Raw genomic sequence first — 52,926 nt, forward strand, 5'->3', positions numbered from 1 at the left:
CAGGCAGTGACCGAGGCCACTTGGATGAGCGGCATGGCCGGCGAGCTCGATGTGCCTGTGTGGGTTACCGAACAATATCCTGAAGGACTCGGTGGCAGTGAACCGCGCCTGCTCGAGGCGTTGCCGGCGCATCGCCTCTGGCACAAGGTTCACTTCGATGCCCATGCCGAGCCGGCTTTCGCCGAGGCCATGGCCGTCGGTGATCGCCACCAGGTGGTGCTGTGTGGCACCGAGGCCCATATCTGCGTGATGCAGACCGGCCTCGGCCTGCTCGAGGCGGGCTATGAGGTCTACTGGCTGGTGGAGGCCTGCGCCAGCCGACGGGCTGACGAGGCGCGGTTGGCCAAGGAGCGGATGGTGCAGGCCGGGGCGGTGCCGGTGAGTGCCGACATGGTCGCCTACGAGTGGTTGCATCGCTGCGACGACGCGCGCTTCAAACAGGCCCATCGTCACTTTCTCAAGGGACGCTCGGCGCGCCCGCTGATTTTTTCCGGCTAGGAGGCTCTCACACGGCCCCCTCGGCGCGGGTGAAGACCAGGGTATCGCCCTCCGAGAGGGCGGCGTTGAAGGCGTAGCCCGCCACGTCGAAGTCCTTGAGGTCCTCGGGGTCGTCCAGGCGCTCACGGATGATCCAGGCGGCCATCAGGCCGCGGGCCTTCTTGGCGTAGAAGCTGATGATCTTCAGCTTGCCGTTCTTCTCGTCCTTGAACACCGGCGTGATCACCCGCGAGGTGAGCGCCGTGGTGTCGATCGCCTTGAAGTACTCGTTGGAAGCCAGGTTGACCAGCACCGAGCTGCCGCTGTTCGCCACGGCGCGCTCGAGCTCTGCGGTGAGGGTTTGCTTCCAGAAGGCGTAGAGATCCTTGCCTGCGGGATTCTCCAGCTTGGTCCCCATCTCCAGGCGGTAGGGCTGGATCAGGTCCAGCGGGCGCAGCAGGCCGTATAGGCCGGAGAGAATGCGCAGATGCTCCTGGGCGAAGGCGTTGTCCTCGTCGCTGAAGGTATCGGCCTCGAGCCCCGTGTAGACATCCCCCTGGAAGGCCTGGGCGGCGGGTTTGGCGTTGTCGGGCGTGAAGGGGGTGTGCCACTCGGCGAAGCGTGCGGCATTGAGCCCGGCCAGCTTGTCGCTGATGCCCATCAGCTCGCTTAGCCGCTGGGGAGAGTAGTCGCGCAGGATCTCGATCAGCTCACGGCTGCGATCGAGATGATCCGGCTGGGTATGCAGGCTCGTGGTGGCCGGGGTCTCGAAATCCAGCGTCTTGGCGGGCGAGATCACGCTCAGCATGGGGCTCTCCTGTACCTGAAGGGGATGGCCTGTTGGCAGTTCTGCCAGTATATCAAGCGCCCTGGGGGCGATGGGCTATCGGGGTAATAGCCCATCGCTGCGGCACTCTTCGTCTAGAGATCAGGGTGCGGGGTTGGGGATGCGCTGATGAACGGCCTCGATGGCTTCCAGCACCTCGGCGTCGAGGCGCAGTGACTCGCTGGCCAGATTGCTCTCCAGCTGCTCCAGGGAAGTGGCGCCGATGATGTTGCTGGTCAGAAAGGGGCGTGAGTTGACGTAGGCCAGGGCCATCTGGGCCGGGTCCAGGCCATGATCGCGTGCGATCTGCACATAGTCGGCTGTCGCCGCCTGGGCCAGCGGGTTGGTATAGCGCTGGAAGCGCTCGAACAGGGTCAACCGGGCACCGGGCGGTCGGGCGCCATCCAGGTACTTGCCGGAAAGCATACCGAAGGCCAGCGGCGAGTACGCCAGCAGCCCCACCCGCTCGCGGTGGGCGATCTCGGCCAGCCCCACCTCGAAGGTGCGGTTGAGCAGACTGTAAGGGTTCTGGATGCTGGCGACCCTCGGCAGGCCCAGGCTGTCGGCCAGGTGAAGAGCGCGCATCACACCCCAGGGCGTGTCGTTGGAGAGCCCGACGGCGCGAATCTTGCCGGCATCCACCAGCTCCTTGAGCGCCGATAGCGTCTCCTCCAGTGGCGTGGCATCTTCTTCAGGGTCGTGCACATAGCCTAGCTTGCCGAAGAAATTGCCCTTCCGGTCTGGCCAGTGCAGCTGGTAGAGGTCTACATAGTCGGTCTGCAGCCGGGTGAGGCTGTCATCGACCGCCTGGTGGAGGTGCTCGCGGGTCAGCCGCGGGCCGCCGCGGATATACTCAAGACCGGGGCCAGCGGCCTTGGTGGCGATGATCACGTCATCGCGGCTGCCGCGGCGCTTCAGCCAGCTGCCGATATAGGCCTCGGTGCGACCCTGGGTATCGGCCTCGGGAGGGACCGGATACATTTCGGCGGTGTCGATGAAGTCGATGCCGAAGGCCACGGCACGGTCGAGCTGCTCGTGGGCATCAACCTCGCTGTTCTGCTCGCCGAAGGTCATGGTGCCGAGGCACAGGCGGCTGACCTCGATGCCGGTATCGCCTAGTGGTCGCGTCTGCATTCGTCACTCCTGGCGGGGCTGCTGAGTAGGCTTGAGCCGGCATGGTAGACGGGCCCGAGCAGCGCAGCAAATCCCGGGGTTGAGTCACTGTCGGGGCGCGCGTATGCTTGCCACCCCGTTGCCCCGGCGGAGTCCGCAGGGCCACCGTTTCCGCAGGAAGTGATACCGGCCACAGGATGTCGCCGATACCAGTTCCGCACCAATGGACGCAGGATTGTCGATATGTCTGAGGCATCCTCATTGTTCACCCGGCTCGAGTACCGGCTTGCACAGCAACTCTTCCATACTCGTTGGCTGCCTCGCTCGCCGCGAACTCAGCGCTTGACCATGCATCTTTTCCAGCGCTGTGCCGATGCCGGACATCGGGCGGCACTGTCGCAGTATGGTCATATGCTCTTTCACCGCGGCGCCACTCCCCAGGACAAGGCCCGGGGCGCGCGCTACGTGCTGGAGGCGGCCCATGCCGGGGATGCCAAGGCCCAGTACCAGGCCGGCCAGATTCGTGAGCACGGCTGTGCCCAGTATCCGCGCCGCGAGGATCACGCCGTGACCTGGTATGCGCGTGCCGGTGAGGCGGGCCATGCCCTGGCGGCGACCCGCCTGTCCCGCGCCTACCGCAATGGCGATCTCGGGCTGCCGGTGGATACCGAGAAGGCCGGGTACTGGCAGGCCCTGGCCGATCATCTGGTGGGATTGGCCGGCTCGCTTGACTCGGATTTGACGGGCTCCGGTTCTCCGGGCTCTGATTCACTGGGCTCTGATTCACTGGACAGGGCCGAAGGCGAAACGCAACACTAGGGACCTGTCGACCTTGACGCTGATCGAGCTGCCTCTATCGAAACGATCGGTCAAATTCGACTAGTCCCTAGCCTTCCATTGCCATCGGCCATCTCGACCAAGGACTCTCCCGCCCGTGACGCTACCCACACTGCTGGATATCGAGGCGTCCGGCTTCGGGCGCGGTAGCTACCCTATCGAGGTCGGCCTGGCCCGCGCCGATGGGAGTACCTGTGCCTTTCTCATCCAGCCGCTGGAGGAGTGGACGCATTGGGATCCCAAGGCCGAACTGCTGCACGGCATCAGTCGCGGGCGGCTGCAGCGCGAAGGCTATCCGGTGCGCCAAGTGGCCTGCTGGCTCAATGATGAACTGGGAGAGGTCGGCATCGCCTACAGTGACAGCTGGGGCTACGATAACACCTGGCTGTCGCTGCTTTTTCACCATGCCGGCATGCTGCCGGCCTTTCGCCTCGAGGCGCTGCGCATCCTGCTCAGCGAGGCGCAGCAAGCCCTGTGGAGCCAGACCAAGGAAGCCATCATCCGCCAGCAGGGCATCCATCGGCATCGGGCCGGCGACGATGCCCGCCTGCTACAGCTGACCTACCAGCACACCCTTGGCGTCTGACAACCGGCCCATCTCTCGCCGCTGAGCGGCGAGAGGGCTTCCCTGGCAACAGCGATAACCCGCTATCAACGAGCGTGATCAAGCCGTTCGGCACGGCGCCGCGGTGGGCTAGCTTTGCGCGGCCAGACGGCTCTCCAGCGCATCCAGCAGCTCGGCGGGCTCCGTGGCATCGATCAGCTCGGCCCGGGTGCGGCCATTGAGGAAGCCGTGCTGCACGGTGTTGTCGAGAAAGGCCAGCAGCGGGGCGTAGAAGCCGGCGGTATCGAGTACGCCGATGGGCTTGTCGTGCAGGCCCAGGTAGTGCCAGGTCCAGGCCTCGAAGAACTCTTCCAGGGTGCCGATGCCGCCGGGTAGCACGATGAAGGCATCGGCGTGGGCGGCCATGCTTGCCTTGCGCTCGTGCATGTTGCAAACCCGCACCAATTCGCTCAGACCGTGGTGGGCCTGCTCGCGCTCGACCAGATGGTCGGGCATCACCCCGATGGCCTCGCCGCCGGCCGCCATCACGGCATCCGCGAGGGTACCCATCAGGCCGACGCGGGCGCCGCCGTATACCAGGCCGTGGCCGCGTTGGGCCAGCATGGTGCCGAGCTGGCGCGCGGCCTCGAGGAATTGCGGGTCATGGCCCTCCCGGGACCCCAGATAGACGCAGAATCTCGACATGCTCTCCTCCTTGGCAAGAACTTATGCTAACGGCCACGCCGGGGCTCGAAAGCCCGAGTCAGCGCAGGCAGTCGGCTATCCCGTAGGTCGCGTCGAGCCATTGCCCGATGACGTTCTCGCCGCAGAGGTGGTGGGCATACTGGGTATGCAGGCAGCGCACCTGGTCGCGGTTGGTGATGCCGCCGATACCACGCTCGGTGAGCACGCCTTCATAACCCAGCCGATTGACCTCGGCCTTCTGTGCCTCGCTCATGAAGGCCCAGCGGGCGGCCACGTAGGCGTCGTGGCAACGGTGGTAGGCGGCCAGGAAGTCAGGGTCCTGCTGCAGGCGGCTCTCCAGCTGCTTGATCACCCCGGCGGCCTCTAGGTGCGAGATCTCGACCTTTAGGCGTTCGGAGCAGAGCCAGTAGAGCGTCGGGAAGGGCCTGCCATCGACGATGGGCGCCATGCGCAGCACCAGCGGGGTGCCATCACCGTCGGTGGCGGCCAGGGCCTCGATACCGCGGGGGGCGCGGCCGAGTTGCTCGGTGATGATGGCCAGCTGCCGCGCATCAGGTTCCAGGTCAGTGCGGATCACCATCGTCGTTGTCCCGTATGAACTTGTTCGAGTTCCCCACGGCGAGGAAGAAGGCGCGGTTGAGCTGCTCGGGGGTGGGCACATAGCGCCACTCCCGCTCGCAATACTCGCCGGCCCGCGCCATCAGCACATCGTAGAGGCGATTGAACGGCGCATCATAATCGTAGGGGTCGGCGCCGAACAAGCGGATGTGTGGATAGTCGGCGAAGCGCTCGATGAAGTAGCGCTTCAGGTCGGCTTCGACGGCGCGATGCCGGGGGGTGTCGTCCGGGTCCAGCCAGAGGGTGTAGCGGATGGCCATGGGGACTCCCGTCGGTGGATGGCGGTCTAGTTGTGACACCCTTGGCCAAGGATCGGCTCGTGGGTGGCTTTGAGATGGCTTTGGAGTGGCTTTGGAATGGTTCAGCGCCGTGCCAGGGGGGCGCAGCGAGCTCCGGTCAGCCTTGCCAGGTCGTCCGGTGCCAGGCTGATCTCCAACCCGCGGCGACCGCCGCTGACGTGAAGGGTCGCGAGCTGCTCGGCGCTGGCGTCGAGGAAGACGGGCAGACGCTTGCGCTGGCCTAGCGGGCTGATGCCCCCGACCACATAGCCGGTGGCCCGCTCGGCATCGGCGGGATCGGCCAGGGTGGCCTTGCGGCCCCCGGCCGCTCGAGCCAGGGCCTTGAGGTCGAGCTGGGTCGAAACCGGCACGATGGCCATCACCAGGCGCCCGTCGTCGAACCTGGCGAGCAGGGTCTTGAACACCTCATCAGGCGAGAGCCCCAGCGCTCGTGCGGCCTCTTCGCCATAGGCCGGGCTGCGCGGGTCATGCTCATACTCGACCAGGGTGAACGCGACACCTGCCTTCTCAAGGACCTTCACCGCCGGGGTCATGCGTCTGCCGGCTCCGCCTGAAGGTGGGCCTTGAGAGCCTCGCGCAGCTCACCCTCGATGGGGACGGCCTTCTTGGCCTGGTGGTCGAAGTGGACCATTACGACATGGCCAAGGTTGGTCAGCTGTCCGTCCTGGCGCGCTTCCTGGCTCACCGTGAAGGAGCTGTTGCCGAGCCGCGAGAGATAGGTGCGGATCTCGATATCGCGGCCGTACTGCAGCTCGGCCCGATAGTCGACCTCCATGCGCGCCATGATCAGGCGCCACTTGCGAGGGTCCAGATCTGGCGTGAACAGCCTGAAGAGGTCGTTGCGAGCCAGTTCGAACCAGGCCGGCAGACGGGTGTTGTTGACGTGGCCCAGGGCATCGGTGTCGTAGAAGGCGGGTTCGATGGTGCGGGTGAACATCGGGGGAGGTCCTCTGATTTATTGTGAGCCTGATAGCTTTGCCCCGAGCAAGCGCTCGGTCAAGTCCTGGCATGTGCCTGGTAAGGCCATTGCAGTTAGTACTATCGCTCGAAGCTTATCCCCGGCGCCTCTGGCTATGCCTATTGGCGATAGCCCCGCCGTGCTCGTGCGGCCAGACGAGCGGCCCGCCAGGCCAGCAGGCGGGTCCAGGCCAGCAGCCAGGCGGTGGCGACGGCGAAGCCAATCAGGGTGCCAAGCACCAGCCCCAGGCTGTCATAGGTCAGCGAAACGCACAGGGCATACCAGAGCAGCGCACCGAGCCCGGCCGGGTAGTGTTTGATCACCGTGGCTACCGGGGCGGCGCCGTGGGTCAGATGCAGGATCACCAGGAAGGGATACATGGTCACCGGGAAGGCGGCCATCACACCGGCCCAGGCGGCCGGCATCACGTGGGCGAGACCGGTGATCAGGAAGATGATGCCGGCGGCCAGCGCGGCGCGCAGGCCCAGCGCCCCCCAGCTGAAGCCGCCGCGGGCGCCGGTCGCGGTTTCCGGCACACGACGATAGAGCCGGATGAATACGATGATCGCCACCAGGGTGGTCAGGGTGCCGGTCAGGCGTGTGAACTCCACCTGGGTCAGCAGCAGGCTCACCGCCAGCCAGGCGGCAAACCCGCCCGCAGTGCCGGCGAGCACGCCGGGCAGGCCGTCGCGGCGGGCGCAGAGCAGGTAGCCGCCCCCCAGCGCCAGGGTGGCGGTGAAGCCGGCCAGGGTGTGCACGGCACTCTGGGTGGCGAACGCCGGTGAGATCTCCAGGCCGATGAAGAACAGCGCGATGGCGGTGCCCAGCGGGTAGCCGGCGAGCAGGCCGGCCACGCGGGTGCTGACACGCTCGGCGATCACCGAGAGACCGAGTACCACGCCGATCGATACCAGCAGCTTGGCCAGCTGCCAACTCAGGGGAACTTCCATGCTGCTTTCCTTATCCTTGAACGGGCTTGTCGAGCCTTCTGTGGGAGCGCGGCTCGCCTCCCCGAATGGCGCCGACAGGCGCCCCGAAGCCTGGCAACTACACCAGCCGCAGCCCCTTGAGGTCGGTCCAGGCGGCCCTCAGGGCGGCGTCCAGCGGCTCGCGCAGGTGCTCGGGCAGCGCCTGCTCGGCGGCCTCCAGGTCCTCGAAGTCGCGGTTGCGCAGCCAACAGTAGGCCCAGGCACAGGCTTCGTCGTCATCGGCCGGCGTTGGTCGGGCAGGCATCTGCGACAGCAGGAAAGTGGCGGTGCGGGCTGCCCAGAGGGGCGGTTCCTCGCCGTCGGGACGGCTCCAGTCAACGAGGGTGGCCCCCGACGGCGTGGTCTCGGGGCGGCCGACTCGCGTCACCCTGGCGGTCTCGGCGAGCAGCAGTGCCAGGCGGTCTTCATCCCCCTGACCGAGCGTCAGCCACTGACCCACCAGCGCGGGCAGACCGCGGCGTACCTTGGCATAGAAGCTGTCTTGGGGCATGGTCTCGTTCATCTTGCTGGCCTTCTGGGATCGGGAACTGCACATGGAATTCGATTTTGCCACGCCCGTCGAGCGTCGCCACCCCTCGGGCGGCGACTGGCCCTCGCAGAAATGGCATCGCTACGACGATGACGTGCTGCCGCTGTGGGTCGCCGACATGGACTTCGCTTCGCCCCCTGCGGTCATCGAGGCCCTGCAGGCACGGGTCATGCATGGTGTCTTCGGCTACGGCAGGATACCTGATTCGCTGCGCGAGACCCTCTGCGCCTGGAGCGCCGAGCACTACGGCTGGGCCATCGAGCCTGGCTGGCAGCTATGGTTGCCGGGGGTGGTGCCGGCGCTGCACATGGCGAGCCTGGCGCTGACCGAGCCCGGCGACGGCGTGCTGACGGTGACGCCCATCTACCCCCCTTTCCTCAAGGTGGCCGAGCGCACCGGGCGGCGGCCCCAGCAGGCGGCCATGCAAGCCCCGGCGGCGCCCGGCGAACCGTGGCGACTCGATCTTGATGCCCTGGAGGCGGCGATCACATCCGAGACCCGCCTGCTGCTCTGGTGCCAGCCGCACAACCCCACCGGGCGGGTGTGGACGCGCGAGGAGCTGGCAGGGCTTGCCGAGCTGGTCGAGCGCCACGATCTCTACGTGGTCTCCGACGAGCTGCACTGCGACCTGCTGCTCGACCAAGGCGCCCGCCATGTGCCGCTGGCGGTTGAATTTCCCGAGCTGGTCTCGCGCACCCTGACCCTCTGGGCGCCCTCCAAGACCTTCAACCTGGCGGGGCTGACCACCGCCTGCGCGGTGATTCCCGACCCCGACCTGCGGCGCCGCTTTGCCCGGGGCATCAAGGGGCTGACCCCCGACGGCAACGTGCTGGGACTGGTCGCCGCCGAGGCCGCTCATGCTCATGGCGAGCCGTGGCGGCAGGCACTGCTGGCCGTGTTGCGCGGTCATCGCCAGACGCTGGTCGAGCGGGTAGCCAACTGGCCCGGCGTTGCCATGAGCCCGCCCGAATCCACCTACCTGGCCTGGTTGGATCTGCGCCACGCGCGAGCGCTCGAAGGCCTGGTGGGGTCGCCGCAGCAGCTGCTGCTCGAACGCTCTGGCGTCGCGCTCTCCGACGGGGCCGATTTCGGCTGGCCGGGCTTCGCCCGCCTCAATTTCGGCACCACCGCCACCCAGCTGGACGCCGCGCTGGCCAGGTTGGACGGTGTGCTCAGGGGTTGAAACAGACACGGCCGCCTCATCAGGCGGCCGTGCAAGGTCATCTAGACAATCGGCAGTTCAGTAAAGCAACGCGAAGAGCTTGCGGCGGTAGGCGACCGTCAGCGGGTGGTCGGCGCCAAGTGCATCGAACACCTGCAACAGTGTGCGGCGGGCGGCATCCTCGCCGTACGCGCGGTCGTGCTTCATCAGTGCCAGCAGGGCATCCAGGCCGGCCTCGTAATGGCCGTCGGCTACTTGTCGCAGGGCGCGCTTGTACTGGGCCTCGCTGTCGTCGCGGCCTTCCAGGGCGGCCAGCTCCTCCGCGGAGGGGGCCTGCTCGCCAAACTCAATGCTGGCGCGCACGCCGCGGGCCGGGGCGGCGTCGCGCTCCTCCGGCGGGAGGTTGTCCAGCAGGTCGCGGGCCTGTTCGGCCTGACCCTCGGCCACCAGGGCGCGGGCCAGCTCCACCTGATAGGGGGTATGCTGGGGATACTGCTGCACCAGCTCTTGGTAGATTTGCCGTGCAGTGGCGGCGTCGCCTGCGGCCAGCGCCTCGGCGGCCTGGTCTTCGGGGGTCGCCGGGGCCTCTTCCGGCGCCGGGAAGTAACGCCCCAGCCACTCGCGCACCTGCTTCTCCGGCAGGGCATCCTGGAAGTGGTCGACCAGGCCGCCCTGGCTGATCAGCTTGACGTCCGGCACCGAACGCACACCGAGCTGACCGGCGATATCCTGGTTCTCGTCAATATTGAGCTTGGCGAGGATGAAGGTGCCCTGATACTCCCGGGCCAGCTTCTCGAGGATCGGCGTCAGGGTCTTGCTGGGCTCGCTGGAGGGAGACCAGCAGGCGAGCAGGACCGGCACCTGCATCGAGGTCTCGAGCAGCTGCTGGATGTTGCTGGTATCGGCGTCGATGATCATCTCGGCGTTCTGGCCACCGGGAGATGAGGCGTCGGCATTCTCGCCGGCGGTTAGGTCGCCGGTGAGCGGCTCACCGGTGCGGGGATCGACGATGGGCATGATCGCTAGCCTTGCATAAATATGGATTTGCTCAGTAGATGTGGGTGATCGCCCGCAACTTCAAGGGGATCCGGCCTCTGCTGCGAGGAATACTGCGTGTGACCTCATCGATGGCGGTGGCCCTGCTGCTAGCCGGGGTGACAGGCGGGTTCTGCGTCACCGTCTTGCTGGGCGGCCTGCTGGGCATGGCCCTCGCCATCAAGGGGAGAGGGGAAGGTAGCGGGGACCGCTGACGCGCACACGACAGGGAACCGATGACCCTCCTGGGGTTGTGGAGAGCCGAGCCCGACGAGCTACCAGAAGGGGTTACCGCAGGCATGAGAAAGGCCAGAACCGGTTTGCTCTGGCCTCTCTCGAATTTGGTAGCGGGGACCGGATTTGAACCGATGACCTTCGGGTTATGAGCCCGACGAGCTACCAGACTGCTCCACCCCGCATCAACGTGGGGCGTATTCTACAAGGTATACGCCTTTGGTCAAGGATTGATTTCAAACGCTCGTCCCGATGGCTCTCTCTGGTCCATAATCCCCCTACTGTCACCGAGGTGACAGGCAAATGAACAAGACTGGTGATGGCCGGCCTGACGCCACGCCACACGTCATGCATATCAGGGAGGTAATCAATGACAACACAAGCACCCGTCGCTTGGGTCACCGGTGGTACTGGTGGCATCGGCTCCGCGATCTGCCGCACGCTCGCCAAAGAAGGTTATATGGTGGTTGCCGGCTACAATAACCCGGACAAGGCCAAGAAGTGGCTGGAAACCCAGAAGTCCGAGGGTTTCGATAACATCGACATCGCCGGGATCGACCTGGTCGACTTTGATGCCTGCTTGAAAGGGGTCAAGGAGATCGAGGAGAAGCATGGTCCCGTGAGCGTTCTGGTCAATTGTGCCGGGATCACACGAGACGGCACCCTGAAGAAGATGACGTCGGATCAGTGGCACGAGGTCATCGATACCAACCTCAACAGCGTTTTCAACACCTGCCGTAGTGTGATCGAGGGCATGCTCGAGAAGGGCTATGGCCGGATCATCAACATCTCATCTATCAATGGCCGCAAGGGTCAGTTCGGCCAGGTCAACTATGCTGCCGCCAAGGCGGGCATGCATGGCCTGACCATGTCGCTGGCTCAGGAGACCGCCACCAAGGGCATTACCGTGAACACGGTGTCTCCCGGCTACATCGCCACTGACATGATCATGAACATTCCCGAGAAGGTGCGTGAGGCCATTCGCGAGACCATCCCGGTCAAGCGTTACGGGACGCCCGAAGAGATCGGTCGTCTGGTGACATTCCTCGCCGACCAGGAGTCGGGTTTCATCACCGGCGCCAACATCGACATCAATGGTGGGCAGTTCATGGGCTGATCGTCCCACCCCCGCACGCCTTCTGCCGCCTGTGATCCCGGTGGCAGACACGACAACGCGAGGCGAGAGCCTCGCGTTGTCGTGTCTGGGGACAGTGTTCGGGCTCAGGGCGGAGGCAGCTCGGCAAGACTCTCGAGCATGCGGTCGAGTTCACCCACTTCACGCTCCCAGAGTTTCTCGGGCATCGGACCGTTGGCCAGTAGATCGGCCAGTATCTGATGGAGCTCTTCGGCACGGGAGGTCTGCTGGCCCAGATTTTCGTTGAGGCGTTCGACCTGGATCGCCAGGCGAAGCGGCTCGTCACGCCGGTTGGCGCGACCACCGGCCAGCAGTGACAGATGGGCCCGCAGGCGTACCAGTCGCTCCTCTACGCCATCATCTGCGCCGGACTGGCGAGCGGTATTTCGACGATCATGGGCCCGGCGCAGTGCACTCGGCAGGGCCAGGTCGTCTGGTACGGCGACCTTCTCCACGGGGCCGCCGGCCAGGCACCGGGCGTCTGCCTGCAAGTGGGCATTGAGCAGGGGGCGGATGGCCTGCCAGCGCTCAGCTTCCTCGGCCAGCGACAGGCGGGCCAGGCGCTCGCGACGGGCCCGCACGATACCCGTCCAGCGACGGCGCATGCCTTCGCTGCGCCGTCCCGAGGGCAGGGGCTCCAGTGCACTGGCCTCGCGGACGGCTTCATCCAGCACGTCAGCCTCGCGGCTGTCTGTCGGGTGCCAGCTGTCCAACCGGTCGATCAGCGCCTGCATGGCATCCAGTCGGGCCCGGTTGCGCTGGGCCTGGTCATCCCGGGCGGCCTCCCGGCTAGCGAAGATATCGTCGCACAGCGTACGGAACTCCCGCCAAAGGGCCTGTTCCTCGCCCTTGGGGGCGCGGCCCAGCTCGCGCCAGCGGCGTTGTAGCGTCTTGGCCTGGTCGGCCCGCTTGGTCGCGGGCATGTCCCGAGCCAGCAGCTCGCGGGTCTGCTCGATCAGGTCTCGCTTGGCCTCGGCGATCTCCCGGGCACGCCGGTCGATGAGGGCCTGGAGGTCATGACGGATGCGCCCGAAGCGTCGTCCGACGGACTCGGCCTGCTCGCGGGGCACGGGGGCGAAGCGGCGCCATTGCTCTCGCGAGCGGTCACGAATCTCGCGCAGCGCATCGGGGTCGGCCTCATGGTCGGGCTGCTCGAGCAGTGTCTCGAGTTGCTCGCATAGCGACTCGCGTGCCTCCAGGTTTCGCTGGCGCTCGGCCTGCTGTCGTTCCCGCCAGGGGGCGAGGCGTTCGTGAATTCGGTCGGAGGCGGCGCGGAAGCGGGTGGACTGTTCCCGGTTGGCGGCCGCATCGCCCAGGGCCTTCCACTCCTTGACCAGTTGACGATGGCGGCGGTCGAGCTCGACCTCGGTCGGGGCTGAGTCGTCAGCCAGCTCCTCGATGGCAATGCACAGCTGGTCGCGCTTGGGGCCGGCGACGAAGCCGCGCCAGTCACGGAGTTCAGCGAGCCTTGCGGCGAGGTGCTTGAGGCGCGCCTGGTGGGGTTGCCGCGGTGCCTGGGGCAACTGTTCGGCCTGCTGGCGCAGGTGTTGATAAAGCTTGCTGGCACCCTTGAAGGCGCCGCTATCCAGCAGGCGTTCGAGTTCGTCGAGCTCTTCGACGAACCGCGAAAGCCGGGCGTCCAAGCCGCTGTCTTCCCGAGTGTTGTCGGCGGTGAGGCGCTCACGGGCACGTTGCAGAAGCGGCGCCGGTGCCAGGCCCTGTGGCCAGCCACAGGCCGCCACCAGCGCCTCGAGGCGTTCGTCATCGCCGTCGGCCAGGGCCTGCTCGATCGCGTCGGCGCGCTCGTCCAGCCGTACCCGAGCCTGGGCGATGCTCTCGTAGGCGGCGAGCGCATGGTCATAGCGCTCGCGCAGTACCTCGTCGGCCAGGTGATGGTCGGAGAGTGCCTGCCAGCGAGTGGCCAGCAGGCGCTTCTGGGCGCGCAGGCTGGCGATGTCCTGGTCGGTGAGCCGGTCTCCTTGCTGCAGGCCCTCGAGACTCTCTTCCAGCGCCTCGATCAGCGATTCCCGGGCCTGGTCAGCGTCCTCGCGCTGACGGTCCGCCGCATCCCGGGCATGTTCCTGGGCATCGTGGTCGCTGATGACTTTGCGGCAGTGCAGGCAGGCCTCCTGGTAGCGATGCTCCTGCTGTGCGTTCGGAAGGTCCTCGAGCTTGGACCATTCGCGCATCAGGTGGCGGAAACGACCGGCATAAAGCGGCTCCCAGGGGCTTCTGGCGTGTTGCTCGAGCTTCTCGAGCAGAGCCTCACGGCGCTCTCGGGCGGACGCCAGGGAAGCGGCGTCCGCCCGCAGCCGGTTGAGGCGTTCGCGTGCCTTGCGAGCCACCTGGCGGTCACGCCGCGCCTCGTGGGCGAGTCGGTAGAGCCCTGCCTCGCTCTCGACCCGAGCGGCGGCGGCATGACGCACGGCGGCGATGCCGTTGTCGCAGGCCTGGCGTATCAGGTCCTCTTCCGCCTCTAGGCGAGCCAGAGCGGCGAAGCGCAGCTGCTGGTTGTCGCCCTGCAGGGCCAGCTCATTGAGCAGCTCAGGGTCTTCGATCCGCTCCACCAAGGTGGTGCGTGTCGCCAGATCATGCTGGCCGCGGCGGCCAGCGAGCAGGGCTACCAGCTGTTGCCGCAATTCCGGAGTGGCGTCGCCTTCCTGGTACAGCGTCAGCAGGCGCTCGGGGTCCTCCAGGTGGGTCAGGGCGGCTTCGCGCACCCCGGCGTCCGGATCGAGGGCGAGCTGCTCGAGGGCACGGTGCTGCTCATCAAGGAGAGGGTCGAGGCGGGCCACTGCCTGGCGGCGGACCTCGGGATCCGGGTGTTTCCAGCGCGGGGCGAACAGGCGACGAAGGAGTCCAGACATGGGGCATCCTGACAATGGGAACGCGCCCCGGTGGGGCGCAGGAAGATCATTATTGTTGGCGGCGAAGGCGTGGGGACCGATCCGTGAGTATCTAAGCACGTGCTGCGCCTGCAGAAAAGTCCACCAGCGAGCAGCTGTGGCCGTCCGGAGACACTGACAATGACCTCCGCATGGCCGTATGATCGGTTGCAGGGGCGCAGCCACTCGCTTAGCTTTGTGGCTATACCCCGATCATCACCCGACGTGGAGTTCGGCAATGAGTCTCAAAGTGGACAGGGACAGCATGGCATTCACCTTCAAGGGGGGGATGCTGCCGATGACGGTCATGGAGCTGACCAGCGCCGATCCCGAGCGCATCCGTGAACAGCTTGCCGGCAAGCTCAGCCAGTCTCCGGCCTTCTTCCAGCATACCCCGGTCGTTCTCAACGTCGAGAAGCTCGATGAGCCGCATCTGGCCCTGGAGCGCATCTGTGCGGTATGCCGGGCTCACAAGCTGCTGCCTGTGGCGGTGCGCGGTGGTCCGGACCCGGTCAAGCAGTCGGCATGGGCCCTGGGGCTGGGCTGGTTCCCGCCCCAGGAGGTTTCCCGCCCGCGTCCCCTGGAGAGTGTCGCCGGTGAGGGCGACGCCGACGACGAGATCGCAGAGTCGTTAGAACCTTCAGAGCCGCCGGGGGAGATCGTGGCGCCTGACGCGCTGCCTGGCACCACGGCGGGTGGTCGAATCTACCGCGGTACAGTGCGCTCCGGCCAGCAGGTGACCGCTCCCGAGGGCGACCTGGTGGTGGTGGGGTCGGTCAATGCCGGCGCCGAAGTGCTCGCCGCCGGCAGCGTGCATGTCTACGGTGCTCTTCGCGGTCGTGCCCTGGCCGGGATCCATGGCGATGCCCAGGCCGGTATCTTCTGTCGTGAGCTGCATGCCGAGCTGCTCTCGGTTGCCGGCAATTACAAGCGTCTCGAGGATGTCGATCTGCGACTATTGGGCACCCCAGTGCAGGTCCGTCTGAGCGACGATCAATTGGGTATCACGCCATTGAGCTGATGCCGATTTGGCATGGCAAAAGCGAGTTCACCACCATTCCCTTTCATCATCACAAGACAGGATGCGACACTTGGCCAAGATCATCGTTGTGACCTCCGGCAAGGGTGGGGTCGGCAAGACAACCAGCGCAGCTGCCATCGCCACAGGGCTGGCGCTGCGTGGCAAGAAGACCGTGGTCATCGACTTCGACGTGGGGCTGCGTAACCTCGACCTGATCATGGGCTGTGAGCGCCGTGTGGTCTACGACCTGGTCAACGTGATCCAGGGCGAGGCGGGTTTGAATCAGGCGTTGATCCGCGACAAGCGGGTCGACAACCTGCATATCCTGCCGGCCTCCCAGACCCGCGACAAGGATGCCCTGACCCTGGAAGGCGTCGAGAAGGTGCTCGATACCCTGAACAAGGATTTCGACTTCATCATCTGCGACTCTCCGGCAGGCATCGAGCGCGGCGCCCAGTTGGCCATGTACTTCGCCGACGCGGCGATCGTGGTCACTAATCCCGAGGTCTCTTCGGTGCGCGATTCCGACCGCATCCTCGGTTTGCTGGCCTCCAAGACCCGCCGCGCAGAACGTGGCGAGGATCCGATTCAGGAGCACCTGCTGATCACCCGCTACAACCCGAGTCGTGTCGACCTGGGCGACATGCTCAACCTGGAAGACATCCGCGAGATTCTGGCCATTGATCTCCTCGGCCTGATCCCGGAGTCGGAAGCCGTGTTGCGGGCGTCCAACCAGGGGGTGCCGGTCACCCACGACGATGACAGCGACGCCGGTCAGGCGTATGCCGACACCGTGGCCCGCCTGCTGGGCGAGGAGGTGCCTCTGCGCTTCCACGAGTACCAGAAGAAGGGCCTGTTGAGCCGCATGTTTGGAGGAGTCCGCCGGTGAAGTTGCTCGAATTCCTGAAGCGCGAGCGCAAGAAGTCCGCGTCGGTCGCCAAGGAGCGGCTACAGATCATCGTGGCCCATCAGCGTACCCAGCGAGGGCAGCCGGATTACATGCCGCTGCTGGAGAAGGAACTGCTGGAAGTGATCCGCCGCTACGTGCAGATCGATGACGATGCGGTCAATATCACCCTCGACAGCGAGGACAACTGCTCGGTGCTGGAGCTCAATGTGACCCTGCCCAAGTCCTGAACGGACAGCCCTGAGCGTCTGCGAAGACAGCCCAGAGCGTCTAGGAAGATAGCTCCGGGTCCGGGTAGATAATCCTGCTGAGTCTGGCAAGAGTTTGGCGGCTGAGTCGAACATGGGCCTGTGCTAGGCTGGAGGCCGTGAATTCACGCCTTTCGGAGAGCTCCCGCCCATGGCGCAGTCCCCCGCCCCGCAGTCCTTCCTGTGGCATGACTACGAAACCTTCGGCGCCGATCCGCGTCGTGATCGGCCCTCCCAATTCGCGGCCATACGCACCGACGCCGACCTCAACGAGATCGGTGAACCTCTCGAGCTCTTCTGCAAGCCGTCCGATGACTTCCTGCCCCACCCTCAGGCCTGCCTGATCACCGGCATCACGCCTCAGCAGGCCCGCCGCCATGGCCTGCCAGAGGCGGAGTTCGCCGGCGTGGTCGAAGCGGTCATGAGCGAGCCGGGCACCTGCGCCCTGGGCTACAATAATCTGCGCTTCGACGACGAGGTGAGCCGTCATCTCTTCTACCGCAACTTGCTCGACCCTTATGCCCGGGAGTGGCAGAACGGCAACTCGCGCTGGGACCTCATCGACGTGGTGCGTGCCTTCCATGCCCTGCGCCCCGAGGGCATCGAGTGGCCGACGCGCGACGATGGTGCGCCGAGCTTCAAGCTGGAACACCTGACGGCCGCCAACGGCATCGCCCATGTGGGGGCCCACGACGCCCTGGCCGATGTCCGCGCTACCATCGCCCTGGCGAGGCTACTGCGCGAGCGCAACGGCAAGCTCTTCGACTACCTGCTGGGGCTGCGCGGCAAGCGGGCCGTCGCCCGGCAGCTGGACCTGCGCGGGTGCAAGCCGGTGCTGCACATCTCGCGGCGCTACCCGGCGAGTCGTGGTTGTAGTGCCCTGGTGATGCCGCTGGCCGAGCATCCCTCCAACCCCAATGGAGTCATCGTCTTCGATCTCTCCATGGACCCGGCCCCGCTGCTGGAGCTCACCCCGGAGCAGATCCGCGAGCGAGTCTTTGTCAGTAACGATGACCTGGCGGAGGGGGCCGAGCGCATTCCACTGAAAGTGATCCACCTCAACAAGTGTCCGGTGCTGTTTCCGACCAGTGCCCTCAAGGATGTGGAGGGGCCGCACAAGGGAGAGTATGGTGCGATCGTCGAACGCCTGGGGCTGGACCTGGCCGCCTGCCGGGAGCACTGGAAGCTGCTGTCGAGTCGCCCTGAGGTCGCCGCTCGGGTTGCCGAGGTCTTCGCCGCACCGCATCCCGAGCCACCGCACGATCCGGACCTGATGCTCTATGCCGGGGGGTTCTTCTCGCCAGCGGATCGCCAGCAGATGCAGCAGGTGCGCGAGACCGACCCCTGGGATCTGGTGGGCGCACGCTTCGCCTTTCAGGACCCGCGTCTCGAGGAGATGCTGTTCCGCTACCGGGCCCGCAGCTATCCGGAGACGCTGGAGAGCGAGGAGCAGGCACGCTGGGAGGTCTTCCGCTGGGAGCGCATGAACGATCCGGCCGTTGCCGGCATGACGCTCAAGGGATTCGCTCGGGAAATTGAGCGGCTCAATGGCGTCTCGTTGTCCGACCGTGACCGGCAGATTCTCGAGGAGCTGGTGATGCACGTTGAGGCGATCATGCCACCTCAGGCCTTCGACGCTTGAGAGCCGAGGGGCGCGAGGCTGAATCGGTCATGGGGCTAATCCGGCGGCAGGCCCCGGAGCGCCGGACCGTCGAGGAGGCGCTGTGAACCCCTCCCTGGGCGCTACCGACGCCATCCTTGGCGTAGGACCTCCTCTTCGGCCTGCCCCCGGCGCCCCTTACTCCTTATCTCTCACTCCTCAGGCAGCGGTTCCAGCTGACGGCTCAGGGCGAGTACGTCACTGGGTTCGTCACCCGGGTCGAAGTTGACTCGTGCCACGGCGTCCTCGCGAAGCGCCGGCCAACTTTCCTGCAGTTCCTTGGCGGTCACGGTCAGGGCCCGCTCGGCGAGGCGGCGATGGCGGTCGAAATCGGTGTCACCATAGGCGAGTGCGCGCCACAGGCGGTTGGTGCGCCCGGAAAGGCTGGTGTCGCGCTGCATCAACTGGTCGTGCACGGCCTGGCGGTAAGTGGCCAGGTCGTCATCGTCGAGCGCTGCGAGTCGCTCGGCGAAGTCGTCCAGGAAGACATCGATGCGGGCCTGGATTGCCTCGCTTTGCGTGTCGGGGGACTGCACCAGCAGGCTGATTCCGGGGGCATCGAGCATCGGCGAGTAGCCGGCGTTGACCACGTAGCCGAGCTGTTCCTCGGTGCGTAGCCGCTGGTAGAAAGGCGTCTCCAGCAGTTGGCCCAGCACCGCCAGGCGTGCCTGGCTGTCGAGCGAGCGGTCCGGCCCCTGAAGGTAGCGCAGCACCAGTGACTCCTCCCGGGTGGTGGCCGGGGTCAGTGTCGGCAGGTCGTTCGCCTGTAGAGGGACGAGATCCGGGATCTTGTCGGCTGCGAGGGATGGAGAGAGCGCCTCGGCGACCAGCCGGGCCTCACGTTCGGCGAGGGCGGCGTCGAGGTTGCCCACGGCCATGGCCTCCAGACGTAGCTCGGCCAGGAAGCGCTCGCGAAACTCGCGCAGGGCCTCGACGTCGAGTTCCCGGCTCGCCTCGAGCAGGGCCTGGGTAGGCCACTGGGGGCGTACCAGGGCCTCGGACAGGGTGCGGTGGGCCTGCCGGTAGAGGGCATCCTGGGGGGCGTTGCGCCATTCGCGCTGCAGGCGATAGTTCACCCGGTCGAAGCTTGCCGCCTCGATTTCGCCCTCCTGCAGCTGGGCGAGCACCCGGGCGATCAGTCGATCCTGGCGGTCCCGCCAGCCGGAGAATGACAGGGTGATGCCTCGGGCGTGGGCATAAGCCTCGACATCATGGCCGGCCAGGCGTGCCGGGTAGAGGGTCTCGTTGAGGCTATCGCCGAGCCAGCCGGCGAGCAGGCGTGACAGGGCTGCCTCGCGAGCCTTCTGACCGGCGGCGGGGTGCTGCAGGCTGAGGCGCCACTCCACCTTGGGGGTGGTAAAGGTGGCATCCGCCTTGTGCCAGAAGGTGAAGCCCGTTTCGTCGAGCCGCTTCTCCGGGACCTCATCGTGGCGGTCGAGCAGTTCGAAGTCCTCGGCGATGTAGGGGTTGGGCTCGGGCAGTGCGAGGCCCGCCAGTGGCTCAGCCTTACTGCTCGCTTCGACCTCGCGCCACGGCGCATCGAACCAGGGTGAGATCATATCGCCTTCGACCTCCGGACCGCTGTAGAGCCGCAGCAGCCTGTCGGAACCCAGGCCGTCGAGCCAGCGGAAGATCTGGTCGCGGTCGTAATCCTCCATCAGGTAGGGCGCAACATTGACGTCTTCCAGCGGATAGCGAGACAGGTTCATGGCCAGCCGCATGGCATCGCTTTGCGGGGAGCCGTGTTGCTGGAAGCGGAACTGCTGGTCAGCCAGGCGCGCCTGCTCCTCGTAGCGCCAATCTGCCAGGCCGTCGTTCCGGATCTGTTCGATCTTCGCGAACAGGCTGGCCTGGATGCGGTCGAGGTGCTCGGCGCCGTCCGGGGTCAGACTGATGTCCACCGTGAACAGGGCATGGCGGCCATCACCGCGGGTGACGCCGGCGGAGAGGCCGTCGGCCCAGCCAGCCTCGCGCAGCACCGCGAGCAGGCTGCCCTCGCCCTCGTGACCGAGCAGGTTAGCCAGGTAGTCGGCTGGCTTGTGGCGGTAGGCCTGCTGGGGGTCGGGCACCGGGAAAAGGAAGCTGATCCGCTGGCTGTCGCGCACCGACTGCATCTCGGCCGCGCGGGGTAGTGTCTGCTCGTTCACCAACGGCGTCTCGATGACCGGGCGGGAGAGGCCCCGGGCGGGTATCTCGGCGAAACGCTCGGTGATCATGTCTTCCAGCTCATCGAGGGGCTGGGGAGCCACCACCGCCAGGTGCATCACGTTGGCTCCGTAATGGTCCTCGTAGAAGGCGATCACACGTTCGCGCAGGCTCGGTTCACCTTCGGGGCGGTCGGCCAGTGTCTCGCGGCTGCCCACCGAGAAGCCGGTGGTGGGGTGCTCGGGATTGAGCAGCTGGTCGAGGACGTCCGAGGTGCGTCGCCCGTCGTCGCGGATGCGGGCTTGGTACTCGGAGTGCACCACGTTGCGCTCGCTCTCGAGGCGGTCGGCGTTGAATAGCGGGGCAACGAAGAAGCGGCTGAAGCGGTCCAGGGCGCCGGGCAGGGCGTCGGGCTCGATGTCGAAGAAGTAGTTGGTGTCGTGGGGAGCGGTGAAGGCATTGTGGCCACCGCCGTGGCGCGACAGATAGGCCTGGTAGGCATCCGACTCGGGATACTCGTCGGTGCCCAGGAACAGCATGTGTTCGAGGAAGTGGGCCAGGCCGGCCAGGTCCTCCGGGTCCTGGGCGCTGCCCACACCGACGTTGAGCGAGGCGGCGGCGCGGTCAGCCTCGTCATCACTGACCAGCAGCACGCTCAGGCCGTTGTCCAGGGTCAGGGCCCGGTAGTCGCGGTCGTCGTGCGGGCTCACCCGTGGCGAGACGACCTCATCGACGGCCTCTGCCGGCGCGGGTGCCTCTGCCCAGGCCGCCTGGCTGGTCATCAGGGCCACGGCCATGGCGAACCAGGCGAGCAGTCGGACCGATTGGTGCAAGGGGACAGACAAGGGCTGTGTCATCATCACTCCTGTGGGACGGGGTGGCGCAGCATGGGCCCGGTGGGGTGGGCGCAGGCCGGATCCTGGTTGGCCGGGTCATTCACTCGTCTTGATACCGGGAAAGCGCCCAAGAGTTCCCTCGGCGCGGGTGTGAGCAGCGCCTGTGCTTCGGCCAGCGGTGTCTGCGGGTCGAGCCAGCGTCGGGCATTCTCGGGGGCAATCACCGCCGGCAGGCGGTCGGTGAGCGGGAGGAGCAGCCCCTCCGTAGGCACTGTGATCAGCGCCATGGAGTCATTGTATTCGCTCAGGGTGGTATGGAAGCGGCACCAGAGCCCCGCCAGCAGCAGCGGCCCTCGGTCGGCCCGAGTCACCAGGAAGGGCTGCTTGAAGCGCGGCTCCTGCTTCCACACATAGACGCCGCTGGCCGGCACCAGGCAGCGGCGAGCGCCGAAGGCCTCGCGAAACATGGGGCGGGTCGTGAGCGCCTCGGCCCGGGCGCAGTGGGGCGCGTGGTCGAGCACTTTCAGCCAGGGGGGCGTGAGTCCCCAGAAGGCGTTCGCCAGGCGCGGCCGGCCCCCTTCCAGGCGGACGATCGACAGGGGGCGCCGTGGGGCCAGGTTGGGGCCGGTGATCAGTATGGTCTCGGCGACCAGCTCGGGCAGCACGTGCTCGAGCTCGAGGGGGGCGATGTACAGTCGGCCGGCCATGGGATCTCCGCAGTGGTGGAGCGCCAGGGTAACCAAGTCGACATGGTGTGGGAAGCGCCGAGCAGGCGGCGATGCTGTCAACAGCTTGCATCGCCATCCGTGTGGGATATTCTGTCGAAAACAGTGTTCGATGAGAGTATCCTTGGCCGCCCATCCCGCGATGCCAGTCACTACCTTGCGAGGAACTCGATGGCCCGTCCCAGACAGCATGCTCCCGAGGCACTCCATGCCCAGGTCATGGCCGCATGCGATGCCTGGCTGCAGGAGCACCCGGCCCACATGCTGTCGCTGCGTGCCCTTGCCCGGGAGGTCGGCTGTGCGCCGAGTACCCTGCTCAAGCTCTACGGCAGCTTTGGCAACCTGTTGCAGCACGTCAACATCGAGACACTGGCGCGCTTGCGCGGGGAGATCGAACCACTGCTCGCCGATGTTGCTCCCGAGGAGCGGCTCAAGGCATTGGCCAGGGCCTACTGGCAGTTCGCCCGTCAGGATGCCTATCGTTGGCAGCTACTGTTCGACTACCCCCTGGCCCAGGAAGGGGAGCTGGACCAGCGCCAGAACGAGATGATCGAGGGCCTCTTCCTGCGCGTGGAGGCAACCCTCAAGGAGTATCAGCCTGCGCTGGACGACCTCGAAGCGCGGCGGCTGAGCCGCACCCTATGGGGTAGTGTCCATGGCCTGGTCCAACTGGGGCTCAACGAACGTCTCGGGCACTGGCAAGGCGAGCCGCTCGAGGTGCGCGAACTGCTCGATCAGCTGCTCTCGACCATCCTGGCCGGCCTCCGGCAGCCGCCTGGCGTGGCATGATGGCCCCCTGGCTATGGGGTGTCACGGGCCTGGCAGTGGTAGCGGGGAGCTGGCGAGTGGCCAGCTCGCCCAGGCCCTGCCTGCGCTGGCTGGTCTTCATGCTGGTCCACATCGTCTATCGTTTGCGTTTCCGCGGTCGACACCAGATTCCACCGACTGGTCCGGCCATCGTCGTCTGCAATCATGTCAGCTTCATGGATGCGCTGGTGGTGGGCGGGGCAAGCCCCAGGCCGCTGCGCTTCCTGATGGACAAGCCGATCTTCGATTCGCCCTGGCTCAACTGGCTGTTCCGCCTGGTGGGTGCCATTCCCGTGGACGCCGACCGTCGTGATCCGGGCAGTGTGCGTCATGCGCTGACCGAGGTCAGCCGTGCGCTGCGCCAGGGTGAGGTGGTGATGGTGTTCCCCGAGGGCCGTTTGAGCCCGGATGGCGAGGTGCATCCCTTTCGTCGCGGTCTCGAACTGATACTGGCGCGAGACGCGGTGCCGGTGGTGCCCGCTGGGATTGCTGGCCTCTGGGGGTCCTGGACCTCTAATTATGGCGGTAAGGCGCTGACCAAACCGCCCCGGCGTTTCCGGGCGCGTGTGGCACTGATCTTCGGTGAGCTTATTCCGCCCGCCGAGGCAAATCGGCACAACGTAGAGGCCCGGGTGCGCGCGATCAAGGTCGAGGCCGACAGTTGGATCGACAGCGGACAGAAGTAGGGATCAGCCGCGGCGCGCGGGGCGACGAACCGGCTGCCAGCAGCGTGCCGCAGTGATCAGGTTGTCGCGAACCTCGAGGATCTCCATGCGCACGTTGCCGATCTGCAGGCAGGCCGGGCCGTCGGGGAAGGACTCAAGGTGTTCGAGGATCACGCCATTGAGAGTCTTGGGGCCATCCGTGGGCAGCTGCCAGCCCAACGCTTTGTTGACGTCGCGGATGTTGGCGGTGCCATCGATCACATGGCTGCCGTCCTCCTGAGGGTGAATCTCCTGATTCAGGCCCGCCACGTCGGTGGTGAACTCGCCGACGATCTCTTCGAGGATGTCTTCCAGGGTGACCAGTCCCTCCACGTCACCGTACTCGTCCACCACGATGCCGATGCGCCGCTTCTGTTTCTGGAAATTGAGCAGTTGGGTGTGCAGAGGGGTCGACTCGGGGATGAAGTAGGGCTCGCGGGCCTCCTGGACGATGGCGGCCTTGGTCACTTCTCCGCGGGACAGGAAGCGCGCGGCATTACGCAGGTGGAGCATGCCGATGATGTTGTTGATGTCGCCCTTGTAGACCGGTACTCGGGTGTGCTGGCTGGTACGTATGCGGGCTAGGATCTCTTCCAGGTCGTCATCCAGATCGAGGCCCATCACTTCGTGGCGCGGCACCATGATGTCGTTCACGGTGACGTTCTCGAGGTCGAGGATCGACAGCAGCATCGCCTGGTGGCGGTGCGGGATCAGAGTGCCGGCCTCGTGGACCACGGTGCGCAGCTCGTCGCGGGTCAGGTTGTCGGCCCCTCCGTCGATGTTCCTTACTCCCAGCAGGTGAAGCAGACCGTTGGAAATCGCGTTGACCAGCCATACCAGCGGATAGAGCAGCTTGAGCAGCGGCTCGAGCACCAGCGAGGCGGGGTAGGCGATGCGCTCCGGCCTGATTGCCGCATAGGTCTTGGGGCCCACCTCGGCGAAGATAAGGATCACAATGGTGAGGATCAGCGGGGCGATGGCCGGGCCGGAGACTTCGCCGAAGAAATGAATGGCGAGCACCGTGGCAATCGCCGCGGCCAGGTTGTTGACCAGATTGTTGCCGATCAGGATCACGCCGATCAGCCGGTCGGGCCGGGCTAGCAAGCGCATTACCCGCTGAGCGGGGCGTTCACCGCTGTTCGCCTGATGGCTCAGGCGGTAGCGGTTGATCGACATCATCCCGGTCTCGGAACTGGAAAAGAAGGCAGAAAGACAGACGAGTAGGAACAGCAGGCCGAACAGCAGTCCCAGCGGGAAGTCGTCACTCAAGTCGAAGGGTCCTCACAGGCGTATCAGGCTCGAGTTGTAGGGGGTCAATCACCCGGTGTCAAGGCGCTTGCCGGGGTCAGCCGCGGTCGAGCAGTATCTCCAGTACGAACTTGCTGCCGAAATAGGCCAACAGCAGCACCAGGCAGCCGCCCAGCGTCCAGCGGACCGCACGCATGCCCCGCCAGCCCAGTCGATGGTGGCTGAACAGCAGGGTGGCAAAGATCACCCAGGCGGCCAAGGAAAGGATCGACTTGTGGGCCAGGTGCTGGGCGAACATGTTGTCGAGGAACAGGAAGCCACTGACGATCGACAGGGTCAGCAGGATCATGCCGGCCCAGATCAACTCAAAGAGTATTCGCTCCATGGTGGTCAGTGGCGGCAGGGACTGGACCACGCCACGGATGTGGTGGTGACGCAGGGCCTGATTCTGGATGCCGAGCAGCACCGCCTGGATGGCGGCGATGGCCAGCAGCGCGAAGGCCAGCGCGGAACTCAGGGCGTGCAGGGCGATCCCCGGGGTCATGCCGGCCCCGCGCTCAGGGCTCGGCAGGCCGACGGCCAGCAGCAGGGTCAGGCCGGCCAGCGGCAACAGGCCGGTGGCGACATTGAGGACGGGCTTGATGAGGCTGACTGCCAGCAATACAAGCACGGCCAGGCCGCTGGCCAGCACTGCGCTGGTGGAGAGTCCGGGTAGCAGGGAGTTGCCCCGGGCCAGCAGGGTGGCGGCCAGAGGCAGGTGGCAGAGCAGGCCGAGCAGGCCCAGGCTGCGAACCAGCATGGCGCGTGGCGGCACCCGGCGGAGAAGGGTCAGCCCCTGCCAGGAGGCGGCTCCCAGATAGAAGATGAAGGCCATGACGGCAAGTGATAGCGGCTGCATCGATCGCTGTCCGTGCGCCTGCGCCAGCGCCTGGTAGTATTGAATGGTGTTGTCACTATACCGAATCCGCTGGGCCACGCACAGCGCGGCAGCGTGTCGCGCCGAGGCGCGAATGCCCGCCATGCATGGAGACTGGCGGCCACAGGGCGTATAATTTTCGACCATTGCAGGGAGCTCTCGGCCGATACCGGCTCGGCTCCCCGGCCATTGTCAGTGGAGAGGCCCGATGTTCCAGAACCTAAGCGAGCGCCTGTCCCAGACGCTCAAGTCGATCAAGGGTCAGGCGCGCCTGACCGAGGACAACGTCAAGGATACCCTGCGCGAGGTGCGCCGGGCGCTGCTCGAGGCCGACGTGGCCCTGCCGGTGGTCAAGGCGTTCATCGACCGCGTACGCGAGCGCGCCGTTGGCCAGGAGGTCTCCCAGAGCCTCTCCCCGGGTCAGCAGTTCGTCAAGATCGTCCAGCAGGAGCTCGAGGCGATCATGGGCGAGGCCAACGAGGGTCTGACCCTCAAGAGCGCCCCCGCCGTGGTGCTGATGGCGGGTCTGCAGGGCGCGGGCAAGACCACCTCGGTGGCCAAGCTGGCGCGTTACCTGCTCGAGCGAGAGAAGAAAAAGGTGCTGGTGGTTTCCGCCGACGTCTATCGGCCGGCGGCCATCGATCAACTGGAGACCCTGGCCCGCGAGGTCGAGGTTGACTTCTTCCCGTCGCGCTCCGATCAGAAGCCCGTCGATATCGCCAAGGCGGCCATCAAGCACGCAAAGATCCAGTTTCATGACGTGGTGATCGTCGACACAGCCGGTCGCCTGGCCATCGACGAGGCGATGATGGCCGAGATTCAGGCGCTGCATAAGGTCGTGGTGCCCGACGAAACGCTGTTCGTCGTCGATGCCATGACCGGCCAGGATGCTGCCAATACCGCCAAGGCCTTCCACGAAGCGCTGCCACTGACCGGGGTAATTCTCACCAAGGCCGATGGTGACGCCCGCGGTGGGGCGGCGCTCTCGGTGCGCCACATTACCGGCAAGCCGATCAAGTTCATGGGGGTGGGCGAGAAGGTCGATGCCCTTGAGCCCTTCCATCCGGACCGCGTGGCCTCGCGTATTCTCGGCATGGGTGACGTACTGTCGCTGATCGAGGAGGCCGAGCGCACCGTCGACAAGAACAAGGCCGAACAGCTGGCCAAGAAGGTCAAGAAGGGCCAGGGCTTCGACCTCGAGGACTTTCGCGACCAGCTCCAGCAGCTCAAGAAGATGGGCGGCATGGGCGGCCTGATGGGCAAGCTGCCGGGCATGGGCCAGATGGCCGAGATGGCCCAGGGCCCGGGCCCCGAGAAGGAGATGGGCAAGCTGGAGGCGCTGATCAACTCCATGACTCCCCAGGAACGCCGCAAGCCCGAGATCATCAACGGTTCGCGCAAGCGGCGCATCGCTGCTGGCGCTGGCCTGCAGGTGCCGGACCTCAATCGCCTGCTCAAGCAGCACAAGCAGATGCAGAAGATGATGAAGAAGGCGGGGCAGAAAGGCGGCATGCAGAAGATGATGCGCGGCATGTCCGGCATGATGGGTGGTGGAGGTCCGGGTGGCCCCGGTGGCATGGGTGGTCCCGGCGGCATGGGTGGCCCTGGCGGTATGCCCCGGCGCTGAGCCAGCCTGCCGCGGGCGGCTCCCGCAAAAAGGTTTCCAAGTCGTGGGGTTTTCCGTAGAATGTTGCCTCCTCACTGGCAGGACCGCGATTGACGCGGCCATCGTCGTGACCGAATGACCCGAAGCCGGGCCGTCGGCCTGCTTCCCGTGACAGATCGTCGAGGGGCCAGCAGGGTTCGGCACCTCGGCCGAAACATCCGCAACTTCAACCGAAGGATAATCAACGCATGGTTACCATTCGTCTGGCACGTGGTGGCGCCAAGAAGCGTCCCTTCTACCATCTCGCCGTGACCGATTCTCGCAAGTCCCGCGACGGCCGTTTCATCGAGCGCCTGGGCTTCTTCAATCCTGTGGCCCGTGGCCAGGAAGAGCGCCTGCGCATCGACCTGGAGCGCATCAGCCACTGGCAGAGCCAGGGTGCCCAGCTCTCCGATCGCGTCGCCGAGCTGGTCAAGGAAGCCCGCAAGCAGGCCTGAAGGGCCTGACTTGTCTGCCGTAATGGTCCAGGGGTCGTCGATGAGCGAACAGGCGCAAGCTCAGCCTGACGACGATCATGTGGTGCTGGGCAAGTTGACCAGTCCCCACGGCGTAAAGGGCTGGTTGAAAGTGTATTCGTACACCAGCCCCATGGACGGCATCCTCGACTATGCATCCTGGATGCTGCGCCAGGGGTCGTCGCTGACCCGGGCGAGCCTCGTGCAGGGGCGTCGCCACGGCAAGGGGCTGGTGGTCCAGCTCCATGGTGTCGATAGCCGCGAGGCGGCCGAAGCGCTGGCCGGCGCGGATATCCTGCTGCCCAAGGCAGAACTGCCCGAGCTCGACGCTGATGAGTACTACTGGCATCAGTTGGAGGGGCTTCGGGTAGTGACCCGCGAGGGGCTGGCGCTGGGGCGGGTCGGCTACCTGTTCGAGACCGGCGCCAACGACGTCATGGTGGTCAAGGGCGAGGCCGATGAGGGCATCGAAGCCCGCGAACGGTTGTTGCCCTACCTGCCCGGCGAGGTGGTGCTGGAGGTGGATCTCGAGACCGGCGTGATGACCGTCGACTGGGACCCCGAATTTTGATGTCCGGCTCGACCCCGGCAGGATCGGCGATGTGGATCGGCGTGGTGTCGCTGTTCCCCGAGATGTTCGAGGCGATCACTCGCCATGGCGTCACGGGCAGGGCGGTTGACAAGGGGCGCATTGCGATCGAGTTCTGGAATCCCCGGGATTTCGCCACCGATCGCCATCGCACCGTGGACGATCGCCCCTATGGCGGTGGCCCGGGGATGCTGATGAAGGTCGATACCCTGCGCTCGGCTATCCACGCTGCCCGTGAACGGGCCGAGGTGGCCACCGGGGAACGGCCGAGAGTCATCTACCTGTCGCCTCAGGGTCGCCGCCTGGACCAGCCGGGCGTGCAGGAACTGGCGTCGGGCCCGCCCCTGGTGGTAGTGGCCGGACGCTATGAAGGCATCGATGAGCGGGTGGTCGAAGCCGACATCGATGAGGAGTGGTCGATCGGAGACTATGTGCTCAGCGGCGGCGAGCTGCCGGCCATGGTGCTGATCGACGCGGCGGCAAGGCTGGTGCCCGGTGTGCTGGGCCATCAGGACTCCGCGGTCGAGGACTCCTTCAACGACGGATTGCTGGACTGTCCGCACTACACGCGTCCGGAAGAAGTCGACGGGCGGCGGGTGCCGGATGTCCTGCTCAGCGGCCATCATGGTGCCATCCGGCGCTGGCGGCTCAAGCAGTCCCTGGGGCGGACCTGGCTCAGGCGTCCCGACCTGCTGGAAGGCAGGGCGTTGAGTGCCGAGCAGCACGAGCTGCTCGAGGAGTTCATCGAGGATTACGCGCTGTCCGGCAGGTAGGGCAGCGCGGAGGTGCAGGACGCCACGACCCCTGAGTGGGCGGCGGACCTGTGTCACCAACGGCATTCCCGCGCTCTCGAGCTCGATTCGAGCGCCGGGATCACGATTCGCCGGCGACACAAGCCGACCGGCGCATCAGGTTATCAAGGAGTCAATGTCATGAGCAGCAAGAACAAGGTGATCCAGGCGCTCGAGAGCGAGCAGATGAGCAAGGAAATCCCGGTCTTCGCCCCCGGCGATACCGTGGTCGTCCAGGTCAAGGTCAAGGAAGGTGCCCGTGAGCGCCTCCAGGCCTTCGAAGGCGTCGTCATCGGCAAGCGCAACCGCGGCCTGAACTCGGCTTTCACCGTGCGCAAGATCTCCCACGGTGTCGGCGTCGAGCGGACCTTCCAGACCTACAGCCCGCTTGTCGACTCTATCGCGGTCAAGCGTCGCGGTGACGTTCGTCAGGCCAAGCTGTACTACCTCCGTGAGCGCAGCGGTCGTTCTGCCCGCATCAAGGAAAAGCTGGCCTGAGGCGAGCGCCTCCGCCGGCCCGTGGTGCCGGGCCTCAGGCCTCGCACCCCTTGCGAAACCCCGTCACCGCTGCCGCGGGGCGGGGTTTCGTTCTGCTGGGGCATGTCCGGGAGCCGTATGGAAACCACCATGGATGCGGGTATGCTGGTCGACGCCTTCCTCGACGGCCTGTGGCTGGAGCGGGGTGCAAGCGACAATACTCTGGCTGCCTACCGCCATGACCTGACCGCCTGGCAGGCGCACCTCGAGAGCGTCGACCAACGATTGCTGGCACCGGCCGGCACGGCGTTGCCGGCCTGGCTCGACAAGCGTCGCGAAGCCGGTTACAGCCTGCGCAGCAACGCCCGTTTGCTCTCCAGCCTGCGCGGGTTCTACCGTTGGGCGCTGGCTGAGGGGGTCGTCGACCACGACCCGCTGGCCGAGGTGAGGCTACCCCGGGTACGTCCCTCGCTTCCCGATACTCTTGAGGAGTCAGAAGTGGAGCGATTACTCGCGGCTCCGGACCTTTCCACCGATCTGGGTCAGCGCGACCGGGCGATGCTCGAGGTCCTCTACGGGGCCGGGCTGCGGGTCAGCGAACTGGTCGGGCTGACTACCGATGCCGTCAATCTGCGCCAGGGCGTGGTCCGTGTGCGTGGCAAGGGTGACAAGGACCGCCTGGTGCCACTTGGCGAGGAGGCCGTGGTGTGGCTGACGCGCTACCTGCGAGGTGCTCGCGGTGCACTGATGGCCGACATTACCCGGCCGGCGCTGTTTCCCGGACGCAGCGACCGCTGCCTGACGCGTCAGGCCTTCTGGCACCGCATCAAGGCCCATGCGCGCACCGCCGGCATCGACCGACCGCTGTCCCCTCACACTCTGCGCCACGCTTTCGCCACCCATCTGTTGAATCATGGGGCCAACCTGCGTGTCGTACAGCTGCTGCTTGGTCACAGCGATCTTTCGACCACGCAGATCTATACCCATGTGGCGCAGGTGCGACTGGAAGCCCTGCATGCCGACCATCATCCTCGAGGCTGAAACATGAGACGATCGATCCTTACCTTGGGCGGCGGACTGTTCGCCGCCTCCCTGGCACTGATACCTGTCGCACACGCCGATCCGGCCGAGCAGCTGGCCGAGACACTCACGGTCAATGGCCAGTCCATGCCCGTGGAGCGCGTGCGCGAAACACCTCTAGAGGGCTTCTTCGAGGTCAGTCTGGAGAGCGGTGAGACCTTCTACAGCAACGCCGAGGGCAGCCACTTCCTCGTCGGCGACCTTTACGAGAACGGCGAGGGCGGCCTGGTCAACCTCACCGAGCAGGGGCGCAACGCTGAGCGCAGCGAACGTCTCGCCGCGGTGCCGGAGAGCGAGCGGGTTGTCTTCCGCGGTACCGGCGAGCCTCGCGCCACGCTCGTGGTCTTCACCGACACCACCTGCCCCTACTGCCGGCAGCTCCATGACGAGGTGCCGCGCCTCAACGAGCGGGGCATCGAGGTACACTACCTTGCCTTCCCGCGCAGCGGTCTGGGTTCACCGGGGGGTCGCGAGCTGCAGCAGGTGTGGTGCGCCGACAATCCGTCCGAGGCCATGTCCGCGGCCAAGCGCGAGGAAGCGCTGTCGAATGCCGCCGACTGCGACAATCCGGTCGAGGAACAGTATCATCTGGGCATGGAGTTGGGTGTCCAGGGTACGCCGGCGATCGTGCTGCCCGACGGCCGCCTGGTGCCCGGGTATGTGCCGGCGGAACGCCTGGCCGCCATGCTCGGCCTTAACGAGTGAAGACCGACGTCGATGAACGCCGGCATAACGGGCCCGGACGGGCCCGATCAACGCTAAGACACACGCCAGAACGAGGGGAATGACATTGAAACCGGTGAGAGTGGGAATCTGTGGCCTGGGGACCGTCGGTGGCGGAACCTTCAACGTGCTGACACGCAATGCCGATGATATCGCCCGGCGGGCGGGGCGCCCGATCGTCATCGAGCAGGTGGCCTTCCGCAGCCTCAATCCCGAATGTGACATCACCGGCATAAAGACCACTTCCGACGTCTTCGAGCTGGCCACCAACCCCGACATCGACGTGCTGGTCGAACTGATCGGCGGCTACGATGTGGCCCGCGAGCTGGTACTCACCGCCATCGAGAACGGCAAGCACGTGGTCACCGCCAACAAGGCGCTGATCGCCGTACATGGCAACGAGATCTTCAAGGCCGCCCACGAGAAGGGCGTGATCGTAGCCTTCGAGGCGGCGGTGGCCGGCGGTATACCGGTGATCAAGTCGCTGCGCGAGGGTCTGGGCGCCAACCGTATCGAGTGGGTGGCCGGCATCATCAACGGCACCGGCAACTACATCCTGACCCACATGCGTGAAGAGGGGCGTGCCTTCGAGGACGTGCTCGCCGAGGCCCAGGCGCTGGGTTATGCCGAGGCAGACCCAACCTTCGATGTCGAGGGTATCGATGCCGCCCACAAGCTGACGATACTGGCCTCCATCGCTTACGGCGTGCCACTGCAGTTCGACAAGGCTTACACCGAGGGCATCTCGCGCATCACTGCCGAGGATGTGGAGCAGGCCGACAACCTGGGCTACATCATCAAGCACCTGGGCATCTCCAAACGCACCGAGGCAGGGCTCGAGCTGCGCGTGCATCCTACCTTGATTCCCAAGGAGCGGCTGCTGGCCAGCGTCTATGGTGTCAAGAACGCCATCGCCATCATGGGCGATGCCGTGGGGCCGACCCTCTACTACGGCGCCGGTGCCGGTGCAGAGCCCACCGCCTCAGCAGTGGTCGCCGATCTGCTGGACGTGGCACGCGACATCACCACCGATCACCACTATCGGGTCCCCTATCTGGCCTTCAGCGGGATCGGCGAGCAGGAGAGCGACCTGCCGATCATGCCCATGGAAGACATCGTCACCGCCTACTACCTGAGGTTGCTGGCGGTGGACCGCCCCGGGGTGCTGGCGCGGGTAGCGACGATTCTCTCCGAACAGGGCATCTCCATCGAGGCCTTGATCCAGAAGGAGGCCAAGGAGGGAGAACTGGTGCCGATCATCCTGCTGACCCACTGTACCCGCGAGAAGCAGATGAACGAGGCGATGCGCCTGATCGAGTCGCTGGCCGATATCGCCGGCCCGGTCACCCGCATCCGGGTGGAAAGTCTCGACGAGCAGGAGTGAGCCATGCGCTATATCAGCACCCGTGGGCAGGCGCCTGCGCTCTCCTTCGAGGAGGTCGTGCTCACCGGCATGGCCAACGATGGTGGCCTCTATGTGCCGGAGGAAGTCCCGACGCTTTCCCATGAAGATCTGGCCGATATGGTCGGGCTGTCGTACGCCGAGATCGCCTTCCGGGTCATGAAGCCCTACGTCAACGGCGAAATCGACGACGCGACCTTCCGGGGCATCGTCGAGGAGGCCTATGCCACCTTCAGTCACGACGCCGTGGTGCCGCTCAACCAGCTCGATGCGAACCACTTCCTGCTCGAACTGTTCCATGGCCCGACGCTGGCGTTCAAGGACGTGGCCCTGCAACTGCTCGGCCGCATCCTCGACCACTTCCTGGAGAAGCGCGGCGAGCGAGCCGTCATCATGGGGGCGACTTCGGGTGATACCGGCTCGGCGGCCATCGAGGGCTGCCGGCACTGCGACAACCTCGACATTTTCATTCTGCACCCCTACCAGCGGGTCTCGGAGGTGCAGCGCCGCCAGATGACCACGGTGCTGGCCAACAACGTCTTCAATGTCGCCATCGAGGGCAACTTCGATGACGCCCAGGCCATGGTCAAGGCGAGCTTCGCCGACCAGGGCTTCCTGAACGGCACTCGGCTGGTGGCGGTGAACTCCATCAACTGGGCGCGCATCATGGCGCAGATCGTCTATTACGTTGCCTCGGCTGTGGCACTGGGTGGACCGCACCGCCAGGTGAGCTTCTGCGTGCCGTCGGCCAACTTCGGCAACGTCTTCGCCGGCTACATGGCCAAGCGCATGGGACTGCCGGTCAAGCAGTTCATCATCGCCACCAATGCGAACGATATCCTGCACCGCACTCTGACCGACAACGATTTTTCCAAGCAGGAGCTGGTCGCCACGCTCGCCCCCTCCATGGACATCGTGGTGTCGTCCAATTTCGAGCGTCTGCTGTTCGAGGCCTACGAGCGCGATGGGGCGGCGGTCAATGCCCTGCTCGAGCGCTTCCAAGCAGAACCGACGGCTCTGGCTGAAGCGCCGCTAGCCAGGCTGCGCGAGTCCTTCGCCAGCCACAGCGTGGACGACGCCACTATTCTGGAGGTGATTCGCGAAGCGCATCACCGTACCCAGGAGGTTCTCGACCCGCACACCGCCACCGGCTACCGTGCGGCCGAGCAGGAGCGGGCCGATGCCGCGACGCCGGTGATCACCCTGGCCACGGCCCACCCGGCCAAGTTCGCCGACGCGGTGGTCAAGGCCGGCTTCCCTGGCGTCCCGCTGCCGCCGCACATGGACGACCTGCTGGAGCGCGAGGAGCGCTACACCGTGTTGCCTGCGGAGCTCTCTGCCGTGCAGCAGTTCGTGGCCGAGAACCGGCGCTGAAGCTGAAAGCTAGAAGCGAAAAGCTGGAAGCGAGAGGTAGCGAGGGGCGCCGGGGACAGGCCTGGAGGGGGTCCTATGCCATGGATGGCATCGGTAGCGCCCAGGGAGGGGGTCACAGCGCCCCCGAACAGGCCTGTCGCCGGGTCAGCCCCGAGCGGGCATCAGGCGTCAGCGGCGCTTAGGCCTCATGAAGCCTGTCCCCGGCGCCCCTCGTTAGGCACAGCGGCAATGCACCGACGTGCCGATGAATACGAATCACAGGAGCCGGGCTTGGACGCTTTCAGCGACCCCATAGATCTCCATCAGCGCCTGAGGCCGCAGATCCTGCCGCGGCCCCGCGACGCCGACCTCTACGCCCGCGCCCAGCGCGAAGGGCTCTCCGAACTCCAGGCCCGGGTGCTGGCTGGGCGGCTTGCCGGCTATCAGGGCGAACTGGCGCCGCTGGTTTCTCCCAGCCTGCGCCATCTGGCCCACCCCGAGAGGCTCGCGGACGCCCGGCGTGCGGCCGAACGCATCGCCCAGGCGGTGGTGGACGGCGAGCACATCGGCATCCTCACCGACTACGACGTGGACGGCATCACCTCCCACGTGGTGATCCGGCGCACACTGGTCGAGCTCTTCGGCGTACCCGAGGCGCACCTGCACAGCCTGATCGGCCACCGGATTCACGACGGTTACGGCATCAGCCTGCCGCTGGTGGAGCGCACCCTGGCGCTCTCGCCGCGCCCGAGCCTGGTGATCACCGCCGACTGCGGAAGCTCCGATGAGCCGCGCATCGCCCGTCTACAGGCCGCCGGCATCGAGGTGGTGGTCAGCGACCACCACGCCCTGCCGCTGGAGGGACCGCCGGCCTCGGCCTACGCCGTGGTCAACCCCACCCGCGACGACTGCAGCTACCCTGACGCGACCATCGCCGGTTGCATGGTCGCATGGCTGATGATGTCGTTGGCCCGGCAGGTGCTGATCGAGTGGGGTGTACTGCCCGAGGCCACACCCAAGCTCTCGCCCTGGCTCTCCTATGTGGCGCTGGGCACGGTGGCCGACTGCGTCTCGCTGGGCGGCAGCGCGGCCAACCGAGCGGTGGTGACCCACGGCCTGGCGCTGATCAACCGCATGGAAGCCGCCTGCTGGCGGGCCATGGCCGAGCGGCTGGGGGCCGACAGCGTGCCCTTCGACGCCGAGACTCTGGCCTTTCAGATGGGGCCCCGGATCAACGCCCGTTCACGCCTCGACGATCCCTATGCGGCACTGCACTACATGCTCGCGGCGGACGACGCCACGGCGGCGCGACATCTGGAGACGCTGGATCAGGACAACCAGTCGCGCAAGGCAATCGAGGCCGACATGGCCGAGGAGGCCAAGGCTCTGGCCCTGCCGGCCCTGACCGCCGACGAGCCCGCCATCGTTGTCTTCCTGGAAGACGGCCATCCGGGCGTGCAGGGCATCGTCGCCTCCCGGCTGGTGCAGGCCTTCGGACGGCCGGCTCTGGTACTGACCCCAGCAGCGGCGCCCGGCATGCTCACCGGCTCCGGTCGCTCCATCGAGGGGCTGCACCTGCGCGACGCCCTGCAGCGGACCTTCGAGCTGGCGCCCGAGGCGCTTCCACGCTTCGGTGGCCACCGCGGCGCCGCGGGCGTGGGGGTGCCCCGCGAGCACTTGGCGACATTCCGTGCAGCATTCCTGCAGGCGGTGGGCGAGCAGCTGGGCGAGACGGAGCTTTGTCCGCGGATCTTCACCGACGGCGAACTAGCGCCCCATCAGCTCGGTCTTGCCACCCTAGACGAGCTCGAGCGGCTGGGGCCCTATGGCCGCGAGTTCGATGCCCCGCTGTTCCAGGGCGAGTTTCTGGTCGAGGCCCTGCGTCCGGTGGGGGCCGACGGTAGCCACCTGATGCTGGAGCTTTCCACCGGGGCGGTGAGCCTGAAGGCCATCTGGTTCCGTGCCCTGTCGCCCGGCGAGAGTCCGGCCTTTGGCGTCGGCGATGCGTTGCGCTGCGCCTTCAAGCTCAATCGCAATCGCTGGCGAGGCCGCGAGACGCTCCAGCTGATGGTCGAGCACGCCGAAGCCGTCAAGGGTTGAGGTGATGGGCGGCCGCCGCTAGGCGCGCCCACCTAGGCGGCCCCCCAGAACCACCAGGCGATCAAGGCGATCAGTGCCAGGCCGGCGAGATTGACGATCCAACTCATGATGCGTCCTCCTTTTTCTGGTGGTTCCCCGTGTCATCTCCGCCGGTTTCGCTGGAAGGGCGGAACAGGCGCAGTCGATTCGCGTTGCTCACCACGGTGATCGAGGAAAGCGACATGGCGACCCCGGCGATTATCGGTGAGAGCAGCGTGCCGGTCACGGGGTAGAGCACCCCAGCGGCGATGGGAATGCCCAGGGTGTTGTAGCCGAAGGCGCCGACCAGGTTCTGCTTGATGTTGCGCAAGGTGGCTCGGCTGATCTCGATGGCGGCGGCCACGCCGTGCAGCGAGCCGCGTACCAGGGTAATACCGGCGCTCTCGATGGCCACGTCCGTCCCCTGGCCGATGGCGAAGCCTACCTCGGCGCGGGCCAGTGCCGGGGCATCGTTGATGCCGTCGCCGACCATGCCCACGATTTCCCCCTCACGCTGCAGCCGTTCGATCTCGGCATGCTTGTCCTCGGGCAGCAGGCCGGCGCGGAAGTCGTCGATGCCGACTTCCCGAGCGATGGCGCCGGCGGTATGGGCGTTGTCGCCGGTGAGCATCACCACCTTGAGGCCATCGGCCTGCAGGCGCTTCACGGCGGCGATGGTGTCATGGCGCAAGGGGTCGCTGATGCCGAACAGCGCGGCCAGCTGGCCGTCCACCGACAGATAGACCACGGTGCGCGCCTTTTCCTCCAGTTCGGAAGCCATCTCGCGGCCGCTGGCCAGGTCGATGTCGGCTTCTTCCAATAGCCGGGCATTGCCCAGCAGCAGCGCCTTGCCGTCGGCCGTGGTCGCCTTGACCCCGCCGCCGGTGACGGTGTCGAAGTCTCGAATCTCACCGGGTTCGGCCTGTCGTTCTTCCGCGTGCGCCATCAAGGCGGCCGCCAGTGGGTGTTCGGAACCGCGCTCCAGGGCCGCCACCAGACCCAGCACCTGCCGCTCGTCCCCCTCGAGCACCTCCGATTCCGTCACTTCCGGCTTGCCTTCGGTCAGGGTGCCGGTCTTGTCCACCACCAGGGTCGTCAGCTTGCTGGCGGTCTGCAAGGCATCGCCGCTGCGCACCAGCACCCCGTGCTCGGCTGCCTTGCCCACGCCGATCATGGTGGAGATCGGTGTGGCCAGACCCAGGGCGCAGGGGCAGGCGATGATCAGTACCGTGGTGGCGGTGACCAGCATGTGGATCACCCGTGGCTCGGCACCGAAGTTGAACCAGGCCAGCGCGGTAATCACCGCGATGATCATCACCGAGGGTACGAAGACGCTCGATACCTGATCGGCCAGTTGTCCGATGGGGGGGCGCGAGTTCTGGGCGCTGGCCACCTGCTCGGTAATCTGGCCCAGTCGGGTGTCGGCACCCACGCGGGTGGCGCGGTAGACCAGCGAGCCCTTGCCGTTGACCGTGCCGGCGCTCACCTCGTCGCCCTCGCCCTTGGTCACGGGCAGGGGCTCGCCGGTGAGCATGGACTCGTCGATATGGCTCTGCCCCTCGGTCACCTCGCCGTCCACCGGCAGGCGCTCGCCGGGGCGCACGCGAATGTGATCGCCCTCGCGGACCTCATCGATCTCGATTTCGCGCTCCTCGCCATTGCGGATCACCCGCGCGGTGCGGCTCTGCAGGTCGAGCAGTCGCTTTAGGGCATCGCTGGTCCGGCCTCGCGCCCGCAGCTCGAGGGCATTGCCCAGCAGCACCAGGCCGATGACCATCGCCGAGGCCTCGAAGTAGATACCCCGGGCCACCTCGGGCAGCCAGGGACCGAAGGCCACTACCGCCATGGAGTAGACCCAGGCGGTGCCGGTGCCCATGGCGATCAGGGTGTCCATGTTCGCCTGGTGGTGCTTGAGGTTCTTCCAGGCATTGACGAAGAAGTGGCGGCCCGGGAAAACCATTATCGCCAGCGTCAACAGGCCGATCACCAGCCAATAGAGCCGGCCGGCACCGACTGGGTGGGGGTGGAAGAAGAACATGCTGGCCATCAGCGGCACGGCCAGGACCAGCGACCAGGCGCTGCCCTTCAGGCGCCGACGGTACTCCCGCTCGTCGCGCTCGGCGCGGGCCTGTTCGGCCTCGCGCATGTCGACGATGGGCTCGGCATCGTAGCCTACGTCCTGCACGGCCTCGATCAGGGCGTCCGTGTCGGCGCGGCCGCGCACCTGGGCGGTATGCGTGCCGAAGTTGACCTCTGCGCCGACAACGCCCGGCGTGCGCTCCAGGGCTTGCTGCACGCTCTTCACACAGCTTGCACAGGTCATGCCGCTGATCGAGAGTCGCTGGGCGGTGGCGCGTACGTCTGACTCTTCCGTCTGGGAATCCCTGCTCTGGTGAGCGACCTTGTCGTGCGTTTCCTCGGAGGATGACGCTTCGGGCTTCGGCTCGGAGGATGACTCGCGCTCTGATTCGGCAGCTTCCGTGGATTCAGCGGGAGGGTAGCCGGCCTGTTCCAGCAGCTGGTCCAGGGTCTCGCCTCCCAGGGCGGTGTTAATCGTCAGGCGCTTCTCATTCGGGAAACCGGCCACTTCGGCGTCCTGGTCCTCGGCCTGGATCGCCTTACGCATCCTACCGACGCAACCCTGACAGCTCATGCCCGGCACGCGGCGCTCATGATGTTGTCGGCCGGCTGTCGGATAGCCCGCATTGGCCAGCGCCTTATCCAGGTCGACATCGGCGAGGGTCGTGATGACCTCGAGGCGTTTTTCGGACGGCGTGCCGGTGATCTCGGCTTGCGGGTCTTCGGCCTGGATGGCCTGTCGCATCTTGGCCACGCAGCCCTGGCAGCTCATGCCGGGGACCTGGCGTTCCAGGGTCTGTCTGGCGTTCATCGGGCCTCCTCATTGGTCTCATGGTCGGCATCGAGCGGTTCGGGAAAGTTCTCGATCAGGCGGCAGATGCTGTGGCCGTCCGGGGTGCCGTCGGGCATCCCGTCCCAGGCGGCCAGGGCCTGTTCCATGCGCGAGGCCAGGGATTCCAGCTCGCGGATCTGCTCACGGATCTGCGGCAGTCGGTTTGCCAGCAGGTCGCGCACCATGGGGCAGGGCGAATCGCCATGATCGGCGTGGTCGAGAATGTTGCGGATCTCGGCTACGCCGAATCCCAGGGTGCGGGCCCGCTGGATGAAGCGCAGCCGGTCCAGGTCCGCCTGCCCGAACAGCTGATAGCCGTTCTCGGGATGGCGCTCAGGATGTAGGAGTCCCTCGCGGGTGTAGTGGCGCACGGTCTCGGCGGTGACGCCGGCCAGGCGTGCCAGTTCGCTGACCTTCATGGCAGGGTTCCTTGGTATGTCGTGTCGCAAGTGTAAAACCTTTGGGTAACCCATAGGTCAAGGGTTGATGCCACTCCGCCTCCCGTGGTGAATATATGGTGACTAAGTCGATGAAAGTTCGATGAATGAAACGAGTGTGCAACCAAAGTATTAGGATTTTTTGGTTTAAAACGGCCGTTTGTGCTTGATCCCGGAGGCAGGATTCGCAAACACTGCGGGTATGCCAAAGAGCAACGACAAGTTCCCAGCATTACCTACCCGAAAGGATGACGAGCCCATGCATAACAAGTTCAACAAGCTCTCCCTCGCCGTGGCGCTTGCCTCCACGGCGTTGATCGCCAGCCAGGTGTCTGCTTCCGGCTTCCAGGTCCGCGAGCAGAGCGCGAAGACGCTGTCCAACGCACTCTCCAATGCCGCCGCCGGTGCCGAGGATGCCAGCTTCATGGCCTACAATCCGGCCGCCATCGGTAATATCGACGGTAATCAGGTCGTTGGCGGGGTGGCCTATATCGACGCCAAGTTCGATTTGCAGGAGGCCGAGGCCAACAGCCTGGGAGGCGTGGTCGATTATGATCGGGGAGGCTCTCGGCAAGGGGGCGAGTCGGCTGTGGTGCCAAGCTTTGCTGCCAAGACCCAGCTCAACGAGCGGTTCGACCTGGGTCTGACCATCAATGCGCCCTATGGTCTCTCGACCAAATATGAGAAGGAGTGGATCGGCCGCTACCACGCCATCGAGACGGAGCTTGCCACCATCGACTTCCAACCGACCCTCAACTATCGGGCGTCCGATCGCCTCAACCTGGCCGTTGGTCTTCGTGCCCAGTATGCGGATGCGACCCTCTCGAATGCCATAGACTTCGGAAGCGCGGCAGCCAGGATGGGCAATCCTCTGGCTACCCCGGGACAAAACGATGTCATCGGTGAGGTGACGGGCGATGACTGGGGCTATGGCTACACGCTCGGGGCACTTTTTCAGGTCGACAACCGGACTCGCCTGGGGATCGGCTATCGTTCGGAAATCGACCTGACCCTCGATGGAGAACTCGACGTCAGAGGCACGGACCCCGTTTCGGAAGGCGCCATTGACGCAGGCCTGGTCAGTGGAACCGGTGGTAAGGCGGAGCTGACCACGCCGGCCAACCTGAATCTGGGTATCCATCACCAGTTGACCGATCGACTGGCGTTGATGGCCAATGCCGAGTGGACCGAGTGGAGCAGCTTCGACGAACTGGTGGTCGTGTTCGATGATGGTCGCGATCCGAGTCGAACCGAGGAAAACTGGAACGATACCTGGGCCTTCTCGGTAGGCGCGAATTATGCGCTGTCCCCGCAGTGGCTGCTGCGTGCCGGCCTGGGCCTGGACGAGAGCCCGGTGCCGAGTGCCGAATACCGCACTCCGCGGGTGCCGGATGCCGATCGCCAATGGGCGACCCTCGGTGCCACCTGGATGCCCAGTCCGGAGCTCGGCATCACCGCTGGTTACATGCACGTCTTCGCCGATGATGGCGATATCGATCAGCGAGCGACGCCGACCAACGAGAATGCGAGCAAGGGCAACCTCTCGGGGACCTACGAGGTCGCTGCTGACGTCTTCGCCCTCTCGGTGGACTACCGCTTCTGACCACCATCCACGCGCCTGACCTCGGGACCCGGCTTCGGCCGGGTTTCGTTGTTTAGAGCCCCAGCGCGCGGTGGATGCGGCAGGGCGGCAGTTTCGCTACAATAGGCGTCTTTTCCGTGCCGCCGGGGCCCTGGCGTCGAGCCAGGCCCCGGCGGCCATCGTTCCATCACAGACTCGGATGAGCCCCATGTTGGAAACCAACCCGATTCACCATCTCATCAAGGACCTGTCCGAGCGGACAGACGTCCTGAGGGGGTATCTTTGACTATGCCGAAAAGAAGGATCGGCTAGAGGAAGTCACCCGCGAGCTTGAGGACCCGAACGTCTGGAACGATCCGGACCACGCTCAGAAGCTTGGCAAGGAACGAGCAACGCTCGAGGCGATCGTGTCCACCATCGACGACCTCGAGCAGGGCCTCGGCGACAGCCGTGACCTGCTCGAACTCGCGGAGGGGGAGGACGACGAAGGTACCGTCGACGAGGTTCAGAAGGAGATCGAAGGGCTTCAGGCCAGCCTCGAGAAGCTCGAGTTCCGGCGCATGTTCTCCGGCGAGATGGACGAGAACAACGCCTATCTCGACATCCAGGCCGGATCCGGCGGCACCGAGGCCCAGGACTGGGCCAACATGCTGCTGCGCATGTACCTGCGTTGGGCCGAGCACCACGGCTTCAAGGCCGAGATCATCGAGGTTTCTGCCGGTGAGGTGGCGGGCATCAAGTCGGCCACCTTGCACATTCAGGGTGATTACGCCTTCGGCTGGTTGCGGACCGAGACCGGCGTGCATCGTCTGGTGCGCAAAAGCCCCTTCGACTCCGGTGGCCGCCGGCATACGTCCTTTGCTTCGGTGTTCCTGTCGCCGGAAGTGGATGACAGCTTCGAGGTCGAGATCAACCCCTCGGACCTGCGCACCGATACCTACCGCTCCAGCGGGGCCGGTGGGCAGCACGTCAACACCACGGATTCCGCCGTGCGTATCACCCACGAGCCTACCGGGATCGTGGTGGCTTGCCAGAGCCAGCGCAGCCAGCACGCCAACCGCGACTTCGCCATGAAGCAGCTCAAGGCGAAGCTGTGGGAGCTGGAGATGCAGAAGCGCACCGCAGCCAAGCAGGAGGCCGAGGAGTCCAAATCTGATATCGGCTGGGGCAGCCAGATTCGCTCCTACGTGCTGGATGACCAGCGCATCAAGGATCTGCGTACCGGCGTACAATCAAGCAACTGCGACAAGGTGCTGGACGGGGATCTGGACCAGTTTATCGTCGCCAGCCTCAAGCAAGGGCTGTAGCCCCGAGCTTCCATCCACGGGCGTACGAAGCCGCGCATGGCCGTGCCAGCCACTGGCTCACTCGAACGGTAGCAAAATGGCCAACGAGAGCCCTTCATCGGATAGCCCGCAGAATGACGAGAACCGCCTGATCGCCGAGCGTCGTGCCAAGCTGGCCGCCCGCCGTGAGCGTGCCGTCGAGACCGGCGAAAGCGCCTTTCCCAACGATTTTCGCCGTGACAGCCTGGCGGCTGGTTTGCTCGATGAGCTCGGCGGCCGCGAGAAGGCCGATCTGGAGGCGCTGGACCGTCAGGCCGCCGTATCGGGGCGCATCATGCGCAAGCGTGGGCCCTTCATCGTCATTCAGGATCCCTCTGGCACGATCCAGCTCTATGTCGACAAGAAGGGGCTGCCGGCCGAGGTGCTGGAGGACGTCAAGGGCTGGGACATCGGCGACATCGTGGCGGCCCGCGGGCCGGTGCACAAGTCGGGCAAGGGCGACCTCTACGTGATGATGGTGGAGGCGAAGCTGCTCACCAAGAGCCTGCGCCCGCTGCCCGACAAGTTCCACGGCCTCACCGACATGGAGGCGCGCTATCGCCAGCGCTACGTCGACCTGATCATGAACCCCGATTCGCGCAAGGTGTTCGAGACCCGCGCCGGGGTGATCAGCGCCATGCGACGCTTCTTCGAGGACCGCGGCTTCATGGAGGTGGAGACCCCCATGCTGCAGCCGATTCCCGGCGGCGCCACGGCGCGCCCCTTCGTCACCCACCACAATGCGCTGGACATCGACATGTACCTGCGCATCGCGCCGGAGCTCTACCTCAAGCGATTGGTGGTGGGCGGCTTTGAACGGGTCTTCGAGATCAACCGCAACTTCCGCAACGAAGGCCTCTCCACGCGCCACAACCCCGAATTCACCATGATCGAGTTCTATCAGGCCCATGCGGACCACAACGACCTGATGGATCTCACCGAGGAGATGCTGCGCAGCGTGACCCGCAAGGTGCTGGGCACCACCACGGTGGTAAATACCGTGCGCAGCGGCGAAGACGAGGTGCTCGAGACCTTCGAGTACGACTTCGGCCAGCCGCTGCGGCGGATCACGGTGTTCGATGCCATCCTCGAGTTCAACCCGGAGATCCATGCCGAGGCCCTGGCCGACGAGTCCGCCGCGCGCCAGATCGCCGAGCGCCTGGACATCGACGTCAAGGACGGCTGGGGGCTGGGCAAGGTCCAGATCGAGATCTTCGAGAAGACCGTGGAGCATCGCCTCAATCAGCCCACCTTCATCACCGAGTACCCCACCGAGGTGAGCCCGCTGGCGCGGCGCAAGGACGCCAATCCCTTCGTCACCGAGCGCTTCGAGTTCTTCGTCGGTGGCCGCGAGATCGCCAACGGCTTCTCGGAGCTCAACGACGCCGAGGACCAGGCCGAACGCTTCCGCGCCCAGGCCGCCGAGAAGGAAGCCGGCGACCTGGAGGCAATGTACTACGACGCCGATTACGTGCGGGCGCTGGAGGTCGGCCTGCCACCCACCGCCGGCGAGGGCATCGGCATCGACCGGCTGGTGATGCTGTTCACCGACAGCGCCTCCATCCGCGATGTGCTGCTCTTTCCGGCCATGCGCCCAGAAGTTGATTGATAGGTGGTGAGTTGAGGGGCGCCGGGGGTAGGTCGAAGAGGAGGTCCTACGCCAGGGATGGCGTCGGTAGCGCCCAGGGAAGGGTTTACAGCGCCTCCTCGTAGACCTTCCGCCGGATCAGCCCCGTCCCGGTGTCTCTATGATGGGAAGTGTTGGTAACCGGGGCGGCCAGCACCCATAATGGTCGTCGTTTCGACGTCGAGGAGACCGTGATGAAACTGCTCAACCGCTCCGCCCTGAGCGTCAGGCCGACCCGGCATTTCGTGGACTGGATCAATGCGCTCGAACCCACGATGGAGGGCGATGACCTGACCCTGGCCGACGTCGAGCGCGAAAGCACCGTCTACCTGATCCCGGAGATGGATACGCCCGAGGCCCTGGAGGCCTTCGTGCACGAGCGCTACCTCGAAATCCTCGAGACCGAACTGCGGGCCTGGGAAGAAGACGAGCGCCAGTGGCCGGAGGCCCTGGACTGGGCGCTTTTCCAGCGCTTCCTGCAGGTCGAGCACAGCTATCTGGCCATCGACCTCGACAATGAGGCGGCGCTGGAGATCTCCGAGGTGGATGACGCCCTCCTCCTGGAGACGGATCAGGACTGACCTTACCCGCCTGGCATCGAACAGGGGAAACCGGCTTCGGCCGGTTTCCTCGTTAAGGACCCCGCAACGAGGGAAGCAAGATGAGTCGACTCTTCGCGACCCGCCCTGGCGACGATGGCCTGCCGGGCCCCGAGCGGCGCCTGGCGGTGCTGGCGCTGGTCCTCGGCACCCTGATGGCGGTGGTCGACACCACCATGGTCAATATCGCGCTGCCTTCCATCGCGACCGACCTCGGGGTCTCCGCCTCCCGCGTGGTCTGGGTCACCAACCTCTTCCAGGTCGTCTGTGCCGCCTTCCTGCTGGTCTTTGCCGCCCTCAGCGAACTGGTCAGTCGTCGGCGACTTTATGTCGCCGGGTTGGCGCTGTTCACCCTGGCTGCCCTGGGTAGCGCCCTGTCGCCGAACCTGGAGACCCTGCTGCTGTTCCGGGCCCTGCAGGGCCTGGGTGCTGCGGCGACGCTCTCCATCGGCCCGTCGCTCTACCGCTCGATCTTTCCCTCGCGTCTGCTCGGCAGCGCCCTGGGGCTCTCCGCCCTGGTGGTGGCCGGTGGCTACGCCGCCGGGCCGACCCTCGGTGGACTGGTGCTCTCCGTGGCTGACTGGTCCTGGCTGTTCGCCCTGCATGTGCCGCTGGGGATCTGCTCCTTCTGGCTGGCCTGGCGGGCTTTGCCTCGCGAGGCGGGGCGGCGCGATGGCTTCGACTGGCGCGGGGCGCTGTGCTCGGTGGCCATGCTGGCCGGGCTCTTTCTCGGCCTGGACGGCCTTGGCCACGGGGCCCCAGCCTGGCAGGTACTCGCCTGGCTGACACTGAGCCTGCTCAGTGCCGTACTCTTCCTGCAGCGCCAGCGCCGAGCCCGCCACCCGCTGCTGCCGCTCTCGCTGTTTGCCGAGCGACGCTTCACGCTGGCGGTCTCGGCCTCGGGGCTCGCCTTCGTCGGCCAGGGCCTGGCCTTCGTGGCGCTCTCGTTCCTTTACCAGCAGGAGATGGGCTTCACGCCGCTGGAAACGGCCTGGATGTTCACGCCCTGGCCGCTGGCGATCATGATCGTGGGTCCACTGGCCGGGCAACTGGCCGACCGGATCAACCCCAGCCTGCTCTCCAGTAGCGGTCTGGTGATGCTGCTGCTGGGCCTGGCCGCCCTGGCCGGGCTCGATGCCGAGGCCGGCGTGGTGGATAGCCTGTGGCGCACGGGGCTTTGCGGGCTGGGCTTCGGGCTTTTCCAGCCGCCCAACAACCGCGAGATGATGGCCAGTGTGCCCCGCGAGCGCAGTGCCAGCGCCTCCGGCGTGATGAGCACGACCCGCACGGTGGGCCAATCGCTGGGCGTCGCCCTGGTGGGGGCCTTCCTGGCCGCCGGGGCGCCGGTGCAGGCGACCCTCTGGGCGGGCGCGGGGGCCTGTGTGCTGTCGCTCGCGGCGAGCCTGGGGCGGGTGTCGCTGGCTGGGCGGGCCCAGCGCGAGGCGCGCCGTACCGAGCCGCTGCGGGCGTCGTCGGACCCGGACTGAAGGCGTACAATGGATCCATCACTCACACAGCATCGGAACCTCGACATGAGCACCCAGGCCACCATCGAAGACAAGCTCAGGGCCCTCGAGCCCGCCTTCCTGGCCGTGGAGAACGAGAGCCACCGGCATAACGTGCCGCCGAACTCCGAGACCCACTTCAAGGTTACCCTGGTCGCCTCGCGCTTCGAGGGGCTGATGCCGGTCAAGCGGCACCAGCAGGTCTATGCGTTGCTCGCCGATGAGCTTGCCGGCCCCGTCCACGCCCTGGCGCTCCATCTCTTCACGCCCCAGGAGTGGGAAGCCAGCGGCCGCTCCCGTCCCGACTCCCCCGACTGCCGGGGCGGCAGTCAGTCGTGACCCCGGAGCCGCAGCGCCTGCAGTACCTGGAGGCCATGGGCCTGACGGCCTGGGTCTCCCGCTATCGCCTGCCCAATGCCCTGGCCACGCCGGCCTGTGAGTGGGAGGCCGCCGCGCTGGTGGCCGAGGGGCGCCGCGCCCCGGGGGAGCGGCTGCATGCGCTGCTCGACGAGGCCGCCGAGGCGCAGACCGCCGCCCCGCGACCGGCCCCCGCCGAGCCCGAACCGCGTCACCGTCCCGCGGCCGGCAAGGCTCGCGCGCTGCTCGGCGACCTGGTGCTCCCCGACGAGCAGGACGCCACGCTCGAGGCGCAACGCCCGGGTCCCGAGCGTCACGGCGGGGAGGCGCTGCGCTTCACCCTGCAGGTGGCCTGCCTGGATGGCCGCTGGCTGATCTTGCTGCCCGGGGAGGTGCCGCCCGGCAGCGTGGAGCTACGCCTGCTGCGCCACCTGCTGCAGGCCGCCGGTGTGGTGCCCGAACAGATGCCGGCCTTCGAGGCCTTCCGCTGGCCCCAGGTGGAAGGGCTGCCGGTGGAGGCGCCGCTGGAGGAGGCTCGCGAGGGCCTACAGGCCTTCCTTGCCGGTCGACAGCGGCGCGGATGGGTACCGGAACGGCTGCTGGTGTTCGGGGAGGACAAGACCCTCGACGAGCTGCTGACCCTCGCCGATGGTCACTGCCCGCTGTTGGCGCTGCCGGCCTGGCAGGGACCTGCGCTTGGCGAGCTGGCCGGCAGTGCCGAGGCCAAGCGCGCCCTCTGGCCGCGGATAGCCGGCTGGGGAGATGCCTGGCAGGCGGGCCGTGAGCCCGGCTGAGGCGGTGCGGCGGCTGGGCCCCGACGACCTGGCGATGCTTTCGGCCCTGGAGCAGGCCGCCAGCCCTGACCCCTGGACGCAAGGCCAGCTGCAGGCGGCGCTGGCCGACCCCGACACCCGGGTGTTCGGCATCGAGGACGAGGCGTGCCTGGTCGGTCATGCGGTGGTGGTGCGGCTGCCCTTCGATGCGGAGTTGCAGGCGATTCTGGTGGCGGAGGAAGCGCGTCGCCGAGGGCTGGCGGGGCGGCTGCTGACGGCGGTGGTCGACCAGGCATGTACCTGGCGAAGTGAGCGATTGCTGCTGGAGGTAAGGGCGGGCAACGAGCAGGCCCTTGGCCTGTATCGGCGTGCGGGGTTCGGTGAGGACGGCCGGCGCCGCGGTTACTACTCCAGCGGCGAAGTAGGCCGGCGAGAGGACGCGTTGCTGATGTCGCTCCCGCTGGCCTGATGTCGCCTCAGCTGCTGGTCGTCGTCTCGACCTCGTCGAATTTCCCCAGCAGCGCGGAGAGCCGGCGCTCCCACTCCTCGCGCTCCTGTTTCAGGCGAGCGTTTTCCTCGCGTAGCTCCTCGGCTTCCATTCTCATCAACTCCAGGGCCTCGACGGCGCTGGTGACTTTCTGTTCGAGCTGGTTGAAGAGTTCGTTACTCATCCTGTTCTCCTGGCGACATCCTGCGGGTGGGGCGTGCCCGTTGGCTTCCTTCAGCGCGCAGCGTAACGCCGCGGTCGGGGCTCAGCAAGCGTCACCGTCCGACTACCCCGAGCAAGGCGGATGCCGGCGGTAGAGCCGCCCGGTGCTGTCACCGGCACGCACCTCGCGGTGGAGTTGCCAACTGGTGGGTACTTCGGGCTCGAGCGCCGACTCGGTTTCCACATAGACGAGAGCGTCCTCGGCGAGCCAGCCTGCCTCAAGAGTCTTGCAGCAGGTCTCGGCGAGTTCCTGGCGGAAGGGTGGGTCGAGGAATACCAGCGAGAAGGGGGTGGGAGCGTAAGAGAGGAACGCCAGCACATCGGTGGTGACCAGGCGTCCGCGTTCGGTGGCTCCCAGCGTCTCGAGGTTGTCGGCAAGCTGACGTGCCACTCGAGGGTCACGCTCGACGAACACCGCCTGCCGGGCGCCCCGCGAGAGGGCTTCCAGGCCGAGCGCCCCGGTGCCTGCGAAGAGGTCGAGAACTCGCGCGCCGGGCGTGGCGCTGGCTAGCCAGTTGAACAGCGTCTCGCGCACCCGGTCGGGGGTGGGGCGCAGCCCCGGGTGGTCGAGCACCGGCAACTGACGGCGCCGGTACTCGCCCCCGATCAGGCGCAGCCGTCCGGGGTTCCGGCGGCCGGCGTTCCGGCGGCCGGCGCCCTGGGGTGCGTTGGCGGCCGGCTTGCCGGGCTTGCTGGAAGGGGAGCGGCGTCGTGTCATGGGGGCGGATTGTACCCGCCGGCTTGTCCACAGTCATGGTGCGCGATGGTAGGATGAGACGATTCGTTCATCCGTGAGGCGTGATCCCCCCATGTTCGGTATTTTCAAGCGCAAGAAGCAGCAGGACGGGCAGCAGACGACACCGGAACAGGAGGCCGAGCGCCAGTCGGAAGAGCGAGCGGCAGACGACACCACCGAGTCCGCGCCGGCGACGGAAGCTCCTGACGAGGTCGAGGAATCCGCATCCGGCAGTCAGCCGGCGAAGTCGCCCGAGCCGGCCCGGGACGAGGCTCCCGAACCCGAACCGGCGCCCCGGAAGCCGGCCGTCGACACTACGCCTGCCCCCGAGCCTTCACGATCCAAGGCGGCCCTGCAGGAGAAGCCCGTGGCCGACAAGAAGGGCTGGTTCTCTCGCATCCGTGCCGGGCTTGGCAAGACGCGTGCCAACCTCACCGATGGCTTGGCCGACCTCTTCATGGGCCGCAAGCAGATCGACGACGACCTCATGGAAGAGCTCGAGACCCAGCTGCTGATGGCGGACGTGGGCATCGAGGCTACCACCGAGATCATCGACCGGCTCACCGAGCGGGTCTCACGCAAGGAGCTCAAGGAGCCCCAGGCGCTCTACCGGGCCCTGCAGGAGGAGCTCGCGACGATGCTCGAGCCGGTCGCTCAACCGCTGGCGCTGCCGCCGAAGGGCGAGGGGCCCTTCGTGATTCTGGTGGTGGGCGTCAACGGCGTGGGCAAGACCACCACCATCGGCAAGCTGACTCAGCGCTTCCAGCGCGAGGGGCGCAGCGTGATGCTGGCTGCCGGTGATACCTTCCGGGCGGCGGCGGTGGAGCAGCTCAAGGTGTGGGGCGAGCGCAACGACGTGCCGGTGATCGCCCAGCACACCGGGGCCGATAGCGCTTCGGTGATCTTCGATGCCGTGTCGGCCGCCAAGGCGCGGGGCGTCGACGTACTGATCGCCGATACCGCCGGCCGCCTGCACAACAAGGCTCATTTGATGGAGGAGCTCAAGAAGGTTCGTCGGGTGATGGGCAAGGTCGACGATAGCGCCCCCCATGAGGTGATGCTGGTGCTCGATGCCGGGACCGGCCAGAACGCCCTCGCTCAGGCCTCGACCTTCAACGAGGCGGTGCCGGTCACCGGCATCACCCTGACCAAGCTCGATGGCACGGCCAAGGGGGGCATCATCTTCGCCCTGGCCCGCCAGCTCGGCACGCCCATCCGCTTCATCGGCGTCGGCGAATCCCTGGATGACCTGCGTCCTTTCGTGGCCGGTGAGTTCGTCGATGCCCTGTTCGACCGTGAGCCGGTGTCGGCCGAGTCATGATCGCCTTCGAGCACGTCGGTAAGCGCTACGGGGGGCGCTTCGAGGCGCTCGCCAATATCGATTTCCGAGTGCGGCGTGGCGAGATGGTCTTCCTCACCGGCCATTCCGGTGCAGGCAAGAGTTCGCTGCTGCGCCTGATCATGCGTCTGGAGCGACCCAGCCGCGGCCGGGTGCGGGTGGCGGGCCATGACATCGACCGCCTGCACCACAGCCAGATTCCCTTCTACCGTCGCCAGATCGGAGTGGTCTTCCAGGACCACCAGCTGCTCTTCGATCGCTCGATCTTCCACAACGTTGCCTTGCCATTGGAGATCCAGGGGGTCGAGCACCGTGAGGCGGCGCGGCGGGTGAGGGCATCGCTGGACAAGGTGGGGCTGCTGCACCGCGAGGCCGCATTGCCCATCGAGCTTTCCGGCGGAGAGCAACAGCGGGTCGGCATTGCCCGGGCGGTGGTCAACAAGCCAGCGCTGCTGCTTGCCGACGAGCCTACCGGCAACCTTGATCCCCAGCTTTCCGCTGACATCATGACGCTGTTCGAGGACTTCAACCGCATCGGTACTACCGTGATGGTCGCCAGCCACGATCTGGCGCTGATCGCTCGGCTGCGTCATCGCACCCTGCGGCTCCATGATGGCCGTCTGGTGGCCGACGAGGAGGTCGCATGAGCCGCGAATCCCCCCCTTCACCCCGGGGGGCGCACACACACCGGCCGACAAGCGGCGTCCGCTGGCGGGCCTGGGCGCGCCACCACCGCACCATGGCCGTCGACAGTGGCCGGCGCCTGCTGCGCCGGCCACTGGGCAGCCTGCTGACGATGCTGGCCATTGCCATCGCCCTGGTGCTGCCCGCAGGGCTCTGGCTGACACTGGACAGCGCACGTCTGCTCGATGCCGAGCTGGAGGAGAGCGCGACCCTCACCGCCTACCTTGAGATCGGGATCGAAGAGGGCGAGGCCGGGCGTATCGAGGAAGCGCTGGCCGCCCAGGAGGGGGTGGCCGGTACCCGGTTGATCACCGCCGCCGAGGGCATGGCCGAGTTCCAGCAGGCGTTGGGCCTCCGCGATGCCCTGACGCGACTCGAGAGCAACCCCCTGCCGGCCAGTGTCGTGGTGCGCCCCGCGGACCCTGATCCCGAGGCCGTGCGAAAGCTCGCCGAGACACTCGAGGGCATCCCCGGGGTCGATGAGGTGCGCCTGGATCTCGCCTGGCTGGAGCGCTTGCGCCACCTCGCCGAGCTGGGCCAGCGGTTTACCCTGGCCCTGGGTGTGCTGTTCGGGCTGGGGGTGCTGCTGGTGGTGGGCAATACCATCCGGCTCGCCGTGGAGAATCGCCGCCAGGAAATCGAGGTGGTGACGCTGATCGGTGCCACCCATGCCTTCGTGCGTCGTCCCTTTCTTTACAGCGGGGCCTGGTTCGGGCTGGGCGGCGGCCTGCTGGCCTGGGGCCTGTTGACGCTGGGCAGCGACTGGCTCTCGGCACCGGTCTCGGCCCTGGCGGCGAGCTATGGGGCCAGTTTCCACCTGCCGCGGCTGGGCCCCGAGGGGTCTACAATATTGCTCGGTTGTAGTACACTACTTGGCTGGCTAGGTGCCTGGATAGCCGTGAATCGGCACTTGGCTGAGATCCGGCCTCGCTGAGGCGAGCGCCGGCCGGAATCCACCGCGTGTCGGGCATCAGGACCGGAACTTTCGTCGATTATCGCCGTCCTAGTCGACAGTCATTTAAGCGAACATTATTTACTGCATTGCGACAGCATCGGGCGTGATACGCACAGCGACATATGTTGGGCTTCTAAGGAGACGACCGTGTCACTATGAACACCAGTCTTCTGCCGGTGGGTCAACTCTCCCCGGGTCATGACCTGAACGGTTACATCCAGGCGGTCAATGGTATCCCCATGCTGACCGTCGACGAGGAGCGCGAGCTGGCCTTTCGCCTGCACGACGAGGGTGACCTCGAAGCGGCGCGCCGGCTGGTGCTTTCGCATCTGCGTTTCGTCGTCTATATCGCCCGCAGCTATTCCGGCTACGGTCTGCCCCAGGCCGACCTCATTCAGGAAGGCAACGTTGGCCTGATGAAGGCCGTTAAGCGCTTTGATCCCAACCAGGGGGTGCGGCTCGTCTCCTTCGCCGTGCACTGGATCAAGGCCGAGATCCACGAGTTCGTGCTGCGCAACTGGCGAATCGTCAAGATCGCCACCACCAAGGCTCAACGAAAGCTGTTCTTCAACCTGCGGGGTGCCAAGAAGCGCCTGGCCTGGCTGAACAGCGACGAGGTCGAGGCCATCGCCAAGGATCTCGACGTCAAGCCCGAGGTGGTGCGCGAGATGGAAGGTCGCCTGTCGGCTCACGATGCCGGCTTTGATGCCTCGCCCGGGGAGGACGACGAGTCCGCCTATCAGGCGCCGGTGCACTTCCTCGACGACAGCAGCGCTGATCCGGCCACCCAGCTCTGGAGGACGGCCGACTGGGAAGCAGGTCACGAACAACGGCCTGCAGCTGGCCCTGGACGAGCTCGACGAGCGTTCGCGGGACATCCTGCAGCGTCGTTGGCTGGGGGATGACAAGGCCACCCTGCACGAGCTGGCCGACGTTTACGGCGTCTCCGCCGAGCGTATCCGCCAGCTCGAGAAGAACGCCATGAAGAAGATCCGCCAGCAGATCGGCGGCGCCCTGGCGGCCTGATCGCCGGTAGCGCCAAGCCACAAGCGCCGAGCCACAAGCGCCGAGCCACAAGCGCCGAGCCACAAGCGCCGAGCCACAAGCGCCGAGCCACAAGCGCCGAGCCACAAGCGCCGAGCCACAAGCGCCGAGCGAGAAGCGCCGAGC

Annotated in this window: 52 protein-coding genes, 1 tRNA gene and 2 pseudogenes (1 of these 55 only partly in view); 34 read left to right on the top strand and 21 right to left on the bottom strand. The window is 66.2% G+C overall.

Annotated features, from left to right (window positions below; translation table 11 throughout):
* On the top strand, window positions 1-498 hold the 3' portion of the coding sequence (locus tag U5L98_RS16845; RefSeq protein ID WP_322559416.1) for an isochorismatase family protein. Its footprint begins 81 nt before the window's first position; only the last 498 of its 579 coding nucleotides appear in the window; the start codon falls outside the window, past its left edge; the stop codon is at window positions 496-498.
* Window positions 499-505: 7 nt separating this feature from the next.
* On the opposite strand, the gene yaaA is transcribed toward U5L98_RS16845, so the two are convergent.
* Together yaaA and U5L98_RS16855 are read right to left on the bottom strand one after the other, a co-directional pair.
* Complete coding sequence (yaaA, locus tag U5L98_RS16850) at window positions 506-1,285, bottom strand: peroxide stress protein YaaA (protein ID WP_322559417.1); 780 nt, start codon at window positions 1,283-1,285, stop codon at window positions 506-508.
* A gap of 120 nt (window positions 1,286-1,405) precedes the next feature.
* Entirely contained in the window at window positions 1,406-2,437 is a 1,032-nt protein-coding gene (locus tag U5L98_RS16855) for an NADP(H)-dependent aldo-keto reductase (protein ID WP_322559418.1), read from the bottom strand.
* A gap of 222 nt (window positions 2,438-2,659) precedes the next feature.
* Here U5L98_RS16855 and U5L98_RS16860 point away from each other — a divergent pair.
* A pseudogene (locus tag U5L98_RS16860) lies at window positions 2,660-3,124 on the top strand (tetratricopeptide repeat protein); the annotation flags it as partial.
* 226 nt (window positions 3,125-3,350) lie between these two features.
* Window positions 3,351-3,839, top strand: coding sequence for a hypothetical protein (locus U5L98_RS16865; RefSeq protein WP_322559419.1), 489 nt, complete (start codon window positions 3,351-3,353; stop codon window positions 3,837-3,839).
* Window positions 3,840-3,947: 108 nt separating this feature from the next.
* Here U5L98_RS16865 and U5L98_RS16870 read toward each other — a convergent pair whose 3' ends face one another.
* The 7 genes from U5L98_RS16870 to U5L98_RS16900 form a co-directional block, all read right to left on the bottom strand.
* Window positions 3,948-4,502 (bottom strand): TIGR00730 family Rossman fold protein, encoded by a 555-nt coding sequence (locus tag U5L98_RS16870; protein WP_322559420.1) that lies wholly within the window; start codon window positions 4,500-4,502, stop codon window positions 3,948-3,950.
* A 58-nt stretch (window positions 4,503-4,560) separates the two neighbouring features.
* Window positions 4,561-5,082, bottom strand: a complete 522-nt coding sequence (locus U5L98_RS16875; protein WP_322559421.1) for a DUF501 domain-containing protein — start codon at window positions 5,080-5,082, stop codon at window positions 4,561-4,563.
* Window positions 5,066-5,380, bottom strand: a complete 315-nt coding sequence (locus U5L98_RS16880) for a hypothetical protein (RefSeq protein ID WP_322559422.1) — start codon at window positions 5,378-5,380, stop codon at window positions 5,066-5,068. The genes U5L98_RS16875 and U5L98_RS16880 overlap by 17 nt, the downstream gene beginning before the upstream one ends.
* Window positions 5,381-5,481: 101 nt before the next feature.
* Window positions 5,482-5,952 (bottom strand): Cys-tRNA(Pro) deacylase, encoded by a 471-nt coding sequence (gene ybaK / locus U5L98_RS16885; RefSeq protein WP_322559423.1) that lies wholly within the window; start codon window positions 5,950-5,952, stop codon window positions 5,482-5,484.
* Window positions 5,949-6,356 carry a thioesterase family protein gene (locus U5L98_RS16890; RefSeq protein ID WP_322559424.1) on the bottom strand — a complete coding sequence of 136 codons (408 nt, stop codon included), beginning with the start codon at window positions 6,354-6,356 and terminating at the stop codon, window positions 5,949-5,951. The genes ybaK and U5L98_RS16890 overlap by 4 nt, the downstream gene beginning before the upstream one ends.
* 140 nt (window positions 6,357-6,496) lie before the next feature.
* Window positions 6,497-7,327 (bottom strand): hypothetical protein, encoded by an 831-nt coding sequence (locus U5L98_RS16895; RefSeq protein ID WP_322559425.1) that lies wholly within the window; start codon window positions 7,325-7,327, stop codon window positions 6,497-6,499.
* Window positions 7,328-7,424: 97 nt separating this feature from the next.
* A complete protein-coding gene (locus U5L98_RS16900; RefSeq protein WP_322559463.1) occupies window positions 7,425-7,856 on the bottom strand; it encodes a hypothetical protein in 432 nt (143 codons plus the stop codon).
* 43 nt (window positions 7,857-7,899) lie between these two features.
* Here U5L98_RS16900 and U5L98_RS16905 point away from each other — a divergent pair, with 43 nt between their 5' ends.
* Window positions 7,900-9,078 carry a PatB family C-S lyase gene (locus U5L98_RS16905; protein WP_322559426.1) on the top strand — a complete coding sequence of 393 codons (1,179 nt, stop codon included), beginning with the start codon at window positions 7,900-7,902 and terminating at the stop codon, window positions 9,076-9,078.
* 57 nt (window positions 9,079-9,135) lie between these two features.
* On the opposite strand, the gene U5L98_RS16910 is transcribed toward U5L98_RS16905, so the two are convergent.
* A complete protein-coding gene (locus U5L98_RS16910; RefSeq protein ID WP_322559427.1) occupies window positions 9,136-10,074 on the bottom strand; it encodes a tetratricopeptide repeat protein in 939 nt (312 codons plus the stop codon).
* A gap of 98 nt (window positions 10,075-10,172) precedes the next feature.
* Between U5L98_RS16910 and U5L98_RS16915 the strand changes: the two genes are divergently transcribed.
* The gene (locus U5L98_RS16915; RefSeq protein WP_322559428.1) at window positions 10,173-10,307 is read left to right on the top strand and encodes a hypothetical protein; all 135 of its coding nucleotides are present in this window, start codon (window positions 10,173-10,175) and stop codon (window positions 10,305-10,307) included.
* Between the two features lie 127 nt (window positions 10,308-10,434).
* On the opposite strand, the gene U5L98_RS16920 is transcribed toward U5L98_RS16915, so the two are convergent.
* A tRNA-Met gene (locus U5L98_RS16920) sits at window positions 10,435-10,511 on the bottom strand.
* 185 nt (window positions 10,512-10,696) lie between these two features.
* On the opposite strand from U5L98_RS16920, the gene phbB reads away from it, so the two are divergent.
* Window positions 10,697-11,443: an acetoacetyl-CoA reductase gene (gene phbB, locus U5L98_RS16925; protein WP_322559429.1), complete on the top strand. Its 747-nt coding sequence runs from the start codon at window positions 10,697-10,699 to the stop codon at window positions 11,441-11,443.
* A 104-nt stretch (window positions 11,444-11,547) separates the two neighbouring features.
* Here the strand turns inward: phbB and U5L98_RS16930 are convergent, their stop codons facing one another.
* Window positions 11,548-14,328: a DUF349 domain-containing protein gene (locus U5L98_RS16930; protein WP_322559430.1), complete on the bottom strand. Its 2,781-nt coding sequence runs from the start codon at window positions 14,326-14,328 to the stop codon at window positions 11,548-11,550.
* A 256-nt stretch (window positions 14,329-14,584) separates the two neighbouring features.
* Between U5L98_RS16930 and minC the strand changes: the two genes are divergently transcribed.
* The 4 genes from minC to sbcB all read left to right on the top strand — a co-directional run bounded on the left by minC (window position 14,585) and on the right by sbcB (window position 18,164).
* Window positions 14,585-15,367 (top strand): septum site-determining protein MinC, encoded by a 783-nt coding sequence (gene minC, locus U5L98_RS16935; protein WP_322559431.1) that lies wholly within the window; start codon window positions 14,585-14,587, stop codon window positions 15,365-15,367.
* A 70-nt stretch (window positions 15,368-15,437) separates the two neighbouring features.
* A complete protein-coding gene (minD, locus tag U5L98_RS16940; RefSeq protein ID WP_322559432.1) occupies window positions 15,438-16,256 on the top strand; it encodes a septum site-determining protein MinD in 819 nt (272 codons plus the stop codon).
* A complete protein-coding gene (minE, locus tag U5L98_RS16945; RefSeq protein WP_151443507.1) occupies window positions 16,253-16,504 on the top strand; it encodes a cell division topological specificity factor MinE in 252 nt (83 codons plus the stop codon). The genes minD and minE overlap by 4 nt, the downstream gene beginning before the upstream one ends.
* Window positions 16,505-16,673: 169 nt before the next feature.
* Window positions 16,674-18,164, top strand: a complete 1,491-nt coding sequence (sbcB, locus tag U5L98_RS16950; RefSeq protein WP_322559433.1) for an exodeoxyribonuclease I — start codon at window positions 16,674-16,676, stop codon at window positions 18,162-18,164.
* Window positions 18,165-18,334: 170 nt separating this feature from the next.
* Here the strand turns inward: sbcB and U5L98_RS16955 are convergent, their stop codons facing one another.
* Together U5L98_RS16955 and U5L98_RS16960 are read right to left on the bottom strand one after the other, a co-directional pair.
* The gene (locus U5L98_RS16955; protein ID WP_416208274.1) at window positions 18,335-21,184 is read right to left on the bottom strand and encodes an insulinase family protein; all 2,850 of its coding nucleotides are present in this window, start codon (window positions 21,182-21,184) and stop codon (window positions 18,335-18,337) included.
* 2 nt (window positions 21,185-21,186) lie between these two features.
* Window positions 21,187-21,870: an SOS response-associated peptidase gene (locus U5L98_RS16960; RefSeq protein WP_322559435.1), complete on the bottom strand. Its 684-nt coding sequence runs from the start codon at window positions 21,868-21,870 to the stop codon at window positions 21,187-21,189.
* A 189-nt stretch (window positions 21,871-22,059) separates the two neighbouring features.
* On the opposite strand from U5L98_RS16960, the gene U5L98_RS16965 reads away from it, so the two are divergent.
* Together U5L98_RS16965 and U5L98_RS16970 are read left to right on the top strand one after the other, a co-directional pair.
* Window positions 22,060-22,677, top strand: coding sequence for a TetR-like C-terminal domain-containing protein (locus tag U5L98_RS16965; RefSeq protein ID WP_322559436.1), 618 nt, complete (start codon window positions 22,060-22,062; stop codon window positions 22,675-22,677).
* Window positions 22,677-23,381, top strand: coding sequence for a 1-acyl-sn-glycerol-3-phosphate acyltransferase (locus tag U5L98_RS16970; protein WP_322559437.1), 705 nt, complete (start codon window positions 22,677-22,679; stop codon window positions 23,379-23,381). The genes U5L98_RS16965 and U5L98_RS16970 overlap by 1 nt, the downstream gene beginning before the upstream one ends.
* Before the next feature lie 3 nt (window positions 23,382-23,384).
* On the opposite strand, the gene U5L98_RS16975 is transcribed toward U5L98_RS16970, so the two are convergent.
* Window positions 23,385-24,668: an HlyC/CorC family transporter gene (locus tag U5L98_RS16975; RefSeq protein ID WP_322559438.1), complete on the bottom strand. Its 1,284-nt coding sequence runs from the start codon at window positions 24,666-24,668 to the stop codon at window positions 23,385-23,387.
* 76 nt (window positions 24,669-24,744) lie between these two features.
* Window positions 24,745-25,545 (bottom strand): cytochrome C assembly family protein, encoded by an 801-nt coding sequence (locus U5L98_RS16980; protein WP_322559439.1) that lies wholly within the window; start codon window positions 25,543-25,545, stop codon window positions 24,745-24,747.
* Between the two features lie 226 nt (window positions 25,546-25,771).
* On the opposite strand from U5L98_RS16980, the gene ffh reads away from it, so the two are divergent.
* The 10 genes from ffh to recJ all read left to right on the top strand — a co-directional run bounded on the left by ffh (window position 25,772) and on the right by recJ (window position 36,199).
* Complete coding sequence (ffh, locus tag U5L98_RS16985) at window positions 25,772-27,190, top strand: signal recognition particle protein (RefSeq protein ID WP_322559440.1); 1,419 nt, start codon at window positions 25,772-25,774, stop codon at window positions 27,188-27,190.
* 227 nt (window positions 27,191-27,417) lie between these two features.
* On the top strand, window positions 27,418-27,666 hold the full coding sequence (gene rpsP, locus U5L98_RS16990; protein ID WP_151443516.1) for a 30S ribosomal protein S16: 249 nt from the start codon (window positions 27,418-27,420) through the stop codon (window positions 27,664-27,666).
* A gap of 40 nt (window positions 27,667-27,706) precedes the next feature.
* Complete coding sequence (gene rimM, locus U5L98_RS16995; protein ID WP_322559441.1) at window positions 27,707-28,255, top strand: ribosome maturation factor RimM; 549 nt, start codon at window positions 27,707-27,709, stop codon at window positions 28,253-28,255.
* 29 nt (window positions 28,256-28,284) lie between these two features.
* On the top strand, window positions 28,285-29,046 hold the full coding sequence (gene trmD, locus U5L98_RS17000) for a tRNA (guanosine(37)-N1)-methyltransferase TrmD (protein ID WP_322559464.1): 762 nt from the start codon (window positions 28,285-28,287) through the stop codon (window positions 29,044-29,046).
* 159 nt (window positions 29,047-29,205) lie between these two features.
* Complete coding sequence (gene rplS, locus U5L98_RS17005; RefSeq protein WP_322559442.1) at window positions 29,206-29,562, top strand: 50S ribosomal protein L19; 357 nt, start codon at window positions 29,206-29,208, stop codon at window positions 29,560-29,562.
* Window positions 29,563-29,691: 129 nt separating this feature from the next.
* Window positions 29,692-30,582: a site-specific tyrosine recombinase XerD gene (gene xerD, locus U5L98_RS17010; RefSeq protein WP_322559443.1), complete on the top strand. Its 891-nt coding sequence runs from the start codon at window positions 29,692-29,694 to the stop codon at window positions 30,580-30,582.
* Window positions 30,583-30,585: 3 nt separating this feature from the next.
* Complete coding sequence (locus U5L98_RS17015; RefSeq protein WP_322559444.1) at window positions 30,586-31,326, top strand: DsbC family protein; 741 nt, start codon at window positions 30,586-30,588, stop codon at window positions 31,324-31,326.
* A gap of 85 nt (window positions 31,327-31,411) precedes the next feature.
* Entirely contained in the window at window positions 31,412-32,728 is a 1,317-nt protein-coding gene (locus U5L98_RS17020) for a homoserine dehydrogenase (RefSeq protein WP_322559465.1), read from the top strand.
* 3 nt (window positions 32,729-32,731) lie between these two features.
* Window positions 32,732-34,120 (top strand): threonine synthase, encoded by a 1,389-nt coding sequence (gene thrC, locus U5L98_RS17025; protein WP_322559445.1) that lies wholly within the window; start codon window positions 32,732-32,734, stop codon window positions 34,118-34,120.
* Window positions 34,121-34,390: 270 nt separating this feature from the next.
* Window positions 34,391-36,199 carry a single-stranded-DNA-specific exonuclease RecJ gene (gene recJ / locus U5L98_RS17030; RefSeq protein ID WP_322559446.1) on the top strand — a complete coding sequence of 603 codons (1,809 nt, stop codon included), beginning with the start codon at window positions 34,391-34,393 and terminating at the stop codon, window positions 36,197-36,199.
* Between the two features lie 103 nt (window positions 36,200-36,302).
* Here the strand turns inward: recJ and U5L98_RS17035 are convergent, their stop codons facing one another.
* Complete coding sequence (locus U5L98_RS17035) at window positions 36,303-38,870, bottom strand: heavy metal translocating P-type ATPase (protein ID WP_322559466.1); 2,568 nt, start codon at window positions 38,868-38,870, stop codon at window positions 36,303-36,305.
* Between the two features lie 233 nt (window positions 38,871-39,103).
* Window positions 39,104-39,547 carry a MerR family transcriptional regulator gene (locus U5L98_RS17040; RefSeq protein ID WP_322559447.1) on the bottom strand — a complete coding sequence of 148 codons (444 nt, stop codon included), beginning with the start codon at window positions 39,545-39,547 and terminating at the stop codon, window positions 39,104-39,106.
* 277 nt (window positions 39,548-39,824) lie between these two features.
* Here U5L98_RS17040 and U5L98_RS17045 point away from each other — a divergent pair, with 277 nt between their 5' ends.
* The 8 genes from U5L98_RS17045 (at window position 39,825) to rimI (ending at window position 47,802) form a co-directional block, all read left to right on the top strand.
* Entirely contained in the window at window positions 39,825-41,168 is a 1,344-nt protein-coding gene (locus tag U5L98_RS17045) for an OmpP1/FadL family transporter (RefSeq protein ID WP_322559448.1), read from the top strand.
* Between the two features lie 190 nt (window positions 41,169-41,358).
* A protein-coding gene (prfB, locus tag U5L98_RS17050) for a peptide chain release factor 2 (protein WP_322559467.1) occupies window positions 41,359-42,454 on the top strand; the annotation gives its coding sequence in 2 pieces (ribosomal slippage) (window positions 41,359-41,430 and window positions 41,432-42,454; 1,095 coding nt in all).
* Between the two features lie 76 nt (window positions 42,455-42,530).
* Window positions 42,531-44,081: a lysine--tRNA ligase gene (gene lysS / locus U5L98_RS17055; RefSeq protein ID WP_322559449.1), complete on the top strand. Its 1,551-nt coding sequence runs from the start codon at window positions 42,531-42,533 to the stop codon at window positions 44,079-44,081.
* Window positions 44,082-44,293: 212 nt separating this feature from the next.
* A complete protein-coding gene (locus tag U5L98_RS17060) occupies window positions 44,294-44,680 on the top strand; it encodes a hypothetical protein (RefSeq protein WP_151443534.1) in 387 nt (128 codons plus the stop codon).
* Window positions 44,681-44,760: 80 nt separating this feature from the next.
* Window positions 44,761-46,185, top strand: coding sequence for an MFS transporter (locus tag U5L98_RS17065; protein ID WP_322559450.1), 1,425 nt, complete (start codon window positions 44,761-44,763; stop codon window positions 46,183-46,185).
* Between the two features lie 45 nt (window positions 46,186-46,230).
* A complete protein-coding gene (locus tag U5L98_RS17070; protein ID WP_322559451.1) occupies window positions 46,231-46,542 on the top strand; it encodes a BolA family protein in 312 nt (103 codons plus the stop codon).
* Window positions 46,539-47,354 carry a hypothetical protein gene (locus tag U5L98_RS17075; RefSeq protein ID WP_322559452.1) on the top strand — a complete coding sequence of 272 codons (816 nt, stop codon included), beginning with the start codon at window positions 46,539-46,541 and terminating at the stop codon, window positions 47,352-47,354. The genes U5L98_RS17070 and U5L98_RS17075 overlap by 4 nt, the downstream gene beginning before the upstream one ends.
* Complete coding sequence (gene rimI, locus U5L98_RS17080) at window positions 47,341-47,802, top strand: ribosomal protein S18-alanine N-acetyltransferase (protein WP_322559453.1); 462 nt, start codon at window positions 47,341-47,343, stop codon at window positions 47,800-47,802. The genes U5L98_RS17075 and rimI overlap by 14 nt, the downstream gene beginning before the upstream one ends.
* A gap of 7 nt (window positions 47,803-47,809) precedes the next feature.
* Here rimI and U5L98_RS17085 read toward each other — a convergent pair whose 3' ends face one another.
* Both U5L98_RS17085 and rsmD read right to left on the bottom strand, forming a co-directional pair.
* Window positions 47,810-48,004 (bottom strand): cell division protein ZapB, encoded by a 195-nt coding sequence (locus U5L98_RS17085; protein WP_151443541.1) that lies wholly within the window; start codon window positions 48,002-48,004, stop codon window positions 47,810-47,812.
* A gap of 102 nt (window positions 48,005-48,106) precedes the next feature.
* Window positions 48,107-48,760 carry a 16S rRNA (guanine(966)-N(2))-methyltransferase RsmD gene (gene rsmD, locus U5L98_RS17090; protein ID WP_322559454.1) on the bottom strand — a complete coding sequence of 218 codons (654 nt, stop codon included), beginning with the start codon at window positions 48,758-48,760 and terminating at the stop codon, window positions 48,107-48,109.
* Between the two features lie 91 nt (window positions 48,761-48,851).
* On the opposite strand from rsmD, the gene ftsY reads away from it, so the two are divergent.
* The 4 genes and pseudogenes from ftsY (at window position 48,852) to rpoH (ending at window position 52,782) form a co-directional block, all read left to right on the top strand.
* Complete coding sequence (gene ftsY / locus U5L98_RS17095) at window positions 48,852-50,099, top strand: signal recognition particle-docking protein FtsY (protein WP_322559455.1); 1,248 nt, start codon at window positions 48,852-48,854, stop codon at window positions 50,097-50,099.
* Window positions 50,096-50,764, top strand: a complete 669-nt coding sequence (ftsE, locus tag U5L98_RS17100) for a cell division ATP-binding protein FtsE (RefSeq protein WP_322559456.1) — start codon at window positions 50,096-50,098, stop codon at window positions 50,762-50,764. The genes ftsY and ftsE overlap by 4 nt, the downstream gene beginning before the upstream one ends.
* Window positions 50,761-51,735: a permease-like cell division protein FtsX gene (gene ftsX / locus U5L98_RS17105; RefSeq protein WP_322559457.1), complete on the top strand. Its 975-nt coding sequence runs from the start codon at window positions 50,761-50,763 to the stop codon at window positions 51,733-51,735. Before ftsE ends, ftsX begins: the two co-directional genes overlap by 4 nt.
* Window positions 51,736-51,911: 176 nt before the next feature.
* Window positions 51,912-52,782 (top strand): annotated as a pseudogene (gene rpoH, locus U5L98_RS17110) (RNA polymerase sigma factor RpoH).
* Here the strand turns inward: rpoH and U5L98_RS17115 are convergent.
* Window positions 52,692-52,926, bottom strand: a 235-nt coding sequence (locus U5L98_RS17115) for a hypothetical protein (protein ID WP_322559468.1), incomplete at its 5' end; no start/stop codon positions are given. The pseudogene rpoH and the gene U5L98_RS17115 sit on opposite strands and share 91 nt — an antisense overlap.

The sequence above is a fragment of the Halomonas sp. genome (assembly GCF_034520545.1).
Lineage (GTDB): Bacteria > Pseudomonadota > Gammaproteobacteria > Pseudomonadales > Halomonadaceae > Halomonas.

Bases quoted from the DNA above. Each gene is read 5' to 3' on its own strand.
- U5L98_RS16955 (WP_416208274.1), bottom strand. From the start codon at position 21,184: ATGACACAGCCCTTGTCTGTCCCCTTGCACCAATCGGTCCGACTGCTC.
- rsmD (WP_322559454.1), bottom strand. From the start codon at position 48,760: ATGACACGACGCCGCTCCCCTTCCAGCAAGCCCGGCAAGCCGGCCGCC.
- U5L98_RS16895 (WP_322559425.1), bottom strand. From the start codon at position 7,327: ATGGAAGTTCCCCTGAGTTGGCAGCTGGCCAAGCTGCTGGTATCGATC.
- U5L98_RS17065 (WP_322559450.1), top strand. From the start codon at position 44,761: ATGAGTCGACTCTTCGCGACCCGCCCTGGCGACGATGGCCTGCCGGGC.
- U5L98_RS17040 (WP_322559447.1), bottom strand. From the start codon at position 39,547: ATGAAGGTCAGCGAACTGGCACGCCTGGCCGGCGTCACCGCCGAGACC.
- U5L98_RS16960 (WP_322559435.1), bottom strand. From the start codon at position 21,870: ATGGCCGGCCGACTGTACATCGCCCCCCTCGAGCTCGAGCACGTGCTG.
- U5L98_RS16855 (WP_322559418.1), bottom strand. From the start codon at position 2,437: ATGCAGACGCGACCACTAGGCGATACCGGCATCGAGGTCAGCCGCCTG.
- ftsY (WP_322559455.1), top strand. From the start codon at position 48,852: ATGTTCGGTATTTTCAAGCGCAAGAAGCAGCAGGACGGGCAGCAGACG.
- U5L98_RS17070 (WP_322559451.1), top strand. From the start codon at position 46,231: ATGAGCACCCAGGCCACCATCGAAGACAAGCTCAGGGCCCTCGAGCCC.
- ftsE (WP_322559456.1), top strand. From the start codon at position 50,096: ATGATCGCCTTCGAGCACGTCGGTAAGCGCTACGGGGGGCGCTTCGAG.
- lysS (WP_322559449.1), top strand. From the start codon at position 42,531: ATGGCCAACGAGAGCCCTTCATCGGATAGCCCGCAGAATGACGAGAAC.
- U5L98_RS16880 (WP_322559422.1), bottom strand. From the start codon at position 5,380: ATGGCCATCCGCTACACCCTCTGGCTGGACCCGGACGACACCCCCCGG.
- U5L98_RS17035 (WP_322559466.1), bottom strand. From the start codon at position 38,870: ATGAGCTGTCAGGGTTGCGTCGGTAGGATGCGTAAGGCGATCCAGGCC.
- U5L98_RS16980 (WP_322559439.1), bottom strand. From the start codon at position 25,545: ATGCAGCCGCTATCACTTGCCGTCATGGCCTTCATCTTCTATCTGGGA.
- phbB (WP_322559429.1), top strand. From the start codon at position 10,697: ATGACAACACAAGCACCCGTCGCTTGGGTCACCGGTGGTACTGGTGGC.
- xerD (WP_322559443.1), top strand. From the start codon at position 29,692: ATGGATGCGGGTATGCTGGTCGACGCCTTCCTCGACGGCCTGTGGCTG.
- ffh (WP_322559440.1), top strand. From the start codon at position 25,772: ATGTTCCAGAACCTAAGCGAGCGCCTGTCCCAGACGCTCAAGTCGATC.
- U5L98_RS16870 (WP_322559420.1), bottom strand. From the start codon at position 4,502: ATGTCGAGATTCTGCGTCTATCTGGGGTCCCGGGAGGGCCATGACCCG.
- U5L98_RS16875 (WP_322559421.1), bottom strand. From the start codon at position 5,082: ATGGTGATCCGCACTGACCTGGAACCTGATGCGCGGCAGCTGGCCATC.
- rimM (WP_322559441.1), top strand. From the start codon at position 27,707: ATGAGCGAACAGGCGCAAGCTCAGCCTGACGACGATCATGTGGTGCTG.
- U5L98_RS16970 (WP_322559437.1), top strand. From the start codon at position 22,677: ATGGCCCCCTGGCTATGGGGTGTCACGGGCCTGGCAGTGGTAGCGGGG.
- U5L98_RS16965 (WP_322559436.1), top strand. From the start codon at position 22,060: ATGGCCCGTCCCAGACAGCATGCTCCCGAGGCACTCCATGCCCAGGTC.
- U5L98_RS17045 (WP_322559448.1), top strand. From the start codon at position 39,825: ATGCATAACAAGTTCAACAAGCTCTCCCTCGCCGTGGCGCTTGCCTCC.
- U5L98_RS16930 (WP_322559430.1), bottom strand. From the start codon at position 14,328: ATGTCTGGACTCCTTCGTCGCCTGTTCGCCCCGCGCTGGAAACACCCG.
- thrC (WP_322559445.1), top strand. From the start codon at position 32,732: ATGCGCTATATCAGCACCCGTGGGCAGGCGCCTGCGCTCTCCTTCGAG.
- U5L98_RS16910 (WP_322559427.1), bottom strand. From the start codon at position 10,074: ATGCCCATCGTCGATCCCCGCACCGGTGAGCCGCTCACCGGCGACCTA.
- trmD (WP_322559464.1), top strand. From the start codon at position 28,285: ATGTGGATCGGCGTGGTGTCGCTGTTCCCCGAGATGTTCGAGGCGATC.
- rplS (WP_322559442.1), top strand. From the start codon at position 29,206: ATGAGCAGCAAGAACAAGGTGATCCAGGCGCTCGAGAGCGAGCAGATG.
- ftsX (WP_322559457.1), top strand. From the start codon at position 50,761: ATGAGCCGCGAATCCCCCCCTTCACCCCGGGGGGCGCACACACACCGG.
- U5L98_RS16890 (WP_322559424.1), bottom strand. From the start codon at position 6,356: ATGTTCACCCGCACCATCGAACCCGCCTTCTACGACACCGATGCCCTG.
- yaaA (WP_322559417.1), bottom strand. From the start codon at position 1,285: ATGCTGAGCGTGATCTCGCCCGCCAAGACGCTGGATTTCGAGACCCCG.
- U5L98_RS17015 (WP_322559444.1), top strand. From the start codon at position 30,586: ATGAGACGATCGATCCTTACCTTGGGCGGCGGACTGTTCGCCGCCTCC.
- rpsP (WP_151443516.1), top strand. From the start codon at position 27,418: ATGGTTACCATTCGTCTGGCACGTGGTGGCGCCAAGAAGCGTCCCTTC.
- U5L98_RS16900 (WP_322559463.1), bottom strand. From the start codon at position 7,856: ATGCCCCAAGACAGCTTCTATGCCAAGGTACGCCGCGGTCTGCCCGCG.
- minC (WP_322559431.1), top strand. From the start codon at position 14,585: ATGAGTCTCAAAGTGGACAGGGACAGCATGGCATTCACCTTCAAGGGG.
- U5L98_RS17060 (WP_151443534.1), top strand. From the start codon at position 44,294: ATGAAACTGCTCAACCGCTCCGCCCTGAGCGTCAGGCCGACCCGGCAT.
- U5L98_RS17085 (WP_151443541.1), bottom strand. From the start codon at position 48,004: ATGAGTAACGAACTCTTCAACCAGCTCGAACAGAAAGTCACCAGCGCC.
- ybaK (WP_322559423.1), bottom strand. From the start codon at position 5,952: ATGACCCCGGCGGTGAAGGTCCTTGAGAAGGCAGGTGTCGCGTTCACC.
- sbcB (WP_322559433.1), top strand. From the start codon at position 16,674: ATGGCGCAGTCCCCCGCCCCGCAGTCCTTCCTGTGGCATGACTACGAA.
- U5L98_RS16905 (WP_322559426.1), top strand. From the start codon at position 7,900: ATGGAATTCGATTTTGCCACGCCCGTCGAGCGTCGCCACCCCTCGGGC.